Consider the following 48,538-nt stretch of genomic DNA (forward strand, 5'->3'; position numbering starts at 1 on the left):
TCACCTGCCAGTAGCTGGTCTTTCGCATTCAGGGCTGTTCTGGCCACCCCGGCAGCCTGGCTGATGCGTTTACCGGCAACGCCACCCACCGCCCCACCCACACTGCCCGCGACTTCTGCAGCCAGGTCACCACTCAACGATGGCGCCGCGTCGGGGGCGATAATATTCTCCGGCTGCACTCCACCCCTGGCGTTAGCCTTTTTATCATCTGCAAACATAGCTTCTCCTTCCTGAATGTTAATGTGCAGCGTCCGCCTGCAGCATTACCTGGTGATAACGGCTGAGTAACGCATTCCAGCGTTCGTCTGTCTGCTTCAACAACACCGGTGAAACGGGCTGATGGTTATCCACTGCCACAGACAGTTGGCGCAGTAACTCTTCCAGCGGCACTTCTCGATTTAGTTCGGCCTGCATTTGATAAACCGCTGTTTTCAAATAAGAAATTGTCAGACTTCCGCGAGTCTGCTCCTGCTCAATAAGCTTCGTTGACAGGGCCTGTAGCCGCTGCTGCAACTGGAAGTAACTGCTGTCGGCCACACTACTGCCGACGCGAGCCTGCAAAAGTCGCTCCCAACGCTGGCTTTCTGCCACCTGATGCGGATCGGCCGGCCACAGCTGGCGAGCCATTGCCACCGAGAGATCGGCGGTGCGCAGCCCGGCTAAAGGTGAAAGGTTTTCCAGGTTGCTCAGTTGCTGGCTGTAGGTCGCCACACTGGGCTGAGCCAGCCATAACTGCACTGAGCCTTCCGGTTTCGCGGCCAGTGCCGTCAGTTGCTGTTGCATGGGTTTGATTTGCACAAAGTAAACCGCAGCAGCTGTCAACAGGCTGAACAAGACACCCGCGCCAAAACCCCAAATCACTGAGTAATGTTTTATTGGCGGTGGAGCCACAAACCGTACCTCGACATTGGGGTGAGGCTGCGACTCCTCTTCCTGCAGGGTCTCAGGGGACGGTAAGGTGGTACGGACCGGTTCAGTTTCCGGCACAGAGAGATACACCATCGACGGCATTTTCAGCGGCACGGAAGGAGCTTGCTTCGCGGCCTCATTGGCAACCTCAAGCCTTTTCGCCGTGTTCTGCATGAAATACAGCAGGTTTTCAATACGCGGGACGCGTTTTAACTCAACCTGCTGCAGCTTGTCACAAAGCAACTGTAATGCGCGTTCGGCACGATACACCAGCCGCAAGTCGTCAGTATCAAACTCCTGTTGCCGCAACAGGTTACCCACTCGTGCATTGAACCATTCCAGTATCTCTGAGCGAGCCTGCGTTTGCTCTGGCCACAACTGCCCCCACTGGCTGACCACCATGCCGGAAATCAGTTCGCAGCCTTCGGTAAAACCCGCCAACCCATGTTTGTGGGTGCGTGCCAGGGTGTAATACACCGCCGTTTGCAGGTCCACACCATTAGTGCGAAACAGTGTCAATGCCAGCGATTCAATTAATCGCCAGTTCACCTCTGGCCGTGCCGGGTGATTAATTTTGTTAATTTCTTCACGCAGGGCACTGAATTCCGGCCAACGCCGGGGATCGCTACCCGTTTGAATGACGATATCTTCTGAGGTTTCGCTCATGCGTACTTATCCTTAGCACGCCTCTCTCACAGCCATATAAGAGAGGTGGTATGACAAAAATTAATACAGCGTGTCAGGCAACGTGAACTTACTGAACAGACCACCCGCGAACGGGTTATCAGACTCATCCACATAAATACGATAAGTCATCTCTCCGCCATCCACTTTGAAACGAACATCGAACGAATTGGTACCCACGTTAGTCAGTTCACCAGCATTGATCAGTCGCAGCTGTGCCCACGGACCGCTGAAACCGATGGAGCGCGGTGATTTATCGTTATCATCCGGGACTAACGTCACCTTGCTTTCTACCCCAGCACGCATAGAGTTTGGCCAGACCAGATGCACGGTATTGTTGTTACCATGCGAGTAATCCAGTAATTGCCCATCAAGGTTCAGTACGCTACGGCGTTTGTTGCCACTCAACATGACCGGTTCAATCGCAAATTGCGTCCCCAGGCCATTTTGTGCCGAGAAGAAGGTGTCGCGGATCCGTTTGGCTTGCGCCAGCTGCTGAAGAACATCAGCCCGGATCAGCAATTCGCCATCATTACCGCTACTGAGGTTATTCTCGACAAAAGGCTTCAGATTTTGCTGATAGAAGGCATCGAGCGTACCCTGTGGCCTGAAGAAGCGTTCAAACTCGCTCAGCGGAACATCCTGCTTCGCGTCAGGATCAAACGGATAACGGCCTGCCAGGTAGGTTTGGTATTGTTTGACCACCGTTTCATTCCACTCAACCTCCAGCGAGCGCACCGCCTCCATCATCACTACCCGCCAGGCTTGCTCGGCCAGATCGCTTACCCAACGATTCAGCGGTTCTGGCAGCCCCTTGGCCATCTGTTGAACTTCAAAGATCGGGTCGCTGTTATTTTGATCCAGACGGAGCTGAACCGCTTTCATCGCCGCTTTGCCTGCCGTTGGCGAGTTTTGGATCGCCAGCAGATAGCGGTGCAGGTTGGTCAGCTTCTGGTAAACGTTTTGCAGCACACTGCCTTTATCACTGTTCTCCGCCAACGCTCCGGTTTGCGGTGCAAACGCGCGGTTAATACGGGCCAGTAACTTGTAGTCAGACTTTGCCAGCCGCGTATCGCGCTCTTTACCCGCAATTGCATCCGGTAAAAACGGTGGGCGCGTGTTATCACTCAGCGTATGCAGTACACGACGGAATGGTTGATCTCCATTGACTACCAGTTCGATTGCGCTGATAGCCTGTGGCAAATCATTTAACTCATTCACCGAGAGGTTACTGATGGCAGCCCGCCAGGTGGCAATATAGTCACCAATATACTGCTCGGTGACCTGCCGCTGGATCTCCTTACGGTCAGCCTCGCTGTATTCGACATTTTTTGTGAGATTTAATACCCAGCTGTCCATCACCGTCAGATCCACCAATCGGTCGCTCTGTTTGACAAAATAGTTCTGTAAACCATTACGCGTGAGGAACTGCGGGATCACCAACAAGCGATCATCACTGGCGACAAAGATCTCATCAAAACTGGCTCCTACCTGATCGCGCAGATCGAGTGGCGGTGGCAATGCCTCCTGCGCTTTGATACGCAGGTTCTGATAGACCCGTTGGTAAATGGACAGCTTGCTCAGCTCTTGCTGCGCCAAGTGGATGGGTTTGAGATAAGGAACAAAACTCTTGATGGCATATTGGTCGCCACTTGCCCGTGCCGCATGCCAGTTAGTATGTTTCAGCGCATAATCGAGATGGCCCATCAGCTGCTGCTGCAACTCACGTTGGCCATTGAACTGCTCACTCCAGCGGTGACTCATATATTGTTCGACCAGCGGAATATTGCGGCCACTGCCATCTTCCAGCATGCGCATCACCCGCAGGATTTCGAGCTTTTCCTCGCTGCCCTTTGGCGCGGCATTCAACTGCTCTAACAGGCCACTCATCAGCGCAGGCACAAAACGTTGCTGCAGGAGTTGCAGGTAAGTGCTTTCGACATAAGGACCGATGTTACCGCCCTGATATAACCCCATATCAGCCAGCAGCGTATTTCTGTCATGATAATTACCGTAAGCCAGGGTGGCGTCACGGATCGGGTTCAGCAATGGGAGTTGCAGGTTACCGTAACGATCATCCCCTTTTGCCGCCGGGATTGAGAGGAAGGTTTTTGCCTGGGCCAACACTTCTTGCCCGGCACGGTAGTTGGTCTGGTAGTAATAGTGCCAATACCCCCACAGCACCAACGCAACAACTGCACCTACGCTGGAAAAAACTAACAGGCGTTTCCGGGAACTGCGCAGCCAAATGCCGTTTTCACCTGCCAGGTTAGGCTCGGCGAACAGCACCTGATTAAACAGATCCCTGGTGAAATAAGGCGCGGTATCAGCCACCGGCCAGGTTGGAAAAGCCTGCGGTGCCAGATGATATTGCACAGCGGCTGACTGGGTAAATACATCATCCATCTGTCCACGCTGTTGAGCCGAAGTGAGATACACCCCGCGTAACAGGAGCTGAGCATGATCGCCGCTATACAGAACGCCTTCCAGCAGCGGAATGATATAATCCTGCAGGCCCTGCATCTGGCGGATAAAGCTGAACAACTGGCTACGCTGCCCGGCATCGACACTGTTGAGCATCATGTCCGGCATAGCGCCGTTCAATTGCGTGATCCATTGCTGCCAGAACTGTCGTAACTCTTTACGCCACACCTCGGCATCAGCAGTATTCAGGCTGAATGTCACCCCCAGCACAGCCTCTCGCTGTATCTTGTCCAGCGATTGATACATAGCTTCGAAGCCGTATAACAAATCCAGCTTGGTGAAAACCACATACAACGGTATCTGACTGTGTGCGCTTAAGCGCACCTCCTGCAAACGTTGTTGAATATCAGCGATGTAGCGTTCCCGCTGGGTTTTATTCGCTGTTATCAACTGATGGAGATCAACGGTGAGGATAATACCGTTGAGTGGTTGACGCTTGCGGTGCTCCACCAGCCAGGACAATAAGCTCTGCCATAAACGGTTATTGAGTGATGCCTTACCCGCTGTCGGCGTAGTGGGTTGTTCTATCAACTCACCTGCCGGATCAATCAGCACAGCCTGCTCACCCAACCAACAGCGAACACGCAAATCAGCAGTATCAAGCGCTTCGGAACCCGTTATTTCGGTGAGCTTATAACCTTCTTTGATTAACGTGCTTTTGCCACTGTTACGCGCACCAATCACCATGTACCACGGCAAGCGGTAGAGGTAGGATGCTGTATTCAGGTGACGTTGCAACTGGGACTTCCACATGTCCAGATACTGATTCTGTTGTGCAATATCCGCGAGGATCGGATCATCAACCTGCGTTTTAACCTGCAACTGAAGTTTTTCCAGTTGCTGCAAGCGCTTCACCACCTTCAGACTCAGCCAGCAAACTGCCACCAGCACAAAAATGGCAGTCACCAGCCAACGGCTCAGCAAGGTTTCAAACGGATGGTTACTTTTCCACTGCCACTCAGGACCGTATATCCATACCCAGATTAATGCCACACAGGCCAAAAGAGCCAATACCACGGGGACTGACGCTTTCAGGCGCGGAATGGCTGGCTTAGCGATACGAATAAAAGACGGCAATTTCATACGTTAATACTCCTGTTCCATTCCCTGGCTATCATGGTGTGAACTGCCGCTGTTTTTCTGTCAGCAAAGCCATCAACGTGGGTTCCCATTCGCTTAACTGCAATTGCTGCCCCATCTGTAATAAGCTGTGGTATTGCTGCTGCGCCAACGCGGCGAGTCCTGCTTTCTCGAGCAGTTGTGCACTGAGCAATTGGTTGTAGAAGCGATCTCTGGGATCGGATTGCTGCTGTCGCTGATTGAGAGTCTGTAACGCGGCTTCCAGCCCTTGCTGTTGATAGCATTGCCAAATTTCATCCTGTTCAAGAGTGCTACCTCCCCCCGAATGCCCTGCATCCTGCTGTAACCAGCCTGCGGATTCAGAAGAGAGGAACGGCGTCATGTCGGTAAAGAAGAGCGTTCTTAATGCCGGTAATCGCTCTAAAAAAGCGCTGAGCTCATCACGGATGGCTTGTGCAACGGCGTCATAGCCCAACTTGCTGGCGATCTGGGCCGAAAGTGCATGTCCATCCAGCCAATATGGAGCCAGTGTTAAGCTCTGTTCCACCTGCTGCCACAGAGGCAAATCCGCATTGTTCATCCGTGCCAGATAATCTGCGGTTCGATCGGCAGAGACAGCAGCCAGTGGTGTACGGCCATCAGCCTGCGCCATCGGTGGTGCTGTTAAGGCCCCCCAGATTGCGTGACGACGTAAACGGAAACCTATTGCCGCCTCAGGCTGAAGCTCACACAGCATATCGGCCATTTTCAGTAACGTTTGGCGCCAGGCTTTATCATTGGAATTGTCGATCGTCAGCCCAGGGACAATCTTCGGCGCGGAAGGCGCTCCTGTCGTGCTCGACGAAGGAACATCCTCAGTCTGCGCCACCGCCTCAGCAATGCGTTCAGGTTTACGTGCATAGCTGATACGTAGTTCATCCACCTCTTTTGCCAACGCCGGTTCACTGCCATGCCAGACCTGTGCCAGATGTGCCAGTAATCCCAGTGCTTCCTCACGTCCAGCATCACTTGTTTTCTGGCAAAAGCTGTTACTGGCGCTGTCAAAACGCTTCAGAATTTGCTGAGCAAAACGCCGTTTATGCAGCAAATTCTGTGGCCATGCGCTGGCCCAAAAGTGCTGCACATAATCGGTTAATAACGAAATAGCCAGCATCAACTCGTTGGGTTCACCTGCATGCTGCAAGGTGCGCAGCAGGTGCACCATCAGGCGGAAGTCTTTACTTTTCTGCGAAAGCAACGCCATAGCTTGTTGCTGGATATCATCAATATTCAGGGTGGAATGGGCCAATGAGCCAAGCTTGACCATCTGCCCATCAATGAACTCCCATTGAGGATCGTCATCAGCCAGCGGCTGCCCAATCTGCTCTGCAGTCAGCGGAGCCAGCAATAACGTTTGCCAGGGATGTTGTGAGGTCATATCCATAGCTCTCACCAGTGGCACGCGTTGCGCAGTGGATTTAACACCTGCTTCAACTGAGTAATATTAAATGTCATGCGCGGAACGCCACCGGTTGAGCCGCTGATCGTCAACGTTTGTGCTGACATCAATCGTTTAATCTCATCGATACCGGCCAGACCCCGGCTGGATTCCAGCAAATAGCCGTTCTCGCGCAAGAACCAATGCACATCAAAACGATCGTTATCGGCGGCTAACGTCACTGAACCGTCTTTTTGAGGAGCCACCAATGCGACCTGCAGACGGGTAATATTATCGATGCAGCTCAGCATCAGTACGGGCCTGGGCGGCGGTAAGCCAATCGCGGGCGTTGTCAGTACAACCACCGGGTTTTCTCCTTGCCCTTCAGTTACCAGGAAGGTTGTTGAATGGTCAGTGCGCCCCTTTTCCTGATCCATAGCGCGCTGCCATGCAGGGCCTGCGTTAACCAAATTATTCTGCTCTCCGGCAGTTTCAGCTAACGCATTGTCATAACAGTCCAGACGCACCAGTGGCGAGGCTTCATTACGGCAGCTCATCACCAACGCCAATTTATGGGCATCGCCCTCAGCGGGAGAGTCAGGCGTCACTGTCGCCCAAAGGAGCGCAGAGTGACTGCCAGAAAACAGCAACGAACCGATCAATAACCACGTATTCATAGCTGACACCTATATTTCGCTAACTTGTAAGCCAGGGTACGTGGCGCAATACCCAAGCTGGCAGCGATACGGTTTTTATCCTTACCGTACAGGCGTTGGCGCTGCGTCAATACGGCACATTCTAAGGCTTCCACGGCTTCCGTCAGATCGTCTATTTTGCTGTAGTCATGGGATAACCCTGGCAACGTGCGCATATCAGAGGTACTGAGAGAGACCAGCAACTCGTCCAATTGCTTTTCGCGCTGCTGCTGAGCTTTAAACACCGAGCGGATCTGGCTCAATTGCGATCTCAGGTGATCCATCTCTTGCAGCTTGTTGAGACGATGCTGAAAAACCTGACAATAAATACCAAACATGCCGCGAGTATCGGCAAAACGCGCAATGTTTTCGGCAAAAACCGCAATCACTCCGCAAGCACGGCCCTGAAAGTCAAACAGCGGTATGGCGTACAAACCGCAGCCGATCGACAGTTCCTGAACAAACCTGCGAAAGTCATCGTTTTCGATACGCACTCCTTGATACAGAGAGTCCCACACTTCGGGCAGACCATTGCGCAACACCTGTATCAACGGGTGATTGATATCTTCGATGTTGGCATCCAGCCGGGTTGCAAAACGCAGGTTTTCATCAGGCCGGCGGTAACAGTCAAGACGCCCTTCACTGGCATTGAACATCGCTACCACCAGGGCACTAAACCGTTGACGCTGGTGATTAACCGCGAGAAAACAGTGGATCAGTTGTTCAATCGAATCATTCTCCAGCAGTGCAAGGACGCTTTTCAGCCGTTGTCTCATAGAGCCTCCTCAATCTGCGCGGTAAACACATTTCCCTCCGTCGCGATCCGGATATGGCCGATAGCCGAGCCGGCTGCCATTCTTTGCAATAACAATAAGGAGAGTGGCGGCAACAAGGCACCATCAATAATTGACTCAAGCATACGTGCACCGTTTTCAGCACGGGTCGCACGCAGCAGGATCTCCTCAACTACCTCGGGCTCAATCAGCACGTCAGCGTTGAAACGCTGGCGCAGCAAGCTATCCAGGCGCTCCAGCTTGCCGTGGATAATGGTTTTCAGCGTGTCTTTACCCAGCGGTAGATAAGGCACAACTTCCATACGTGCCAGCAACGCGGGCTTGAAGAAGGCTGCCAGCTCCGGGTAAAGCAACTCGTTTATCTGTTCCGGCTGGTCCGTGTTATCGACAATGGTTTGATATCCCAGATTGGAGGTCAGGAAAAACACCACGTTCTTGCAATCGATAATGCGGCCTTCACCGTCAGCCAGTTCGCCTTTATCGAAAGCCTGATAAAACAGATTGAGTACATCGGGATGCGCTTTTTCCACTTCATCCAACAACACCACGGAATAGGGCTTCTGGCGGATAGCCTCCGTCAATACACCGCCTTCACCATAGCCCACGTAGCCCGGTGGTGAACCAATCAGGCGGGAAACGGTGTGTTTTTCCTGGAATTCAGACATATTGATCGTGGTGAGATATTGGCGACCACCGTAGAGCAGTTCGGCGATCTGTAACACCGTCTCGGTTTTACCCACGCCACTGGGCCCCACCAGCAGGAAAGCCCCCATCGGGCGGCCTGGCCGACGCAGATCTGCTCTTGCGGTCAGCAAATGCTGATGCAAGCAGTGGATCGCGGTATCCTGGCCTTTGATCTGTTGACCAAGGTAAGAAGGTAACTCGGTCACCACGGCCAGTTCGCTCTGGGAAAGACGATTTAACGGTACGCCGGTCCATTCCGCGATCACCGCCGCAATCTGGTGTTTATCCACATGCGGAGAAACCAAGGTTTGATGTTGCTGCAACTGTTCCAGTTCGTTGTCCAGTTCCGCCAGGTTGGCCGCTTGTTTACCCGTTGCGGTTTCTTCCTGCGTTAACAGTTCTACCCTCAGCGCGACAATCTGCTGCACTAACTGCCGCTGCTTTTCCCAACTGGCATTCAGTTCTGCCAGTTGCTGTTCGATTTCCGCACGCTGTAATTTCAGTACTGATAAGCGCTCAGCGGGGCGGCCCAGATTGAGGCGCTGTTCTCGCTCCAGCACCTGAATTTCCATCGCCTGCTGGCTCAATTCAGTCTTCAAGGCAGAAACCTGACGCGGGGCCGAACTCAAGTTAATCGCCACTCGGGCAGCGGCAGTATCCAAAACATCAATGGCCTTATCCGGCAGTTGCCGACCGGAAAGGTAACGATCGCTGAGCATCGCCGCAGCCTGTAAGGCCTCGTCATCAATCAGAACGCCATGCGCCTGCTCATAAATAGTGCGCACGCCACGCATGATCATCGTCGCTTCTTCAGCGCTCGGCTCAGAGACTTTGACTAACTGAAAACGGCGCGAAAGCGCAGCGTCTTTCTCGAAATACTTTTTGTACTCACCCCAGGTGGTTGCCGCGATGGTTTTCAGTTCACCCCGGGCCAAAGCGGGCTTGAGCAGGTTGGAAATATCCAATCCTCCCTGCTGATTGCCTGCACCGATCAGGGTATGCGCTTCGTCAATAAACAGAATGATCGGCGTTGCTGACTGGGCGATTTCCGCCATGATGCCTTTGAAACGTTTTTCAAATTCACCTTTTACCGCCGCCCCGGCCTGAAGCGCACCGAGATCCAGCGTCATCAGTTCACTGTTGCGCAGCTTATCCGGCACCTGATTATCGACAATGCGCAGCGCCAAACCTTCGATCAGGGCACTTTTCCCTACCCCCGCTTCGCCCACCACAATCGGGTTGTTTTTACGGCGGCGGCAGAGAATATCGATCATCAGATCGATCTCTTCATCACGACACAAAACAGGATCCAGGGCATTATTACGCGCCTGTTCCGTCATGTTGCTGGCATAGCGGGCCAGCAGACTCTCCCCGTTGGTGACTGTCGCCTTGCCAGCTCCGGTGTTTTTATCCACTTGAGGCGCTTCAGCTGAGTCGGCCGTCCAGCCAGAAAAGTTCTGGCGGAGTAATTCGCGGTTAACGGGCGATAACAGGCGGCCTGCAGCAGGTGTCAGGTAACGCAATGGACTGAACAACAGGGTTAATAACATCACGCCGCTGCGTAACTGATTATGCTCCATCTCAGTCGAGGCCAATAACCAACTGTCCTGTAACCACTCCACCAGCAAAGGCGAAAAGCTCGGGTAAGCCTGAGTCACTGACTGATAGCTCGAAATACGCTGGTCGAGCAATTCGCTCAATTCATCAGTGTCCACACCGGCATGGCCGAGAATTAGTCGGACATCGCTTAACGGTGTGGCGATTATTTGCAGCAACACCTGCGAAACCGTAATTTCGGCCTCCTGCTGGCTGACACAATATGCTGCTGCCGCTTCCAATGCGTGACGGGTGATCGGATTCAGGCATTTTACCAGCGTGGATAAGTCAATCTGGATCATCTGGGCTTCCCTAGCTCAATAAATTGTTTAGCTGCTGCAAAATATCCTGAGTCTGGTTGTGCAGGTGGACGGCATAAAACAGATAAATGACGGCCAACAGGCTTAAGCCGCCCCACAACACATGCTTGATGGTCAAACGTTTACTCAAGTGATAACGGTCACCGAGGCGACTTTGCTTTTGATGCAGAACGGTCGGTGGAGCATCGCCGCGTAACTGATGTAGTTGGTGATGCAAGCGGCGAAATAACCTTTCAAAATCATCGCTGTTCTGCACGGTCACCTTGTAGCGACCGCGATAGCCCAAACAGAAACAGAGATAAATAAACTCCAGCAAGTCCTGGTAACGCTTGGGTTCCCCCATCAAACGTTCCAGCAAGACATACACTTTCTCCCCGCCCCAGGTTTCATTATGGAAATGCACCAGCAGTGACTGCTGTAACCAACCGTTCTGGGTGTTCCAGCCGTTCCCTAATGCGGTTTCATCAATGAAAGTACAGAGCACATAACGAAACGAGACAATCGCACCAGGCTCATAGCCTTTGGTCTGCAGGAATTGCTCAATCGCACGGATATCCGTCACCACTTGCTGATAAAGCTGCTCAGGTAACGGCTGGTTTTCCATGTCTTTCAGACGCAGCACCATGCCAAGTAGCGGCGTCGCAGCATCCACCATGGCATTAAGGCTTTCGCCACGCAGTGGAAGCTGATATTGCCGGTAGGTCGTTACAGGCTCCTGCGTAGAGAGCAGGGTATTGTCAGTGACGGCATCCATTTTCATTAACTACTCCTGATGGCCCAGAACTGCATATCCAACTCCGGGAAATCCCCCGAAACATGGAAGGCAATCGCATTGCTCTGCTGGATTTCTTTCCAGGCCGGGCTTTGCAGATCCAGCATAAAGTAGGTATATCCCGAATGATAAGGCAGTTGACGCGGCGCGGCAGAGAGGGCCACCAATGGCACGCCAGGCAGTTGCACACTGACGAGTTCGCGTATTTTCTCCAGCGTGGTGATTTTTGTTTGCTGGATAAACTGCCTGCGCAGTTGTTCTTGCGGGATTTGTGCACGAACGGCCAGCACGAAGTCAGCGCTGCGCAACAGATCACGATCGTTGATAGTCGCCACGCGAATACCATGAGCCTGTAAATGCAGTTGAATAGAGATCGCTCGCGGTGTTAGTACCGTGCTAAGTACCTGCCGCATCGCCAAAAACAGCGGCTGGAAACTGTCGGTCAGGTTGTCATGGTTATAGACCGGGAAAATCCCAGCCAAACGGGATTCATCGGTAAATGTTCGCAATTCACCGCAGGTTTGTACCAGTTGGCTGTAAAAAGCTTCTGGGTGCATCACCGCCTGATGGGCTAAGTGCGTGAACAGCGGCTGTGCCCGGTTAAAAACCTGCAACATCATAAATTCAGCAACGTCGGCAATCCCTTGCTGACCTGGAGAACCAATACGTTTGGCCAACAGGCGTGCACGTTCAACTAATGAACCTTCCACTTCATCCATAAAGCTTTTCAATTGGCTGGAGACACTGAGAGTAGTACAGGTAGGGATGAACTCTTCATCCAGTATTAACGCACCATCGGGACGTTTCTCTTTGATCCGGCAAAGTGGCAACACAGAATAGGCGCTGAGATCTTCCGACCCTTGCATCAAACGCGGTGCCAACTGGGCTAACATCAATTGGCTGACATCGCCACCGTCAGTATGCAGATCCCGCACATCATCAGTATGTTCACGGTAGCGGCTCGTTCCCGGCAATTGGCTCTGTTGTCCTGCCACTTCATTAATCACATCATTGAGCATCGGCAATGCCAGATAAATATCCCGACTGGCAGCGTCGTTACAGTTCAGCACATCCAGTGGTTTGGGTACGTTATCCTGATGGGGAATATCGAACACGGTGCCATCAGCCATGATGCCGCTCGCCGCACTCAAACCAATACGGCCCAGCTTTAATAACTCCTGATTCAAGATTAATGAGTTAAAACCATAACTATAACCTTGTAGGGCAGTAATCCGACGTTGTAACTGGTAATCGTTATGTCTTTGCTGCTGCTGAAAATGTTGCGGCTTGATGAACAATCCTTCGCGCCAAATCACCCGGTTCTTGGTCGGCATGGTTATTCTTCCTCTTTCCTTAGATCGATCTCGTTCGATTTCAGATGAACCAAAACGTGGTAGTTATGACCCATTCCATTAAGCTTGATTATTTTTTTCCACTCGGTGCGGTTAGCGTCGGCATAGTAGGCAACGACACCGAAATAGCTATTTTTTTCATCTAATTCAATTGGTAAGAGTGGTTTATATTGGTCAGGTAACAGAGTGTATTCCTGATGATCAAGGTAGTTTTTACTTAGCGTTTTCTGCAGTTTCTTACTATCTAGTTGGTCATAATCCGCGGCGAGCAGTTTAGAATCCTCACTGAGATACACCACCGCAATCTCGGTCGGCGTCGGTTCCCCTTTTTTATTGGGGTTGATGTTAGGCTCCGCTAATAATGTCAGCCGGAGCGTAGAGGGTTGGTCAGCGGCACGCTCTGTATTTTTGTTGCCTTTCAGTATCGTGCATCCCGATAACAATAATGCCAGGCACAACACGCTCGTCAGGAGGTAGCCTTTGCTGCTGCTCATTGTTCGCTATCCTTCATCCCTTGACGCAGTGCCTGGTCATAAGCCTGTTCGTAAACTTCACCAAACAATTTTTCAAAACCTTGCTGCCTGCTGGAAGAGAGTTCCTGATAATAGTTTTTATACATCTCCCAGGCCCAGGCCGAATCTCTCTCCTGACGCTCATTGCTACGCAGATAATGCGTAAAGCGTGTCATCAACCGTTCCGGTGAAAAAGCCTCCAGCATGGTATCCAACGCTTGCGCAATAGCCTGCCGATTAGCTTGATGATGCAGGCGCAGGTTATGCAGGCTCTCAGCGACGGCAGCAGGGGCTGAAAGGTGAACCGGGCTTTTTTGATCGGCAAACAACAGGCTGAGCGTGGTGTCGTAATCCATATTCAGGCGCAACGGATTATCTTCAATCGGTCTCAAGTGTTTATCCCGTAAACCGTGTTGGCTCCGTTGCAATGCCAGCAAGCCTTCAATGGTGGCTTTAAGGGTTTTACCCGCTTCTTCCAGAAAGTCATTGGCTTCCTGGCTGTTGCGGATAGGCAGTTGAGCATCAAAACCACGCATCAGTGGCGTAATCGCCACATGCTGTTGTTCCATCTTGCTCTCGGGCTGGTCTTGTTGATTGGAAAGCAAACTACTGATTTGCGGTAGATCGATAAACTCCTGATCCATTGCACTGTCCTTGGCGGTATCCGAAAGTGGGGAAGAAAAAAGCGGATCATGATAACAATCCTGCTGAAGCGTGTGGTCAGCCTCAAGCTTGGCGATGAGCGGCTCCTGGGTCGTCAGACTTTCGGTTTCCAGTACGCGTAAAGGATCGTGGCTGAAGCTATTGGCAACGGTGGTTGCCAAGCGATTGTCTTGCACGGAATGCGCCGAAGAGGTAACTCCCTCCATCATGGCTTCCAGCGGGTTACTGTAGCTGGATACCAGCGATTCCGGCGATACCATTAGCGGATCAAGCGTATCGGTCATCGACCGGCCGATATGGCTTTTGATGGCCAGATTACCCAGCGTAATTTCGTCCCCTTGCTGAATGCGTACAAAACCCGAGTTTGCCGTCAATACAGATTCATTGATATTCACTGAACCGTTCAGCACGCGCAGACAGAAGGAGCCATCACGCCATTCAACGGCAAACTGCGAAGGGCTAATATTGCCGCCCTGATCCTGAATAGACCAATGGTGACTACCGTCACTCCCCACGATCCCACCCTGTACGTGAAACAGGCTGCTGGCCTGTTTACCACTTTCCAATTTGTCGCTGTTAATGACGCGCAATGATAGTGTCGGCTGCTGTTTATCCATGGTCTTTATTCCTGAATCCTGATTGTCATTGCATAACGCTGATGATGACGTGGGGTTTTTGTTCGGGATCGCCGAGGAAACTGGTCCAACCCAGCAGGTTATTCAGTTCTGTGCCCAGAACCATTCCACCAACCTGTTTTTCCGCCAACCCAAGACGTAAATCCCACGCGAACTGATCGCGCATAATGAAGGCAACAAACATCACTAACGGCGCGTAATTGGCACCATTAGGTAAAAATGACAAAAACTGCTCACGTGTCAGTTTGTTAATACACAGCAAAAATTTCCCGCTGCGATCTGCGACCTGTGAACCAATCGAAAAATTGACACCGAGCACTGATTTCTCCTGGTATTTTTTACCGCGCACTTTCACCCGACTTCCCAGACGATTTTGCTGTTCAGGGGCAATAGCGACTTTTCGCAATTGCCAACTGCGCAACGAGACATCAGACAGGTTGAAGCAGTGCGAGACCAGACTACAAATCACTTCCGGCGCTCTGCCAGGGCTGGCCAGCAAACCGGCATAGGCCAACATTTTTCCGTGATTAATCTGCAGTTTTTTACGCACAACCTCACTACCTAGCCCCACCAACGCAAACATACGTTGCGAAAAAACGTCGTTACCTCCGCTTTCAAAACAGATGTAGTAACGGTATTTACGCCAAATCTGATGCAGTAGCGTTAACAACCGGTGGTTGAACACATTCAGAAAATCCGTCAATCGATTTTCATTCTGTGCATCTTCCCAGGCTAGAGAATCGAGGTAGTAACCTGGCAGCGGTGATTGGCTGCCATGCAGACCGAGGAAAGAAACCTCAAGTTCAAACTGACCACGAGCAGACGTCCCCAGCGCAATAACATCCCGGGTAGGAAATGCCAGGCTGGCAGTGGATTTAAAACGGATAGCTTCATTAGCAGGTTCAGCCGTATCGGCAGAATTTCGCCACGCTACCGCCATTTGGTTGAGAAGCTCAACCAATTGGTAAAAGTTATAACGTGAAACATCCAGCACCTGCTTTTCCGGTGCTCCCTCAACCACACTTATATCAATGCATGTTGACCCGTCTGTACCGGCCATTCGTAACATTCCTGATTATCAAGATTGATGACTTTTAGAAGATGGAACGCGTTCACGCTGGCATACAGAGAAAAGAAGCGCGCCAGGACCGTGCTGAAGAGATAGAGCTCCCCTTCAGAAATGAAAGCACTTTGCTCTAACCAAAGCGTGGTTTGCAGCCCCCTAACGGGCAATCCACGGAACAATCTGTCGATCGGCAGGGTTTCAATGCGTTGAATAGCATCGAGTTTTTTTTGTGATGCCCGTGCGGATTGACGGTTGTGCATACTCGGAAAATCATAGGTATGTAAAATTTGCTTCAACGCATCTTTATCCAATAATGACATGTAATTCAATGACATATTGGAAAGCAACGACCAATGCAGACTCCCATCCAACACCGGATATAACGGTACGGAAGGCCGGGTAATATTGCGGAAAGTCGCAAATGATGGGCTTTCTTTCGTTGGTTGATTAATATCACCAACCCGTAATTGCAGAGGCAATTCACGGTTGGTACAGGTCAGTGCAACAGAGATGTTTTCTTCTGCCAGTGCCAGCTTCGATTCATCACTGCGGACAAAGGAAATGTAGTGTTCAAAACCTTTACGGAATAAAGAATTCTTTACGCGTAAACGGTAATACAGGGTGCTGCGATCCTGTACGTTCTCAATCTGATGATGGAAACTTTCAAACGAGGTATACACTCGCGCATACCCACGAGAACGGCCTTTAACCGCCTCCTTTTCGCTCAGCCAACTATCAACACGATCCACCGAGAAAATATCGTAACGCTCGGGATGATGATAACTGGCGCATAGCGGATATTCCGTTTGCGTCCCATCAAGCTCAATCGCTTCACTGTCCTGCTGGAACAAATTCACCGCTGGCGTACAGTTCAGGCGTAATGTGGTTGAACGCACTTTTACCTCAGGAGGCAACGCCTTAGAGAAGTACAGATTCAGGGTGAATTCGCTGGCATTTAAATGTGGTGGGAAGTCAGTAACCCCTGTCACATCAAAGAAGAGAAAACCCTCTGGGAAGCAAAAGTACTCCTGCAGTATGCGATAGCCTATGTAGGCGTTTTTCGGATAGGGTAGCAGTGCATCTTCACGCTCAAAACCCACAGGATTAAAATCAAAATCGGGCATCGGGATGGTAATCCCATTCACAACCAATTCCGCCCTCTCAAAATAGTGATGGAGCCAAAAATAAAGTTGCGTACTGGTGTAATTATCTTCACCCAAATAAAAACGCAGTTTCCCGAGTTGCAGGTCTTGCAGGTTCAATTCAGCTTTTGCACCGAAGTGGATACCCAATATCCCTTGCTCGTTGCTATTGTTTACTGAAATATCCCGAATGGAGATCGGGAACAGCCAGATATCTCGGCATAAGGTAAAGATGCACTGTGGCCCGGCATGAATGTTATTACTGCGAAACGAGCTGTGCTCCTTTCCCTGCGCAATGGGCGCACTCATCACTTGGCTACCGCGTTTGACCAAAGTGGCTTCAGTCACCACGCTCTCATCGGGCGTATATTCAATAATGGTCATGCTAGGCACAGGCCGTAAATAGTTCGGCCACAACATATTCAGCAAACCATGAGTTAACTCTGGGAATTGGTCGTCAATCTTTTCGCGCAGGTTACCCGTCAGAAAAGCAAACCCTTCCAGCAGGCGCTCGACATCCGGATCCGATCCTTGTTCGGATAAGAATGCAGCAAGATGAGGCCGTTCGACTGCGGCATCCCGTCCTAATTGCCGGAGGTAATCCAGCTCATCCCTGAAGTACTTTTCGAACGACATTATGCTTCCTGGTTAAGGCAGTAACGGCGGTTATTGTCCAACTGAATATTGAATTCGACGACATCGCCGATGTTGTCGAAATTAACATGAGCACTGATATGGAAACTTAATAACAAGGGGTCTCCATGATTGACCAAGGATTGAACAGTAACTGCAGTAATCCGCGGCTCATAGCGCTCAATACAGTCCTTGATGGCGAGCTCAATACTCTTCCTGAAATCAGACGTCGTTGCAGTCGCATCATTGAGGTCAATAACCCCCAGGCCTATAGAACTCTGACTGCTACCCGGGCGCGAATTAAGGACTTCATTCAGATGCTGTTTGATTGAATTCAATAGCTCTTGAACACGGTTATATGAGGAAGGGCCTGAGCCCTTCCCCTGAATACGTTCAAACAAGCTGGCAGAACTCCCTCGCTCCCAATTGAGAAGCGCAGCCATAGCCTGTTATTCCTTATCCAAACGACCAACCAACGATAGCTCGAAGCTCGCACCCATATACTTGAAGTGAGGGCGTACCTGCATCGCAACCTGATACCAACCTGGATCGCCTTCAACATCCAGCACCTGAATTCGAGCCGAACGCAGAGGGCGACGGCTGCGGACATCAGTCGGTGGGTTTTCCTGATCGGCAATGTATTGCTTAAGCCAGATGTTCAGTTCACGTTCCAGATCCTGGCGCTCTTTCCACGATCCAATCTGCTCACGCTGCAGCACCTTGATGTAATGCGCCAGGCGGTTGATGATGAACATATAAGGCAGCTGTGTGCCCAACTTGTAGTTAGTTTCTGCCATTTTCCCTTCGCGAGTATTGGGGAATACTTTCGGCTTTTGTACCGAGTTCGCGGAGAAAAATGCAGCGTTATCACTGCCTTTACGCATGGTCAGGGTAATGAAACCTTCTTCCGCGAGTTCAAATTCGCGACGGTCGGTAATCAGAACCTCAGTAGGGATTTTCGCCTGAACCTGTCCCATGGCTTCGTAGAGATGCACCGGCAAATCATAAACTGCACCACCGCTTTGCGGCCCGATAATATTCGGACACCAACGGTACTTGGCAAAACTATCCGTCAGGCAAGCCGCCAGCAGGAATGCGGTATTACCCCACAGGAAATGCTCATGGTTTTTGCTAACATCTTCGTAATAGTTGAAATTCTTGATCGGATTTTCAACGGTAGAGTACGGTAAGCGCAGCAGGAAACGTGGAGTGGTCAAACCCAGATAGCGGGAATCCTCAGACTCTCGCAACGCACGCCATTTGGTGTGTGCTGGCCCTTCAAAAACGGATTTCAGATCTTTGATCGCTGGCAACTCGGTAAAGCTGCTGAGGCCGAAGAAATCTGGTGAAACGCTGGAAAGGAATGGTGCGTGAGCCATAGCACCGACGGCACTCACATACTGCAACAGCTTCATATCCGGTGAACTGTTGTTGAATGCGTAGTTACCGATAATCGCAGCCGTGGGTTCACCACCGAATTGGCCATAGCCAGATGAGTAAACGTGCTTGTAAAAACCTGACTGGATGATTTCCGGCGAGAACTCAAAATCTTCCAGCAGCTCGGCTTTCGTTGCATGCATGATATTGATTTTGATGTTTTCACGGAAATCGGTACGATCAACCAGCAGTTTCAGCGAACGCCATGATGATTCGATTTCACGAAATTCAGGAGCATGAAGGATCTCGTCCATCTGCGCACTGAGCTTTTTATCCAGCTCAATGATCATTTTGTCGACTAACAGTTTGTTAACTGGCTCTTCATGGGTTCCCGTATCCAGAATGCTGGAAATAAATGCCGCTACGCCCTGCCTGGCAACATCATAGCCGTCATTGCCCGGCACCATACGCGTCTGGGACATGATTTCATCGAGCAGGAAAGTGTTACTCGTCGTACTGGCCGTGGCAGACCTTGCTTCTAAAACCGCATTTTCTTCGTGTAAAGACATACGTTAAATTCCCTCTTGATCGACTCAATTACTTTTGATTAAGGATGTCGAGTTCTTTCAGCAACTGCTCACGCACATCTTCATTGCTAAGCAAGTCCTGCAGACGAGAACGGAAAGCAGGAATATTACCCAATGGCCCTTTCAGAGCCACCAGCGCTTCCCGCAGTTCCAGCAGTTTATTCAGTTCTGGGACTTTTTTCGCCACGTTGTCCGGTGAGAAATCATCCAGAGAATTGATAGGCAAGGTAACAGGCATATCTTCCTGACCGTTACCTTCCAGTCGATTTGGCACACTGAATGTCAGATTGATATTGGCTTCATTCATTACCGCATTGAAGTTGTTCTTGCTGATAGAAACGGCCTGACGTTCTTCAATCGGTGTATCTTCACTGACACCCTTGAGATCACCAACAACCAACAAGTTTAATGGCAACTCAATTTCAGCCGTTTGATCGCCCGTATTCGGAACATACTTGATGTTTATCCTTTCTTTGGGCGCAACACTGCTTTGATTATTCTTACTCATAACTCATCCTTTTAGTCACTATAAGGGATGCCAGCCAATGTATTCATTTTTAGATACAGCGAAAGCTTACCGTAAAATAAAGTGCAGATATCGTTAGACTTAAGGTTCCGAGGATATCCATCACTACTCAGGCCATAACCTCTTTATATTTCTTGCTCTGAGCGCAAGAAACAGCTCAATGATAAGAGCACCTAACCAACACCTCACATTCATGGTGGCTACAGGAATAATCCCATATTAATCTTGCTTCACCTAGCATATCGTCCACTATTTTCAAGGCAAAAGTCCATAACATTTTCTTTATAATTAGATGCAAGTCCTCTTTTGAGTTTATGTAACACCATCTTAAATGATCATAAAAAATAATTTCCTTGAAATTAAATTTCACTTTAAAAACAGAGCATTAAAAAGTTTAAATGTGCTTAAAAAGTATAAAAATTAAAGTTTACATAAAAATAAAAAATCAATTTACTGGAATAAAACACCAATAATGCAAATATTATAATTTTTAATACTATTAGCATTTCAAATAAAACTTCAAAAATCGCCGTTAGCTTGAACTCTTAAAAGGACAGTTTATAGTAGCGCTAGTAAAGTGAAGTAGTGAAGCGAGTTACATTCGGGACTAGTCAGCATAAACAGTGGAAGTGACTAGCATTGACTTAATATGAAGCAAATTATCAAGGATATTTAATATGCCAACTCCAGCTTATATAGCCATTACAGGGAAAACACAGGGGAATATTACCGCAGGGGCATTTACCGCCGAATCAGTCGGTAACATCTTTGTTCAAGGCCACGAAGATCAAATGCTGGTCCAGGAATTTGAACATATCGTTACTGTACCTACAGACCCTCAATCAGGTCAGCCTTCTGGACAACGGGCTCACAAGCCATTCCGTTTCACCGTGGCATATAACAAGGCAGTCCCTTTGATGTATAACGCATTAGCCTCTGGGGAAATGCTGCCAACGGTTGAATTGAAATGGTACCGCACATCAATTGAAGGTAAACAAGAGCACTTCTTCACCACCAAATTGGAAGATGCCACTATTATCGATATCGACTGTAAGATGCCGCATTGCCAGGATCCGACCAAAGCTGAGTTCACTCAGTTGGTGCGTGTTTCACTGGCCTACCGCAAAATTACCTGGGAACATACCACCGCTGGCACTTCAGGTGCTGATGACTGGCGTGCACCGATCGAAGCGTAAGATTGCATTTACTCAGCAGCCAATATCTCAGTTGGCTGCTGTTTACTGTCTCCCGACACATTGAATTTTCCTGTTCTCCTAATCCCGTTTGGCGACACAGCCTTTCCCCATCAGAAACCTCATACCCCGAGCATGCATTGCATTTTATTGTGCAGGTGTGTAAAAAATGGCACTGCCCGCATCCGGTGCTCAGGAAGTCACCCAACCTCTTACTGAACAATCGGCTGTACATCTTGTTTTGACGACTTCGGATTGTGATTTGCGTTCAGATAGCGTTTTCCAAGATATTTTACCCGAACTGGCTCGTTTTTCCTGGTGTGGTCTTGTCGCGCTCCGCCTGGCCCAGCAGCAAGGCCGTGCGTTGTCTGACCTGCAACAGCACCTGTTTCTGATGCAGTGGTTGACCACCGCACTGAATCGCCACGGATAATCCAGACACTTCTGCGCCGTTGATAATATTGCTTTGCATATTCCGCCGGTGACATCTGATCGCCAGAACCATGCCGATGCTTACTGTTATAAAACATTTCGATGTAATCAAAAATATCGCTGCGGGCTTCTTCCCGTGTTCCGTAGATCTTTTTCTTTATCCGTTCATGCTTCAGCAACTGGAAAAAGCTTTCTGCAACCGCCTTGTACAGGTACGGGCTGGAGGAGTCGATTTCCTTGGTGAACAGGAACGGCGTGTGCATACGCGTACCTGTCAGCTTGCCAGTGTTGTTGTTGGTCGGGATGTACAGGTTATGCTCCTGCACCACCACTTCGATGCTGCCTTCGCGGTCCTGCACGTCAACAGACCCTTTGATGTCCGCGCCGCCGTCGTCTTTCAGCCAAAGATAAACAGGAATTGCCATGTGATTTACTCCATTAATGTTGAGAAACGTCATCATCCTGCGATGACGCCGGGTTTTTGCCGGGTATCTGGCAGGCATTGGCCTGCGGTACCAGACTAATTTCGACACGGCGGTTGAGCGCACGGCCCTCCGGGGTGTCGTTGGTTGCGATCGGGCGGCTTTCGCCATAGCCCTGCACCGCAAAACAGCTTTCCGGCACATCGCCGGTGTTACGCATCCAGTTGCGTACCGATTCGGCACGTTTCAATGAAAGCGTTTGATTAAGTTGAGGATTGCCGGTGTTGTCGGTATGCCCAGCGACCACAATCAGCCAGCCCGGCCTCGCCTTAACGCCGACCAGCGAGTTCACGAGCATTTTGGTGGACCCGGCTTTCAGCGCCGATTTGCCCGAATCGAACAGCGACATGCTGTCGAGGCGAATGGTTTTCGGACTCTGAATGATTTTCTTAATAACCGGTGGAGGCGGTGGTGGCGGGGCCCAGTCACTGACGGCAACCTCAACAGACGGCACCAGGCGCAGCCCCTGATACAAACCCAGGCGATAACGCAGTGGCTCCCCGCGACGCGCCCAGTCGTCCAGCAATGCACCATCGGCTCTGAGGCGCTGCTACGCCCGCAGTTTCGGGGCAACAGGCTTCCCCGTCAGTTGGTGATACAATGCAAGGTGATCGCCAACATTACGGATAAGGCGCTGGTTGTTCATCCAGGACGCCAGCATGGCAAGGGCCAGGAAAATCCCGCCCAGTAATCCGGCATGGCGCCAGAACACCATTCTGCGGCTGACACCACGTCGGCGCGGTAACGCCGGCAGCAGCAGTTCAGGCAGCGGCAGTGGCTCTGTCGTCACAACGGTATCCGGTGGCAGCGCCGTCACGGAAGTAATGTGCTGTTGCCAGAGATTCCCCGCGATACCGCTCACTGGCACCATGCATATGCCCTGTACGCAGGGCTTCATCACCGGCAGCTCGCCCTGGCGTACCGACAACAGGTCATTCACCTCGCTGTTCTGCCAGGCAAGCAGGCTGTCCAGCCATAGGCTCTGGCTCAAACGGGAAAGACGTCCGTCTGTTTCGGTCTCGCGGGTCCATTCCGTCAGTGACACATTTCCCTGACCGGGTTGATATACCTGAATACCGCTCCGTTGACTTACGGAGGTAAACCAGACGGACTCTGCATCCGTGCAGGCCGCTGGTGGTGATACCCAGGTCACGGTCCACAGTGGAGGGATCGTGCCGAATGCCGCACGGCACTGGACGACAGCACGCTGCCAGCCCCGCAGCGACTGTGTAAAATCATCACCGGATGTGTGTAGCTCGGGTACCACCGCCAGCATGACGGAGATTTGCGATACCAGGGCCGGGCGAACCAGACTCAGGTGCTGTGCAAAGAGAGGCCACTGTTCCGCATCCTTCACCCACAGATACCAGCCCTGTCGGACTTCCCGGTGACGGTATCCGGACATAAACAGCAGGACGTTATCACCACAGGCGAGGATCACCGCCCCCTGAAAATCTTCCGGCGGCAGGTTTTCATCCACAATCCCCCGGACAGCGGTCGCCCGCGCCTGTGAATCCCGACGCTGACGCCAGAACATTACCCCGGACACCAGAACAGCCAGCAGGCTGAGTGCCACACGGCTGCCCGTGGACAGTGGCCAGAATCCCAGGATGAGCCACAGCGCCAGTACGGCACCCAGGGCAGTTAACAGACTTCGGTACGCATCCCGCATCACTTACCCCGGCCTGACGATCTGGCTTACCAGCCCGGTAAGCGAAGACGAAAGGAAGAACCACAGCGCCACCAGGCCGACAGCGGCCACAACCCAGGTCAGCCAGCACCAGCGACGCGGGCGCTCACTGTCCTGGCCGTTATCAAGGTTGCCACCGCTGGCGCTCAGCAGCGGCAGCGCGACAACCACGTCAACAGCTTCACTGCCGGCGGCAACAGACAAATCACAAACCGGAGGAAGCGTGTCTGCCAGGTCGGTATCCACAAGGGTACCGTCCTGGAAGCGCACCACCAGACGGGTGGCGTTCAGGCGCGAGAGCGCCAGCGCGGCATCATCAAATTCTGCCGCAACCACGCCCCAGGGATGAGAAAACCCCATTCGGGCGACCATGTCGGCAACGTGTTTACTCCAGCGGGCCTGCTGCTGGAATTGTTGCGGGGCCAGAGCGGCCCCATCCTCCCAAAGTGGGCGGTAAATTTTCATCCCTGATTTCCTTTCGCTTTACGATTTCGCCTTCGGCATCTGCGAGACCAGCGACAGGTTGATGTCCATTCCTTCCACCTGGAAGTGCGGAACCGCATACAGGCGAACACGGAAGAAACCCGGATTGTCCTCAATGTCTTCCACCACCACTCTGGCGTCACGCAGCGGGTGTGACGCCTGCAGCTCATCGCCCGGATCGGTCATTTCGGTGACCAGACTTTTCACCCAGGTGTTGAGCTCCAGCTCCAGCAGACGGCGGTCCTTGGTGGTCCCGATGTTTTCACGCTGAATAAGCTTCAGGTAGTGGGCAATACGCGACAGCAGGAAGATGTAAGGCAGACGGGCATTGATGCGGCTGTTTGCCGTGGCATCGGCGGTATCGTAGATAGCTGGCTTCTGGGTGGAGTTTGCACTGAAGAATGCGGCAAAATCGCGGTTCTTGTAGTAGGACAGCGGAATGAAGCCGAGATTCGCAAATTCAAATTCGCAGGTTTCCGGGATCATCACCTCTGACGGGATCTTCACCTGATTGCCGGTGCCCAGATCGTACAGATGGATAGGCAGATCCTGCACGGCACCACCGGCCTGCGGGCCACGGATTTGCACACACCAGCCGTTGTTGATAAAGCTGCGAACCATGTTAGAGGCGAACGCAAACGAGGCGTTGGTCCACAGGTATTTGTCGTGATCCGGGCCTTTCACTTCTTCCACATAGTTGAAGCTGCGCACCGGCACGGTGTCCGGGCCATAAGGCAGGCGACCCGGCACGCTCGGCATCACCAGACCGATATAGCGGGTATCGTCCGTATCGCGGAAGGATTTCCACTTAATGTATTCCGCACGGTCAAAGTAGTTGCCGATATCCTTGATGGCCGCCACCTCCTCCATTGAATCCTTAAGGAAGAATTTCGGACCGGCAGAGCCGATAAACGGCATATGCGCTGCGGCAGACACTTTTGAAATATTGCGCAGCAGGGCAACACCCTGCGCAGAGGCATCAAATTCCCAGGCAGAAATCAGCGCGGCAATCGGCTCTCCACCGCCTGGAATGCTTCGCTGTGCATGACCGCATCCAGCTGACGGCTAATCTGGTAGTCCAGCTCTGCGATATGGTGGTCAATCAGGTTTTTATCGAGTTTCTCAACTTTTGAGCCTGCTTTCGTCAGGCATTCCAGGAACACCTGCATGCCGGCCGTTAAACGTTCATCCGCAGTCGCATCCGACATCGCCTGCGCGTCCTGCCAGATATCCAGCGCACTCAGCTCGGACACCGGACTCAGGTTGATTTTTTCAAACAGGGACGCATAAACCCCACCCGCAGCAGGACGCTCCAGCACCACACTCTCGCCACCAGCCGCATTCTCATTTTTTACAGACATCAGCATCTTCCTTTTTAATCCGTTAAATCATCGTGACCGTTATGGCTGTTTTGGGGCCAGGGCTGAAAGTTCGGCTCTGAGTTCTGCGCTTAACGCGGGGGCGAGCAGCAGGAAAAGAATTACCGCTGCCTTCGCAGCCACTATTATCAACCACCGTCGCCCCATTGACACCATATGACCCGGCTGCTAAATTTTAAAAAAAATTGATTTAAATCAATATATTCACTTTACTTCAAGGCCACCAAAACGTCTGCCCGATGTCATTCATGTCGTTATCCGTGCATTTCATTCCCTGAATGCGGCACTTCATGCCCTTTTACGCCGCGGATAACGCCGACTGGCTTAAAATTTTCCCAATTTAAAGATTCTTAGCCTTCCCATTGGGAGAAATATATGAGTACACCAACCCTAAGCAGCAGCGTTAACCGCACCCGCTGGCTAACCCTGATTGGTACCATCATTACTCAGTTTGCCCTCGGTTCGGTTTATACCTGGAGCCTGTTCAACGGACAACTGTCCAGCAAGCTGGATGCACCGATCAGTAAGGTCGCATTCTCCTTTGGTCTGCTGAGTCTTGGCCTGGCCCTGGCTTCTTCCGTTGCCGGGAAACTGCAGGAGCGTTTTGGCGTACGTAAAGTCACGCTGTCCGCCGGTTTGCTGATGGCCACTGGCCTGATGCTGACCTCGCAGGCGGATAACCTGTTTATGCTGTACCTGACCGCAGGCGTGCTGGTCGGCCTGGCGGATGGCGCGGGCTATCTGATTACCCTGTCTAACTGCGTGAAGTGGTTCCCGGAGCGTAAGGGTCTGATTTCTGCCTGCTCGATCGGTGCTTACGGATTGGGTAGCCTGGGTTTTAAATTTATCTGTAGCTATCTGCTCAGCGTGAACAGCCTGGAAACCACCTTTATGATCTGGGGAGGACTGGCGATGAGCATGATCGTGCTGGGCTCACTGATGATGAAGGATGCGCCGCTGCAGAAAGCTTCAGCCAGCAGCAGCGTTCAGCCGGCTCGTGATTTCACCCTGGCAGAATCCATGCGTATGCCGCAGTACTGGATGCTGGCGCTGATGTTCCTGACGGCCTGCATGAGCGGTTTGTATGTGATTGGTGTGGCGAAGGATATCGGTGAGAGCCTGGTTCATCTCAGCGCGCAAACCGCCGCCAGCGCGGTAACCATTATCGCTATCGCTAACCTGAGCGGTCGCCTGGTTCTGGGCATCATGTCTGATAAAGTGGCACGTATCCGGGTAATCAGCCTCGCACAGGTCGTTTCTCTGTGCGGCATGGGCATCCTGTTGTTCAGCAGCATGAATGAAACCACCTTCTTTATTGCCGTAGCCTGCGTGGCTTTCAGCTTCGGTGGCACTATTACCGTTTATCCATCGCTGGTCAGTGATTTCTTCGGTCTCAACAACCTGACCAAAAACTATGGCGTGATTTACCTCGGCTTCGGTATCGGTAGTGTGCTTGGCTCGCTGATTGCATCCCTGTTCGGCGGCTTTATGGTGACTTTCAGCCTGATTATGGCGCTGCTGGTGGTGTCACTGCTAATGTCGGCGGTGATCCGTATGCCAAACGCCACTGCGCAGCAGAAAAAAGAACTGCAGCACGCCTGATAGCGAATTGATAAGCAGAACCGCCGTCCTGACCGATGGCGGTTTTTTTTATTGATGGATAAAGCGCGGTTCGGGCAATCCGGCCACATTGACCCGCACGGCAAACAGATCGCCGGACTGCGGATACTGCGCCAGTTCCTCTGCGGTTCGGTTTTCCCGCGAGCTGGTGATATACAGCGTTTTCAAATCGCTGCCGCCAAACGCCACCATGGTGGGCCAGCGCACCGGCAGTGGGATCTCATCAACAATGTCACCGCTGGTTGGGTCAAGGCGAATCACCCGCTGGCCGAAGAACATTGCCGACCAGTAGAAGCCTTCGCTGTCTACGGCGGCACCATCCGGCAAACCGCCCTGCTGCTGTATAAAGTGCCTGACCACTTCGCGCTTGCCCGGCTCACCTGCGGCATCAAGCGGATAACGGTACATCACGCCGTTCGGCGTATCAGTGTGGTACATCCAGCAACGATCGGGTGAAAATGCCAGCCCGTTGGAAATTTTGACATCTTCCGCCTGTACCATCAGCCGCAGATGCTCATCTACGCGGCACAGTTTGCCGCCGTTACGATCCTGAGGTTCCCACAGGCTGCCGCACCAGAAGCGGCCAAACGGATCGACGCGGCCATCGTTAAAACGGCTCCGCGCCGCCTCACCGGGGTTAGCGGCGATGCGCCGGACAATTTTCCCCTGTTCATCAAGAAAACACACCCCGCTGCGCAGTGCGGCAATCAACCCACCTTCTTCGCGCAGGCCGATGCAGCCAATATCTTCCGCCACCGGCCAGACCTGATGTTCACCGCTGGACGGATCGAAGCGATGCAGCGCGGGGGCCAGAATATCGACAAACCACAATACCTGCTGCCGCGTGTCCCAGAGCGGGCATTCACCCAGTTCGGCCTGCGTGCGCAGTACGTTTTCTACCTGATAGCTCATTACCACTCCTTGATGAGAATGTACGGTTAGAATTTACGTTATTTTTCCCACAGAAGCACAAAAATAAACGTCATCGCTTAACGCGCGCAAATCAGGATATATATTAGTTTAAGATAATTCTTATAAAATAGAGATGTATTTAATACTATTCTTATTTAATAATTCGACTGACAGATTGTAATTTTCACAATTGAAATTATTTGAAATATTTAATTAAATAACTCTACACTGCCAGCATCATTCCTCCATTTTGCCTTGTTAAATTTGTACGTATCGAAATGGCAGGAGTGAAATGATGAAAAATATAATGAAAGCGACCTCTGTAATGGCACTGATTATCATGCTGAGCGGCTGTATCGTTGCCCCCCGTCATCATGGCGGCGGGGGATATCACGGAGGCGGTGGCTATCATGGCGGCTACCATCGCGGCGGCCCACATCGGGGCTGGTAAACTTATCCGGTGAGATATCTCACCGACGGCGGGCAAAGCCTGCACACGGCAAGATAACAATAAAGAAGAGTAGTTATTGTTGATAAAGATTAGGCGGATAATTATCCGCCCATTTTTTTAGCTTTTAATACTGTAATTACACTGATACCAGGCTTTCATTAATCCCGGCACGTGACTCTCCTGCGGAGACAACGCCTCAACTTTATCAAATCCCCTTTCGGTGCAGTAACGCTCAATATCTTCAGCCAGCGCCACCTTATCCACTTTAGTCGGGTTAAAGCGATACTGTACGGTATTCACTGCCGGGTCTTCGTCTACTTTTTCAAATGCGCCTGGCTTGCTGGACGTACATCCCGCCAGCAGCAGCAGTGCCAATAAGGCGGTTATTTTTGTTTTCATCATTGCTTTTTTCCTCCGGGCAGCATGATAACAACCTCGCCTCCGGGAACTATCAGCCTACGGCGCATTTGCATTTTTTTACTCAGCGGAGCACCTGTATACCTCACAGAGTGCAGAGCAGAAAAATGCAATGTTTTACCGATTGAATCAATTCGGGGAGACGCCTGGCGTTTTCAGCCGTTCAGTGCGACTATGCATCCAGACAACGCAAATATCTGAACCACACCAGGCTTTTTATTGTTATATCATTGCTTTACTTAATGACTTATGCCCGCGGCGAGCGGGCTTTTTTTCAGGATTAATTACCTGTTCCACTAATAATTATACGCAAAATATTGGCTGAATCTTTATCCGCAAGTGCCAGCACAGACTGATAAAGATCGATGGTCATATCGCAGAGTTTGCTCTCATCCACGCCTGGTTCGGCAGGGGTATTCAGGGTTTGTAAGTCACTGCCCCACTTACCGTACAGCGTTCTGACTACCGACTGAAGCTGCTGACGTCCGCGCGGCAAATCCACCATGCGATCGCTACCGCTGCTGTTAACTAACAGCTTGTCCATCGTCTGCATTTCACTCTCAACCAGCGACTGCGGCAGCAGTTCGGCAATATCCACGCCTCCCCTGACCTGCGGGAACAGGAAGCGGAAGCAGCGATCGGCGCTCTGCTGACGAAGCTGTTTCATCTCCTCCAGCGACACTTTCATATAACCAATAAGATCCTCGTCCGCGGCGGATTTAATTCGCTGATTAAGTAAATCAGCCGCCAGCGGGCGCAGCCGGTCAAAGGCCTGCTGCTCGGTCAGACCGCTATGCAGACCGTTCAGCAGCTCATCGCTGGCCTGCCGGTACAGCGCTGGCTGCTGCACTTTAATGGTACGCCAAACCGGCAGCGTCGCCAGTTTAAGCTGGGCGGCATCCAGCCGGGCCGTCTCCGCTTGCTGTGGTGCCATCCAGCGAAAGTAGTAAAGGTTACCCGCCGCCAATGGCAGGATCAGCAGTAGCAGAGCGGCAATTTTCCCCAGGCTGCCGCGCTTCACCAGTAGCGCAATCACCACCAGCCAGACCAGCGCAATCGCTGAAGAAATTAATACGGGTTGAGAAATCAAAACGGTTTTCCTGATGCAGTCAGGCCGGTTATGCCGGCCTGAGATAAAAGGGCTTAATCCGCCCGAACGTCAACGAGTACCGGACAGCTGGCGCGTTCTATCACCGATGCGCTGCACGAGCCTTTTAGCAGGCGGTTAAATGAAGAAAGGTGCCGCCGTCCCATAATAATCATCGCGGCGTTCAGCGCGTTGGACTGCGCGACGATGGTTTCTGCAGATTCACCGGCAATCACCCGACCGCGCGCCGTCACGCCGGATTTTTGCAGCTCCGACAGCGCGCGGCGCACGACGGCTTCTGCCGTGTTCTGTTCGTCCAGCGCCATGCCAAAATCACTGGGATCTTCCCCGGCTTCGATCTCAAACGGCCCGGATGACGCGTAGCTGACGTCAGCACAGCACAGCACCACCACCTCGGCCCGCAGCGCCAGCGCCTGTTCCGTGGCCAGCGCCACAACCTTACGAGCAATACCAGAGTTATCAACGGCGACCAAAAGCGTTTTCATAGTTTTCTCCTGTTAGTCACGCAATGCCACTTTGCCAATTTCATCCACCATCCCGAGCTTACATTTCAGGATCTCCTGACGGTAATGATCTTCAAATTTTTCAAAACGGGGAGTGGGGACCAGAAGACTAATGGAGAAACGCCCCAAAATGGTATCGATAGCCACCGCCATTGTTGACACCCCTTCCAGCGTTTCACCGCGGTCATAGGCCAGACCGGTGTGGCGAATTTCCGTTAAATGCGCCAGCAGCGCCGGGAAATCACGCACGGTCAGATCGGTGATTGCCTGGTAGGCTTCGCCGAGCAGCTCCCGGGCGGCCTCATCGCTGTCCAGCGCCAGCAGCGCACGGCCGCCGGAAGTGCTGTAGAGCGGCAGGTTCATACCGATGCGCGGCACCACCCGCAGTTCGCGTTCGGCCACCACATAATGCACAATGGCCAGCTGCAGCCCGCTGGCCCTGCCCAGCGACACCGTTTCGCCCGTTGCCTGGCACAGCGCCTGTAGCCAGGGCTGAGCAATCGCCACCACGTCGGTATGCACGTTGGCAATCAGCCGCAGCAGTGCCGGGCCAAGCCGAACCCCACCAGCGTTGCCGTGGCTGCGAACCAGCTGCACGGAATCCAGTGCAGCCACGATGCGTTGCACGGTTGAACGCGGCAGGTCCACCGCCAGCGCAATTTCGCCGAGGCTCATCCCGTTAGGTTTTGCGCCAAGCGCATCCAGAATTTTTGCCGCCCGAGAGATGACCTGAATGCCACCGGTCCGTTCTTCGTCGTGCGGTATTGAGGGTTCAGACATAACGATTCTCTTTCCTTGATGTCGGGCTTACTGTAGCACTTTTTTACCCTGTCCGGCACACTGCATCGCATTGCAATACACTGTATCAATATGTAATATCTTCGCCAATGTATCACGATGCAATACACTGCATTGATAATAATAATCCTCCCGGAGCACCTGCTATGAACAGCCCGCCGGTGGCGATGCCGCCGCCGCATCCTTTTACCCTGCGCCTGGCTCTCGGGCTGATCGGGGTGCTGATCGCCACGCTCAGTTCCGGCCTTAACGATCGCGTAACCGATCTGGCGCTGGCGGATATCCGTGCGGCGATCGGCATCGACTACGATACCGGTAGCTGGATCACCTCGGCCTACCAGGCAGCAGAAGTTGCTGCGATGATGATCGCCCCGTGGCTGGCGGTGACCTTTTCCCTGCGCCGTTTTACCATGGTGGTGGCAACGGGGTTCGCCAGTCTGGCATTGATCCAGCCGTTAGTGACCGATCCCGCGCTGTTTATCACTCTTCGGGTGATTCAGGGCCTGTTCGGCGGTGCGCTGCCACCGATGCTGATGACCGTGGCGCTGCGCTTTCTGCCGCCGAACGTCAAGCTTTATGGCCTGGCGGCCTATGCGATGACCGCGACCTTCGGCCCGAATATGGCCGCCTCCCTCGCGGCCTTCTGGACCGATTCGGTTGGCTGGCAGTTTGCTTTCTGGCAGGTGATCCCACCCTGTCTGATTGCCGCCCTGCTGATCGGTTGGGGGCTGCCGCAGGACCCGCTGCGTCTTGAACGTTTGCGGCAAATCGATGCCTTTGGAATGGTGACCGGCTGTAGCGGTATGGCACTGCTGATCCTCGGCTTAACCCAGGGGGAACGGCTGGAGTGGTTTGAATCGCCGCTTATCGCCGGCCTGCTGCTGGCGTCCGCCGCACTGCTGGTGACCTTCTTTATTAACGAGTGGTATCATCCGCTGCCGCTGTTCAAATTGCAGATGCTACAGCGTAAAAATCTCACCCACGGCCTGCTGGTTCTGGCGGGGGTATTGATGGTGTCGCTCTCCGGATCGGCGCTGCCTTCAGTCTACTTTGCACAGATTGAGGGCTTCCGCACCGCACAGTTTGCCCCGCTGGCGCTAATCATCGGCCTGCCGCAGCTGCTGATCGCTCCGCTTGTCGCCACGCTGCTGAATCTTCGGCAGGTGGACTGCCGCTGGGTGTTAACCGCCGGGGCCGGACTGATGATCGCCTCCTGCCTGCTGGGCACGCAGCTGACCGATGAGTGGGCGCGGCAGAATTTCTGGCTAATCCAGGCACTGCAGGCTTTCGGCCAGCCGATGCTGATCCTGCCGGTACTGATGAGTGCCACCAGCGTGGTGATGCCGCCGGAAGGACCGTTTGCCTCGGCGATGTTTAATACCGTGCGCGGCTTTTCCAGCGTTGCGGCTGGCTGCCTGGTGGAGAACTTTCTCACCCATCGCGAGAAGTTCCACTCACACGTGCTGGTCGATAATCTGGGTAACCGCCCCTGGCTGATAACGGCAACGGGCAGTGAGGCGGCCAGCAGCCTCCAGCCGCTGCTACCAGATGGTTCAGCCAGCTCGACGGAAAATCTCAGCCACTTCAGTACGCTGGTCAAACATCAGGCGACAATCCTCAGTATCAGCGATACCTACCTGTTGATTATCGGCTTTGCTCTGCTGCTGGTCCTGCTGACCGCCTGGCTGCCTAAACGCGTCTGGCCGCCGCAAACCCTCATTAATTCTGCTTCGCGAACAACGAGAACAACATCATGAGTTTCACACCTGCAAAACGTACTTCACTGCTGGCGCTACTGTTGCTGGCCCTGCTGGGGATAGCCTTTTTTATCTGGTCGGCAATCGGCAGCCACGACTATCGCACCAATGACGCGGTGGTGACTGCCGACTACACGCTGGTGGCGCCAAAAATTTCCGGCTATATCAGTCAGGTGAGCGTGGCGGATAACCAGCAGGTGAAGGCTGGTGACCTGCTGGCAACAATTGACGATCGCGACTACCGCGTGGCACTGGAAACCGCCCGGGCGAATTTGCAGATTAGCGAAGCCAAACTGAGTAGCGTTCAAGCGCAGCTCGATCAGCAGCAGGCAACGATTGCGCAAAATGAAGCCGCAGTCACCGCCAGCCAGGCCTCACTGAACTATGCAGGGCAAAACGCAGAACGTTACCGCCAGCTGCTGAAAAGCGGCACGGCCACCGCCGACGAGCAGCAGAAATCGAACTCCACCATGCTGAGCGCTGCCGCCCAGGTGAAGCAGAGCCAGGCCGCCGTGCTTGCCGCCCGTAAGCAGGTCCCGGTACTGCAGGCCAGCGTGCGCCAGGCGGAAGCCGATATTGCCGCGTCGAAAGCCAGCGTCGATCAGGCCGAACTGAACCTTTCCTATACCCGCATCACCGCACCGATTTCCGGTACGGTAGGCCAGCGCTCGCTGCGTGAAGGTGCGTGGGTTTCTGCCGGTACACGCCTGCTGGCGGTCGTTCCGCTACAGCAAAGCTATGTGCTGGCGAATTTCCTGGAAACGCAGCTGGCGCACGTCAGCAGCGGGCAGCCGGTCAGTATTACCGTTGACGCCCTGCCCGGCGTCACCCTGCGCGGCCACGTTGACAGCATTGCTCCGGCAACCGGCTCAACGTTTGCAGCAATCACCGCGGATAATGCCACCGGCAACTACACCAAAGTGGTCCAGCGCCTGCCGGTAAAAATCATTCTGGAGAGGGATCAGCCGGATCTGGCTCGTCTGCGAGTGGGAATGTCAGTGATTCCTGAATTAGAAATTCGCTAAATGTGAGAAAGTTCTCAGCACAATCGCCTTTATTTTGCCAGGCAATGCGGGTAGATTAGCGATCGATCCTGCCGTGGGTTCCCCATGGCTACCCTGCCTTAGCGCGTCCGGCATTAATAAGTCCGCCTGAGGTTGATTCTGTTCGCGTTACGCTGGTCCGGGATCGCCATAGCCGTAACCGCGCAGAGGAGCTGTTCGTGAAATACGCGTTTATGGGGATCTCGTTTATCCTGTTCCTTTGGGTCGGCACCTTTTATCTGATGCTGTAGAGCTTCCCGAAAAGAGGGTCAGGCATGCCTGACCCTTGTTGATTCCGCTCGCTATCAGAGCGTTTCTGCGCTACCTTTCGCGGCAGATGACAATATGCCATCTGCCCGGAACATGGTTTTAATCCCTCTTACCGCCTGACGTATACGATCGCTGTTCTCAATCAGCGCAAATCGTACGTGGGTGTCGCCATAGTCACCAAAACCAATTCCCGGTGAAACGCAGACTTTGGCTTCCTGCAGCAGCAGCCTGGCAAACTCCAGCGATCCCAGATGGGCATACTGCTCGGGAATTTTGGCCCAGACGTACATTGAGGCTTTAGGGTTCTCGACCATCCACCCCGCTTCGTGCAGTCCCTTCACCAGCACATCGCGGCGGCGCTTGTACTGCTCGGCAATATCGCGTACGCATTGCTGATCGCCCTCCAGCGCGGCAATGGCCGCAACCTGCAGTGGGGTAAACGTGCCGTAGTCGTGATAGCTTTTAATGCGCGCCAGCGCGGCAACCAGATCTTTATTTCCCACCATAAAACCAATACGCCAGCCGGCCATATTGTAGCTTTTTGACAGGGTGAAGAACTCAACTGCGACGTCGCGCGCGCCCGGAACTTCCATAATCGACGGCGCTTTCCACCCGTCATAAACGATATCGGCATAGGCCAGATCGTGAACCACCAGCACGTTATACTGCTTCGCCAGAGCGATGACGCGCTCAAAGAAGCCCAGCTCCACACACTGCGCGGTCGGGTTGGAGGGGAAGCCGAGGATCATCATTTTTGGCTTGGGGTAGCTTTCGCGGATGGCGCGTTCGAGTTCGTTAAAGAAGTCAACACCCGCCACCAGCGGCACGGAACGCACCTGCGCGCCGGCGATAACCGCGCCGTAAATATGGATCGGGTAGCTGGGATTCGGCACCAGCACCGTATCGCCATGATCGAGCGTCGCCAGCATCAGGTGCGCCAGACCCTCTTTCGAACCGATGGTGGCAATGGCTTCCGATTCCGGGTCAATCTCCACCTGGTAGCGATCGGCATACCAGCGGGAAATCGCCCGGCGCAGGCGGGGAATACCGCGCGAGGTGGAATAGCCGTGGGTATCTTCGCGCTGGGCAACGGTGCAGAGTTTTTCCACAATGTGCGGTGGCGTTGGGCCATCGGGATTGCCCATGCTGAAATCGATTATATCTTCGCCACGACGACGTGCGGCCATCTTCAGTTCAGCGGTGATGTTGAACACGTAGGGTGGAAGGCGTTCTATACGGGAGAAACGACGGGTTGAACTGATATCAGCCATAGTATTTTTGCTCGCTTACGTTAGCGCCCGGACCGTCCGAGCGACGCCGGCCACTGCGGTGGCCGTGCAACGAACATAGCGTAATATTCCGAGGGATGTCGATAGGCCGGATAAAATTTTTTATCCCAGTGGATTAACGCGTCCAAACAGCCAGTCATTCACCCACTGCCCGCGCAGCAGATAATTATCCCGCAGCGTACCTTCCAGCTCGAAGCCGTTTTTTTCCAGCACCCGGCGTGAAGCCCAGTTGCCCTCCACCACCTGCGCCTTCAGCTTATGGAACTCGCAGTCGCGGAACAAATACGCGCTCAGCGCGGCCAGCGCTTCGCTGCCGTAGCCGCGACCAAAATGGGCGCTGAGCAGCGAATAACCGACTTCCGCCTGCCGGTACGGCGCCCATTCGGCATTGGTGCCGATCAGCCCCACCGCTTCACCATCCTCTTTGCGCCGTACCACCAGGCACAGCATATGGAAACTGGTGATCTGCCAGGGCGCAAGACGGTCCTGAAAGCGCTGACGGATGTCCGCCAGCTGCGGCACGGCGCTGATAAACCGCATGCTGGTTTCATCACTGTGTACCTGTAAAAACAGCTGCCAGTCTTCCGGCTCGAGCCGGGTGAGAATTAATCGCTCTGAGGTCAGTTGCATAGATATCTCAAAATAAGGAAAAATCCAGACGTTAGACGTTTTTTAAGTACCGCTTTTCACCCACTAATGACGTGACGTTAGCAAAAAAGTGCGCGGATAACGACAGGATGCCGTGGCAAAATCCATTTTTGGCTAGACGATCTCAATATCATTGTTATGGTTATTCATGTCGTTGAAAAAAGACTAAGATAAGTTTTACCAGAGGATATGGCAGAGAATGTTTTCCCAGGGCTTTTTCATATCGCAAATCTGAAAATTCACATTCTCTTTTTAGCACTCGGTTTTTCCTCTATTAATCTAAAATTCATCCTTACACCGCGATATCGGAACTAAGTACGGCGGTAACCCCCTTTTAGATTGCAGACTTTCCTCAATTCACGGTGAAAAATCGTCAATCCGGCCCAAAGTCGCCGAAAATATCAACATCCTCTTTTTACTACTCAAGATTTCCCCTATTAACACATCAATATCGCCGAACCCTGCCACAGTCGTAGCGCATCAGCCCGCCTTTTCTTATCATAGTGACATTGCTCCCCGTCAGCCGAGATGCCCGTGCATTCTATGTTTGAAATGTTGCTCGCCGTATTTGACCGCGCAGCGCTGATGCTCATCAGTCTGTTTTTTATCACCCGCACCCGCCATTTTCGCCAGCTGCTGCAAAAGGATGAGCATTCGCGCCAGGAACTGTTCGCCGTCACGGCGATCTTCTCGCTGTTTGCCCTGTTCAGCACCTGGACCGGCATTAACGTTGAAGGCTCGCTGGTTAACGTGCGCACCATTGCCATTATGTCCGGCGGCATCCTGTTTGGCCCCTGGGTAGGGATTGCTACCGGCGTGATTGCCGGAGTCCACCGTTTTCTGATCGATATTCACGGCGTGACCTCGTTCCCCTGCCTGATTACCAGCATCGTGGCCGGTATCGCCTCCGGCTGGATTAACCTGAAAGTGGTGAAAGAGAAACGCTGGAGCGCCGGGATCGTTGGCGGCATGCTCTGTGAATCGCTGACCATGCTACTGATTGTACTGTGGGCTTCCCCGACCTCATTAGGAATTGGTATTGTTGCTGAAATCGCCATCCCGATGATCCTCGGAGCCAGCAGTATCGGCCTGATCGTGCTGCTGGTGCAGAGCGTAGAGGGCGAAAAGGAGGCCAGTGCGGCGCGCCAGGCCAAGCTGGCGCTGGATATTGCCAATAAGACTCTGCCGCTGTTCCGTCAGATCAACAGCCACTCCCTGCGCCAGGTGTGCGAAATCATTCGCAGCGATATCAAAGCGGATGCCGTGGCGATCACCGACAAACATCAGATCATGGCCTACGTCGGTTTTGGCGAAGAGAACTACCGCAACGGCGATGACGGCATCAGCCCGACTACCTCCGCGGCGATTTCCGAGGGTAAAATCATCATTAAGAACAACGATGAAGCCCATCGAACGCCGGAAATCCATTCGATGATTGTTATCCCGCTGTGGGAAAAAGGGGAAGTCACCGGCACGCTGAAAATTTACTACTGCCATGCGCACCGAATTACCTCTTCCCTGAAGGAGATGGCCATCGGCCTGTCGCAGATCATCTCCACCCAGCTGGAAGTGTCGCGCGCCGAACAGCTGCGGGAAATGGCCAATAAAGCCGAGCTGAGGGCGCTGCAAAGCAAGATTAACCCCCACTTCCTGTTTAATGCGCTGAATGCCATCTCTTCCTCTATCCGGCTTAATCCGGACACCGCGCGGCAGCTGATTACCAATCTCTCCCGCTATCTGCGCTACAACCTTGAACTGAACGATGATGAAATCATTGATATCAAGAAAGAGCTGTATCAGGTGAAGGACTACATCGCCATTGAGCAGGCGCGATTCGGCGATAAGCTAACTGTGATCTACGATATACAGGAAGATGTCAGCTGTTCGCTACCCAGCCTGCTGATCCAGCCGCTGATCGAGAATGCGATTGTTCACGGTATTCATCCCTGTCGGGGCAAGGGAGTGGTGACGTTAAGTATCCAGGATCATGGCGATCGCGTACGGATTGCGGTGCGTGATACCGGCAACGGTATTGCCGAAGAGGTTATCGCCCGGGTGGAGAATAATGAGATGCCGGGCAATAAAATCGGCCTGCTGAACGTTCATCATCGGGTCAGGTTATTGTATGGTGAGGGGTTGCATATCCACCGGCTGAATCCGGGCACGGAGATTTCCTTCTATATTAGTAAAAATGGGACTTCCCTGCCGGAAAATGAGCGTATTTCGCTGTCGGTATAATTTTTGTAAACCGGGAAAACGTTGTGAAAGCGATTATTGTTGAAGATGAATTTCTGGCCCAGCAGGAGCTGAGCTGGCTTATCCGTCAGCACAGCCAGATTGTCATTGAAGCGACCTTCGATGACGGGCTGGACGTTCTGAAATATCTGCAAAGCCATCAGGTAGACGTGATATTTCTGGATATCAATATTCCCTCGCTGGACGGTATGCTGCTGGCGCAAAACATCAGTAAGTTCGCCAATAAGCCGCTGATAGTGTTTATTACCGCCTATAAAGAGCACGCGGTGGATGCTTTTGAACTGGAAGCATTCGACTACATTCTTAAGCCGTACCATGAGATGCGCATTATCACCCTGCTGCGCAAACTGGAAAACCACGTCAGTCAGGACCCGGTAAAAAATACCGCCACTCCGCGCCCCGCTTCTCACAGCATCAATCTGGTGAAAGACGAGCGTATTATCGTGACCGATATCAACGATATTTATTATGCCGAAGCGCATGAAAAGCTGACGTTCGTGTATACCCGGCGGGAAGAGTATGTGATGTCGATGAACATGACGGAATTTTGCAGCCGTCTGCCAGAAGAGTACTTCTTCCGCTGTCATCGCTCGTACTGCGTTAATCTCAGCAAAATCCGCGAGATTGAACCCTGGTTCAACAATACCTACATTTTGAAACTGCGCGATCTGGAGTTTCAGGTGCCGGTAAGCCGCAGCAAGGTGAAGGAGTTTCGCCAGCTGATGCGCCTGTAATGATGCATCAGCTGGCGGAAGGGCAGCTTTAGAGCACCTGGCCCAGCGTCTGACGCAGATGCGCACCGGCACCCAGCAGGCCCGGCTGATCGTGAGTGATCAGATACACCGGAATATCACTAACGTAGTCTTTGAAGCGACCTTTATCTTCAAATGCGGCGCGGAAACCGGAAGCCTTAAAGAAATCGAGGAAGCGCGGCACGATACCGCCGGCAATAAATACGCCGCCGAAGGTGCCCAGATTCAGCGCCAGGTTGCCGCCGAAGCGCCCCATAATCACGCAAAACATCGACAGCGCGCGGCGGCAGTCGGTACAGCTGTCGGCCAGCGCCCGCTCGGTGACGTCGCGCGGCTTCAGCGCTTCCGGCACGCGGCCGTCTGACTTCACAATCGCACGATAAAGATTCACCAGACCGCCGCCGGAGAGAATACGCTCGGCGGAAACGTGGCCCAGTTCGGCACGCAGCACTTCGAGGATCTGATCTTCTTCTTCGCTATTGGCCGCGAAATCCACATGACCGCCTTCACCCGGCAGACTGACCCAGCGTTTATCGACATGCACCAGGTGAGAAACTCCAAGCCCGGTTCCTGCGCCGTAAATGGCGATCGGTTTGTCTTTCACAGGCGCTTTGCCGCCGAACTGCATGAGATGCTCTTCCTGCAACATCGGTACTGCCATCGACACAGCGGTAAAATCGTTGATAATTTCCAGATGCTTCAGGCCGAGGCTGGCTTTCATCTCACTGGTGGAAAATGCCCAGTCGTGGTTGGTCATTTCAACCCGGTCACCGGTGATCGGGCAGGCGATAGCAATACAGGCATCGTGAATTTCCTGCTGCTGTTCATCACGCCAGGTACGGATCACCGCTTCCAGACTGTCATAGTCAGAGGTGGAGAACGTTTTGGCCTGCGAGATGGCACCGCTTTCAAGATGACAGAGTGCCAGGCGCGCATTTGTGCCGCCGACATCACCTACCAAAGCATACTGGGTCATTATGGTTTTGCTCCGCTTAATCAAGTAAACACACTATAAATTTCCACTGCGAAAACAACAACGCCCACCGGGAGTAAAGGTGAGCGTTTAGGGCTAAAATTCATCCTTTCGGAAAATTGCAGCCTGTTGACCGGATTGAACGACTGAAATCGCCGCCTTTACCGGCTGTTGCGCTCGTGCAGTGAGCGGGTAACCGCCGCCAGCAGCGGCGGAATATCGGCTCGCGGCAGCACCACTTCCACCAGCGATAAGCGTGAACTGCTGGCCGCCAGCTGCATAACGTCTTCAAGCTGCACGGTTTGCGTCACCCGCCAGCTTTCCGCCGGATTATCCAGACTCAGCGCTTCGGTCAGGTGCGTCCAGTTCCACCGGGCAATATCGTTATAGCGCTGTTCGGCGCCGTGGATTGCCCGTTCGACCGTATAGCCGTCGTTATTCAGCAGGAAGATAATCGGACGCTGACCATCGCGCAGCATGGTGCCCAGTTCCTGCACCGTTAGCTGCGCAGAGCCGTCGCCGATAATCAGGATCACCCGGCGGCCAGGCTCTGCCGTACCGGCACCAAAGGCGGCAGGCAGCGTATAGCCTATCGATCCCCACAGCGTTTGTACCAGCAGGCGAGTATTTTCCGGTAGCCGCAGCGCGGCAATGCCAAACGCGGCGGTCCCCTGATCGGCAAGAACGATATCGCCGGGACGCAAGAACGCCTGCATGGCCTGCCAGAAACTGCCCTGGGTTAGCGATGCAGAACGATCCTCTGCCATCACGGGAGGAGCAACAATATGCTGCCGCCAGCCGCTCCCGTGCCGCCTTGCCAGCCGGTGCAACACCTCCAGCGCTGCTGCCATCGGTATATCGAGGAAACAGCGTTCCCGAACCCGGCATTCGTTCAGGCCGACATCGATGGTTTTACCGCTGTCGATCTGCTGGGTAAACCCGGCGGTGACGGTATCGGTGAACTTAACACCAATGGTGATAATCACTTCGCTCTGCTCAATCACCTCGCGGGTGCTCTCCGCGCTGGACGCGCCGGCATAAGTTCCGGCAAAGCCGTACAGGCTTTCGGGCACCACGCTTTTGCCCATCAACAGAGTGGCAAACGGCATCGGCACCTCCCGCAGCCAGGTAGCCAGCCTTTCCTGCTGTCCCGTACGGTCGGCAAGGAAGTCCGCCAGCATCGCTACGCTGCGGGCGCAGGCCAGCAGCTGTTCTGCCGCGTCGGCAAACGCCGCCAGCTGCCGCTCGTGATTGTTGATGTGCAGATCTAAAGGCGATGACGGCGGTGAAATCGGACTTGCCGCAACGTTGGTGGCCAGCAGCAGATATACCGGTCGATGCTCGGTCAGCGCACTGCGCAGTAGCCGGTCAATTTCAGACGCGGCGTTATCGGCGGTCAGCACGCTGCTGGCCACCGATATTTCCTGATGCATGCGCAGAAAATGCCGAAAATCCCCATCGCCCAGCGTGTGATGCAGCAGTTCAGCGTTATGCTGCGAGCTCTGCGACGGCGCACCGACAATATGCACCACCGGCAGATATTCCGCATAGCTGCCGGCCACACCGTTGATGGCACTGAGCTCACCGACGCCGAAGGTGGTCAGCAACGCGGCGGCCCCCCGGCAGCGGGCATAGCCATCAGCGGCGTAGGCAGCGTTAAGCTCATTGGCACAGCCGACCCACGCCAGTCGTGGATGGGCAATCACGCTGTCGAGAAATTGCAGATTGTAGTCGCCCGGCACGCCAAACAGATGGTCAATGCCCGTCTCATTCAAACGTTCCAGCAGATAATCACCCACGGTATAACTGTTCATTGCTCACACTCCTCTGCGGGGCATAACCTGAGTATTAGCGATAATTTTCACCCCGTTAGCAGAAAGGCTGCTCCGAGAATGGCAACAGAACGTTACGCTAATAATTCTCCGTGAGTTGCGATCCGTGGCGCTATTTTTGTTAGTGTAACCGTATACACTGATCAACTAATTCGCCTTATTTCTTCTTAACTGACGGGATTTTTTTATGTTTTATCAGGCAGATGAACAGCGTTATCAAAACATGACCTACTACCGATGTGGCCGCAGCGGCCTGAAGCTTCCAGCAATTTCTCTGGGGCTGTGGCACAATTTTGGCGACAGTACCCGGGTTGACGTCAGTCGTGACCTGCTGCGTCACGCCTTTGATAACGGTATCACTCATTTCGATCTGGCCAACAACTACGGCCCACCGCCGGGATCTGCCGAAGAGCATTTTGGCCGCATCCTGCGGGAAGATTTTCGCCCGTGGCGCGATGAGCTGATTATTTCCAGTAAAGCCGGCTATACCATGTGGCCAGGCCCCTACGGCGACTGGGGTTCACGTAAATATCTGATTTCCAGCCTTGACCAGAGCCTGAAGCGTATGGGTCTGGAGTACGTGGATATCTTCTATCATCACCGCCCGGACCCGGAAACCCCGCTGGAAGAGACCATGACCGCCCTCGACCATCTGGTACGTCAGGGGAAGGCGCTGTACGTCGGGCTGTCTAACTATCCGGCGGCGCTGGCGGCCGAAGCTATCACCATACTGAAAGATTTGGGTACCCCCTGCCTTATCCACCAACCGAAATATTCCATGTTCGAACGCGCACCGGAAGCGGGCCTGCTGGACGTGCTGTCCGAACAGGGCGTTGGCAGCATAGCCTTCTCGCCGCTGGCCGGAGGCATGCTCACCGATCGCTATCTGAACGGCATTCCTGAGGATTCACGTGCCGCCAGCGGCAGCCGCTTCCTGAGTGAGGATCATCTGACCGCCGAGAAGATGGAGAAGGTTCGCCGCCTCAACACCATTGCGCAGCTGCGCGGGCAGAAGCTGTCACAGATGGCGCTGGCCTGGGTGCTGCGCGGTGACCGCGTGACCTCGGTGCTGATCGGCGCCAGCAAAACCAGCCAGATTGATGATGCACTGGGAATGCTGGATAACCGCAGCTTTAGCGCGGAAGAACTGGCACAGATTGATGCCATTCTTGGCTGATTAGCGTGCTGGCGTGCTGGCGTGCTGGCGTGCTGGCGTGCTGGCGTGCTGGCGTGCTGCGCAGGTTTAGCTTATCCCACTGCGACCGCCAGCAAATTATCGTTTCAGGTTACAGTCAGGAACTGCCGCCAGTTTCCCCGCGCTTCAGGTTAAAACACCGCCTGAAGCGCGGGGTTTGAAACTGTACAGCGTGTCGCCAATTTTACCGTACTGACTCGTTCATCTTTCAACCAGCCATTTTCTCTGTGCCATCCATCCTCCCGGACAGGCCCGTGACCGATCGGTTTTCTCCCCTTGCCCCAGATAATTCCCAAATCCGCATCTTTTGTTGCATTTCAGACTCCGCCAGTCGTCACGCACTGAGCACGCCCCTATTCTGCTGATACAGTGGAGAAGTCGGGCTGCTGATGAGGAGATAATATGAAACGTTTATTGTTGATTGCCGCTTTACTGGCATGTTTATCACCGCTGGCTCTGCACACAGCACAGGCAGACAGCGCAAGAATAACTCTGGCTCCGGGCATTACTTTGCATTTGGGCGACCGTGACGATCGGGGCCGCTATTGGGACGGCGGGCGCTGGCGTGATGACCGCTGGTGGCGCAATAACTATCGCTACGATGAAGGGCGCTGGTGGCGGCACGAGCAGTGGCGACGCCATGAAGAGATGCGCCGCCATCATCAGTGGGAGAAAGAGCGACGCTGGCGGGAACATGAGCGCCGCCGCGAATGGAGACAACACGAGCGCGACCGCCGCCATCACCATTAAAAGCATAAATAGTCTTTAAAAAAACGGGGCAATCCGCTGAAAGATTGCCCCGTTTTATTGCAGAAATGAAATTACAGCCCTGCGGCCATCGACACCAGCAGATAGCCGTTAAGCAGCACCACAATCACCACGATCAGCCGACCAATATTCTGCATCAGCCGCGAATTGACCATATCGCCCATCAGTTCGCGATTGCCGGTAAAAGCCAGCAGCGGCACCAGCGCCAGCGCAATACCAAAGCTCAGCACCACCTGGCTCATCACCAGAATGCGAGTCGGGTCCCAGCCCGCAATGATGACGACAAAAGACGGCACCATAGTAATAACGCGACGCACCAGCAGCGGGATATGGAAGTGGATAAAGCCCTGCATCACCACCTGCCCGGCCATCGTGCCAACGACCGTAGATGACAGACCGGCGGCCAGCAGGCTCAGGCCAAACACCACCGCAGCCGCTTTGCCCAATAGAGGATCAAGGGTGAGGTAGGCCTCATCCAGGTCGGCAATACCGCTGTGCCCGCTGAAATGAAACGCGGCGGCGGCGGTAGCCATCATTGCCAGATTAACGAATCCGGCAATGGTCATGGCAATGGCAACATCCAGCTTTGTGGAGCTGTAGCGCTCGCTGTGCGTGCCGCCATCACTCTTCTGGGTCAGCGAAGAGTGGAGGTAGATCACGTGCGGCATAATGGTCGCACCCAGCACCCCGGCGGCAAGCAACACCGCGTCAGCGGTTGGCAGCGATGGCACCGCCATACCCTGCAGTAAATCCACCACTTTCGGCTGGGAGAAAAACAGTTCGATCACGTAGGCGGCGGCGACAAACAGCAGCAGACCGCCAATCACCAGTTCAAGCGGCTTTTGGCCTCGGCTTTGCAACATCAGAATCAGGAAGGTGGCCACCCCGGTGAGCATGGCGCCCTGCAGCAGGCTGACGCCAAAGACCAGCTTGAAGCCGATCGCCGCACCGATAAACTCAGCAAGATCGGTAGCCATGGCAATAATTTCTGCCTGCACCCAGTAGAACCAGACTGCCGGGCGGGGGAAGCGATCGCGAATATGCTCACACAGGTTTTTACCGGTGGCGATGCCCAGCTTGGCCGACATCAGCTGAATCACCATCGCCATAATGTTGGCCCAGACTACCACCCACAGCAATTTGTAGCCGTAAGAGGCACCGGCCTGAATATTGGTGGCGAAGTTGCCGGGATCGATGTAGCCGATCGCCGCGATGAAGGCAGGCCCCATCAGAGTAAATTTAATTTTCCGGTTACTGCGGACGCTCTGCTGCGCAGTGCGACTTTCCAGCATAGTGGTGACCCCTGATCTGCGGCTGATACGCTCTTTTGCCGTATATGATAATGATGATTAAACGCGTTTGTAATGGTTATAGTTATCGCTGTGATAGCCATCGCTATAAAATATAGCACTGGCTATACTTTAAGGTACAGTACGTCAAAGCTAAAAATTGAGCAACCTCTTTCACTGTAGGGCATTCAGAATTCACTTACCAGGTACAGGGTGTTTTTTTCATCGCCTTTTCAGCGCAATTACGCTAAGTAGTATGAAGTGAACGATCCAGGCAGGGGAAATTTCGGTGAGTGAAGAGAAAAACCTGTGACGGCTCATACTTTTCTGCAAAAACCTGTAATAGCTAATTGTTATATTGTAGATTAAGTCTCGTTTTTCCAAACCTTGTTACATAGAATGTGCAACGAAATATAACTGCCCTCAAATTATTGGAGCAAACATGTCCCGCATTCTGCACTTTGCACTGGCACTGGCGGTGGTTGCGCTGTTGGCCTTACTGGTCAGCCGCGACCGAAAAAATATCCGCGTCCGCTTCGTTATCCAGCTTTTGGTGATCGAAGTTCTGCTGGCCTGGTTCTTCCTGAACTCTGAAGTCGGTCTTGGTTTCGTTAAAGGCTTCTCGGATCTGTTCGAAAAACTGCTGAAGTACGCGGCGGAAGGTACCAACTTTGTCTTCGGTAATATGAGCGACAAAGGCCTGGCCTTCTTCTGGCTTAACGTTCTGTGCCCAATCGTCTTTATCTCTGCGTTGATCGGTATTCTGCAGCATTTCCGCATTCTGCCAATCATCATCCGCGCCATCGGTACGGTGCTGTCGAAGATCAACGGCATGGGTAAACTGGAATCCTTTAACGCGGTAAGTTCGCTGATTTTGGGACAGTCAGAAAACTTTATCGCCTATAAAGATATTCTTGGAAAAATGTCCGAACGCCGCATGTACACCATGTCAGCAACCGCCATGTCAACGGTTTCTATGTCGATTGTGGGTGCCTACATGACCATGCTGCAGCCTAAGTACGTTGTGGCGGCGCTGATCCTGAATATGTTCAGTACCTTTATTGTGCTGTCGCTGATCAACCCTTACCGCGTTGAGAACGAAGATGACCTGAAGCTGAACAATACGCACAAAGGTCAGAGCTTCTTTGAAATGCTGGGTGAATACATTCTTGCCGGTTTCAAAGTTGCAGTGATCGTTGCCGCGATGCTGATTGGTTTCATCGCGCTGATCTCCGGTATTAATGCCCTGTTTGATACCATTTTCGGCATCAGCTTCCAGGGTATTCTTGGCTACGTGTTCTTCCCGTTTGCCTGGGTGATGGGCGTTCCTGCCGGTGAAGCGCTGCAGGTTGGCAGCATCATGGCAACTAAACTGGTGTCTAACGAGTTTGTTGCAATGATGGATCTGCAGAAGATTGCCTCCCAGCTGTCACCGCGTGCGGAAGGTATCCTGTCAGTGTTCCTGGTTTCCTTCGCTAACTTCTCTTCGATCGGTATCGTTGCCGGTGCGATTAAAGGCCTGAATGAAGAACAGGGTAACGTCGTGTCCCGCTTCGGCCTGAAGCTGCTGTACGGCTCAACGCTGGTCAGCGTGTTGTCGGCTTCTATCGCCGGACTGGTGCTGTAACACGAATCGGGGCCTGATGGCCCCGATTTTCATTTGGTCAAACCGCCGTCTGATGCTGTCACCGCTTTACCCACCGTCACATGCTTCTGACACTGTCCGCTTTCCTGAACACATTCGTTTACGGTGTTTACCGCCTGTTATCACATCATCTCAACCGACCGGATGACACTTCACTCCCCGATCGCCACGCGCTGCGCCACAACATTGCTGATTTGCTGGTTAATAACGAACAATTATTGATTTCACTCGCCTTTTAATCCGGCTTAGTGTGGCCCTCTGAATTGCCACCCTTCGACGTTTACTGCGGATTGTTGTTGATGAAGGCCAGTCGTTCAACGACAGAGCGTTCATTTCCGACAGTAGCGATCTCTTTCACTTACTGTCTGGAACTCTCTTATGACCGAAAATACCCTGTTAACCCGCGACTACCCTCAACTGCGCCTGGATCTGCAAAACCATCAGGAAGTTGCGCTGGTTGATGTGCGGGAAGAAGTCCAGTTTGACAGTGGGCTGCCCAACCCGGTTTACGCCCTGCGTGACGGCATCCTCAGCTGGACGCGGGCAGGACTGAAGCTGGAAGCGAATCAGACGCATCGTTAGCGCGAACTACGCCAATGCGCATATTCCAGGGGCAGCGTGGCTCCAGCGCTCGGTACTGACCACAGAAGAAGCCGCCGTGCTGCCGGATTCACCACGCTATGTTGTGACCTGCGGCAGCAGCCTGCTGGCGCGCTATTCCATCCCGAAACAGGAGCAGCTGACCGGCAAGCCGGTGCTGGCGCTGAAGGGAGGTAACACCGCCTGGAAAGCCGCCAGTCTGCCGGTGGAAAACGGAGAAACCCGGCTGCTGCTGCCGCGCGTCGATCGTTACCTGCGACCTTATGAAGGCAAAGATATCTCCCCGGCGACTTTACAGGCCTATCTTGACTGGGAACGCGGCCTGATTGCTCAGCTGGATCGCGATGGTACCCATGGTTTTCAGGTATTGAGATAAGGCTCCCGGGGGGGCGAGCTGACTGAGGCCAGGGATGTGTGCTGTGATTTGCTGAAGGTTATGGCAACGCAGAGTAGTCGAGTGGAAAAGCGATTATTTTCCCTGGCGCGCACTCAAAAGAGCGAACGATTAACCGGGGGCTGAAGCTGGCTTCCCGGTTTTTTATGTACTCAGCTATGTGGTCATAAAAAATGAACGAAAAAATCCGCCTAAGCAGATTTAATTTTAACAACGACCTGTTTGAGAATTTGGTGGAGATAAGCGGGATCGAACCGCTGACCTCTTGCATGCCATGCAAGCGCTCTCCCAGCTGAGCTATACCCCCACTACTAAACTCTGTTTTTCGGTACCACCTGAATCTTCTGGTAAGATTTGGTGGAGATAAGCGGGATCGAACCGCTGACCTCTTGCATGCCATGCAAGCGCTCTCCCAGCTGAGCTATACCCCC

At 53.0% G+C, this 48,538-nt stretch carries 38 protein-coding genes, 2 tRNA genes and 6 pseudogenes; 13 read left to right on the forward strand and 33 right to left on the reverse strand.

Annotated elements, in window-relative coordinates; genetic code table 11:
• From AC07U6_RS20925 to tssB, 16 genes are all read right to left on the reverse strand, one after another.
• On the reverse strand, positions 1 to 218 hold a 218-nt coding region (locus AC07U6_RS20925), incomplete at its 3' end, for a hypothetical protein (protein WP_494764842.1).
• 19 nt (positions 219 to 237) lie between these two features.
• The gene (locus AC07U6_RS20930) at positions 238 to 1,575 is read right to left on the reverse strand and encodes a VasL domain-containing protein (protein WP_494763323.1); all 1,338 of its coding nucleotides are present in this window, start codon (positions 1,573 to 1,575) and stop codon (positions 238 to 240) included.
• A 60-nt stretch (positions 1,576 to 1,635) separates the two neighbouring features.
• Positions 1,636 to 5,160 (reverse strand): type VI secretion system membrane subunit TssM, encoded by a 3,525-nt coding sequence (gene tssM / locus AC07U6_RS20935; RefSeq protein WP_494763324.1) that lies wholly within the window; start codon positions 5,158 to 5,160, stop codon positions 1,636 to 1,638.
• A 31-nt stretch (positions 5,161 to 5,191) separates the two neighbouring features.
• A complete protein-coding gene (gene tssA / locus AC07U6_RS20940; protein WP_494763325.1) occupies positions 5,192 to 6,580 on the reverse strand; it encodes a type VI secretion system protein TssA in 1,389 nt (462 codons plus the stop codon).
• A 5-nt stretch (positions 6,581 to 6,585) separates the two neighbouring features.
• Complete coding sequence (vasI, locus tag AC07U6_RS20945; protein ID WP_494763326.1) at positions 6,586 to 7,251, reverse strand: type VI secretion system-associated protein VasI; 666 nt, start codon at positions 7,249 to 7,251, stop codon at positions 6,586 to 6,588.
• The gene (locus AC07U6_RS20950) at positions 7,248 to 8,045 is read right to left on the reverse strand and encodes a Fis family transcriptional regulator (RefSeq protein WP_494763327.1); all 798 of its coding nucleotides are present in this window, start codon (positions 8,043 to 8,045) and stop codon (positions 7,248 to 7,250) included. Before AC07U6_RS20950 ends, vasI begins: the two co-directional genes overlap by 4 nt.
• Complete coding sequence (tssH, locus tag AC07U6_RS20955) at positions 8,042 to 10,645, reverse strand: type VI secretion system ATPase TssH (protein WP_494763328.1); 2,604 nt, start codon at positions 10,643 to 10,645, stop codon at positions 8,042 to 8,044. The genes AC07U6_RS20950 and tssH overlap by 4 nt, the downstream gene beginning before the upstream one ends.
• 10 nt (positions 10,646 to 10,655) lie before the next feature.
• On the reverse strand, positions 10,656 to 11,423 hold the full coding sequence (icmH, locus tag AC07U6_RS20960; RefSeq protein WP_494763329.1) for a type IVB secretion system protein IcmH/DotU: 768 nt from the start codon (positions 11,421 to 11,423) through the stop codon (positions 10,656 to 10,658).
• Positions 11,423 to 12,769 (reverse strand): type VI secretion system baseplate subunit TssK, encoded by a 1,347-nt coding sequence (gene tssK, locus AC07U6_RS20965; protein WP_494763330.1) that lies wholly within the window; start codon positions 12,767 to 12,769, stop codon positions 11,423 to 11,425. The genes icmH and tssK (AC07U6_RS20965) overlap by 1 nt, the downstream gene beginning before the upstream one ends.
• 2 nt (positions 12,770 to 12,771) lie before the next feature.
• On the reverse strand, positions 12,772 to 13,281 hold the full coding sequence (tssJ, locus tag AC07U6_RS20970; RefSeq protein ID WP_494763331.1) for a type VI secretion system lipoprotein TssJ: 510 nt from the start codon (positions 13,279 to 13,281) through the stop codon (positions 12,772 to 12,774).
• The gene (tagH, locus tag AC07U6_RS20975) at positions 13,278 to 14,579 is read right to left on the reverse strand and encodes a type VI secretion system-associated FHA domain protein TagH (RefSeq protein WP_494763332.1); all 1,302 of its coding nucleotides are present in this window, start codon (positions 14,577 to 14,579) and stop codon (positions 13,278 to 13,280) included. The genes tssJ and tagH overlap by 4 nt, the downstream gene beginning before the upstream one ends.
• Before the next feature lie 25 nt (positions 14,580 to 14,604).
• On the reverse strand, positions 14,605 to 15,657 hold the full coding sequence (gene tssG / locus AC07U6_RS20980) for a type VI secretion system baseplate subunit TssG (protein WP_494763333.1): 1,053 nt from the start codon (positions 15,655 to 15,657) through the stop codon (positions 14,605 to 14,607).
• Complete coding sequence (gene tssF / locus AC07U6_RS20985) at positions 15,621 to 17,441, reverse strand: type VI secretion system baseplate subunit TssF (RefSeq protein ID WP_494763334.1); 1,821 nt, start codon at positions 17,439 to 17,441, stop codon at positions 15,621 to 15,623. The genes tssG and tssF overlap by 37 nt, the downstream gene beginning before the upstream one ends.
• Positions 17,441 to 17,881 (reverse strand): type VI secretion system baseplate subunit TssE, encoded by a 441-nt coding sequence (gene tssE, locus AC07U6_RS20990; protein ID WP_494763335.1) that lies wholly within the window; start codon positions 17,879 to 17,881, stop codon positions 17,441 to 17,443. Before tssE ends, tssF begins: the two co-directional genes overlap by 1 nt.
• Before the next feature lie 6 nt (positions 17,882 to 17,887).
• Positions 17,888 to 19,384: a type VI secretion system contractile sheath large subunit gene (gene tssC, locus AC07U6_RS20995; protein WP_494763336.1), complete on the reverse strand. Its 1,497-nt coding sequence runs from the start codon at positions 19,382 to 19,384 to the stop codon at positions 17,888 to 17,890.
• 28 nt (positions 19,385 to 19,412) lie between these two features.
• Positions 19,413 to 19,910: a type VI secretion system contractile sheath small subunit gene (gene tssB, locus AC07U6_RS21000; protein ID WP_494763337.1), complete on the reverse strand. Its 498-nt coding sequence runs from the start codon at positions 19,908 to 19,910 to the stop codon at positions 19,413 to 19,415.
• Between the two features lie 695 nt (positions 19,911 to 20,605).
• Here tssB and AC07U6_RS21005 point away from each other — a divergent pair.
• A complete protein-coding gene (locus AC07U6_RS21005; protein ID WP_473190006.1) occupies positions 20,606 to 21,124 on the forward strand; it encodes an Hcp family type VI secretion system effector in 519 nt (172 codons plus the stop codon).
• Between the two features lie 434 nt (positions 21,125 to 21,558).
• On the opposite strand, the pseudogene AC07U6_RS21010 reads toward AC07U6_RS21005, so the two are convergent.
• The 5 pseudogenes from AC07U6_RS21010 to tssC (AC07U6_RS21030) form a co-directional block, all read right to left on the reverse strand.
• Positions 21,559 to 21,756 (reverse strand): annotated as a pseudogene (locus AC07U6_RS21010) (IS3 family transposase); the annotation flags it as partial.
• 45 nt (positions 21,757 to 21,801) lie between these two features.
• Positions 21,802 to 22,056 (reverse strand): annotated as a pseudogene (locus AC07U6_RS21015) (type VI secretion system tube protein Hcp); the annotation flags it as partial.
• Positions 21,992 to 23,707 (reverse strand): annotated as a pseudogene (locus tag AC07U6_RS21020) (OmpA family protein). The pseudogenes AC07U6_RS21020 and AC07U6_RS21015, both read right to left, overlap by 65 nt.
• 108 nt (positions 23,708 to 23,815) lie before the next feature.
• Positions 23,816 to 24,190, reverse strand: a pseudogene (tssK, locus tag AC07U6_RS21025) (type VI secretion system baseplate subunit TssK); the annotation flags it as partial.
• Between the two features lie 18 nt (positions 24,191 to 24,208).
• Positions 24,209 to 25,575, reverse strand: a pseudogene (tssC, locus tag AC07U6_RS21030) (type VI secretion system contractile sheath large subunit).
• Positions 25,576 to 25,962: 387 nt separating this feature from the next.
• On the opposite strand from tssC (AC07U6_RS21030), the gene AC07U6_RS21035 reads away from it, so the two are divergent.
• Positions 25,963 to 27,189 (forward strand): L-lactate MFS transporter, encoded by a 1,227-nt coding sequence (locus AC07U6_RS21035; protein WP_494763338.1) that lies wholly within the window; start codon positions 25,963 to 25,965, stop codon positions 27,187 to 27,189.
• Between the two features lie 48 nt (positions 27,190 to 27,237).
• Here the strand turns inward: AC07U6_RS21035 and AC07U6_RS21040 are convergent, their stop codons facing one another.
• Positions 27,238 to 28,119, reverse strand: a complete 882-nt coding sequence (locus AC07U6_RS21040) for an SMP-30/gluconolactonase/LRE family protein (protein WP_494763339.1) — start codon at positions 28,117 to 28,119, stop codon at positions 27,238 to 27,240.
• A 292-nt stretch (positions 28,120 to 28,411) separates the two neighbouring features.
• Between AC07U6_RS21040 and AC07U6_RS21045 the strand changes: the two genes are divergently transcribed.
• Positions 28,412 to 28,570 (forward strand): hypothetical protein, encoded by a 159-nt coding sequence (locus tag AC07U6_RS21045; RefSeq protein WP_494763340.1) that lies wholly within the window; start codon positions 28,412 to 28,414, stop codon positions 28,568 to 28,570.
• 117 nt (positions 28,571 to 28,687) lie between these two features.
• Here the strand turns inward: AC07U6_RS21045 and AC07U6_RS21050 are convergent, their stop codons facing one another.
• The 4 genes from AC07U6_RS21050 to AC07U6_RS21065 all read right to left on the reverse strand — a co-directional run bounded on the left by AC07U6_RS21050 (position 28,688) and on the right by AC07U6_RS21065 (position 31,378).
• Positions 28,688 to 28,969: a hypothetical protein gene (locus tag AC07U6_RS21050; protein ID WP_105593365.1), complete on the reverse strand. Its 282-nt coding sequence runs from the start codon at positions 28,967 to 28,969 to the stop codon at positions 28,688 to 28,690.
• 298 nt (positions 28,970 to 29,267) lie between these two features.
• On the reverse strand, positions 29,268 to 30,077 hold the full coding sequence (locus AC07U6_RS21055; protein ID WP_494763341.1) for a hypothetical protein: 810 nt from the start codon (positions 30,075 to 30,077) through the stop codon (positions 29,268 to 29,270).
• Positions 30,078 to 30,130: 53 nt separating this feature from the next.
• Entirely contained in the window at positions 30,131 to 30,580 is a 450-nt protein-coding gene (locus AC07U6_RS21060) for a universal stress protein (RefSeq protein ID WP_494763342.1), read from the reverse strand.
• A 12-nt stretch (positions 30,581 to 30,592) separates the two neighbouring features.
• A complete protein-coding gene (locus tag AC07U6_RS21065) occupies positions 30,593 to 31,378 on the reverse strand; it encodes an IclR family transcriptional regulator (protein WP_494763343.1) in 786 nt (261 codons plus the stop codon).
• A 164-nt stretch (positions 31,379 to 31,542) separates the two neighbouring features.
• Here AC07U6_RS21065 and AC07U6_RS21070 point away from each other — a divergent pair, with 164 nt between their 5' ends.
• The 3 genes from AC07U6_RS21070 (at position 31,543) to ypdK (ending at position 34,447) form a co-directional block, all read left to right on the forward strand.
• Positions 31,543 to 33,153, forward strand: a complete 1,611-nt coding sequence (locus tag AC07U6_RS21070) for an MFS transporter (RefSeq protein ID WP_494763344.1) — start codon at positions 31,543 to 31,545, stop codon at positions 33,151 to 33,153.
• Positions 33,150 to 34,178 (forward strand): HlyD family secretion protein, encoded by a 1,029-nt coding sequence (locus AC07U6_RS21075; RefSeq protein ID WP_494763345.1) that lies wholly within the window; start codon positions 33,150 to 33,152, stop codon positions 34,176 to 34,178. The genes AC07U6_RS21070 and AC07U6_RS21075 overlap by 4 nt, the downstream gene beginning before the upstream one ends.
• A gap of 197 nt (positions 34,179 to 34,375) precedes the next feature.
• Positions 34,376 to 34,447 (forward strand): membrane protein YpdK, encoded by a 72-nt coding sequence (gene ypdK, locus AC07U6_RS21080; RefSeq protein ID WP_494764524.1) that lies wholly within the window; start codon positions 34,376 to 34,378, stop codon positions 34,445 to 34,447.
• A gap of 54 nt (positions 34,448 to 34,501) precedes the next feature.
• Here the strand turns inward: ypdK and alaC are convergent, their stop codons facing one another.
• Positions 34,502 to 35,737 carry an alanine transaminase gene (gene alaC / locus AC07U6_RS21085; protein WP_494763346.1) on the reverse strand — a complete coding sequence of 412 codons (1,236 nt, stop codon included), beginning with the start codon at positions 35,735 to 35,737 and terminating at the stop codon, positions 34,502 to 34,504.
• 120 nt (positions 35,738 to 35,857) lie between these two features.
• Entirely contained in the window at positions 35,858 to 36,385 is a 528-nt protein-coding gene (locus AC07U6_RS21090; protein ID WP_494763347.1) for a GNAT family N-acetyltransferase, read from the reverse strand.
• A 570-nt stretch (positions 36,386 to 36,955) separates the two neighbouring features.
• On the opposite strand from AC07U6_RS21090, the gene AC07U6_RS21095 reads away from it, so the two are divergent.
• Positions 36,956 to 38,641 carry a LytS/YhcK type 5TM receptor domain-containing protein gene (locus tag AC07U6_RS21095; RefSeq protein ID WP_494764525.1) on the forward strand — a complete coding sequence of 562 codons (1,686 nt, stop codon included), beginning with the start codon at positions 36,956 to 36,958 and terminating at the stop codon, positions 38,639 to 38,641.
• A gap of 23 nt (positions 38,642 to 38,664) precedes the next feature.
• Positions 38,665 to 39,393: a LytR/AlgR family response regulator transcription factor gene (locus AC07U6_RS21100; protein ID WP_494763348.1), complete on the forward strand. Its 729-nt coding sequence runs from the start codon at positions 38,665 to 38,667 to the stop codon at positions 39,391 to 39,393.
• A 28-nt stretch (positions 39,394 to 39,421) separates the two neighbouring features.
• Here the strand turns inward: AC07U6_RS21100 and glk are convergent, their stop codons facing one another.
• On the reverse strand, positions 39,422 to 40,387 hold the full coding sequence (gene glk / locus AC07U6_RS21105; protein WP_494763349.1) for a glucokinase: 966 nt from the start codon (positions 40,385 to 40,387) through the stop codon (positions 39,422 to 39,424).
• A 158-nt stretch (positions 40,388 to 40,545) separates the two neighbouring features.
• Entirely contained in the window at positions 40,546 to 42,198 is a 1,653-nt protein-coding gene (locus tag AC07U6_RS21110; protein WP_494763350.1) for an alpha-keto acid decarboxylase family protein, read from the reverse strand.
• A 205-nt stretch (positions 42,199 to 42,403) separates the two neighbouring features.
• Between AC07U6_RS21110 and mgrA the strand changes: the two genes are divergently transcribed.
• Together mgrA and AC07U6_RS21120 are read left to right on the forward strand one after the other, a co-directional pair.
• Positions 42,404 to 43,393 carry an L-glyceraldehyde 3-phosphate reductase gene (gene mgrA / locus AC07U6_RS21115; protein ID WP_494763351.1) on the forward strand — a complete coding sequence of 330 codons (990 nt, stop codon included), beginning with the start codon at positions 42,404 to 42,406 and terminating at the stop codon, positions 43,391 to 43,393.
• 420 nt (positions 43,394 to 43,813) lie between these two features.
• Positions 43,814 to 44,161 (forward strand): DUF2502 domain-containing protein, encoded by a 348-nt coding sequence (locus AC07U6_RS21120; RefSeq protein WP_494763352.1) that lies wholly within the window; start codon positions 43,814 to 43,816, stop codon positions 44,159 to 44,161.
• 71 nt (positions 44,162 to 44,232) lie between these two features.
• On the opposite strand, the gene AC07U6_RS21125 is transcribed toward AC07U6_RS21120, so the two are convergent.
• Complete coding sequence (locus AC07U6_RS21125; protein WP_494764526.1) at positions 44,233 to 45,498, reverse strand: Nramp family divalent metal transporter; 1,266 nt, start codon at positions 45,496 to 45,498, stop codon at positions 44,233 to 44,235.
• Between the two features lie 412 nt (positions 45,499 to 45,910).
• Between AC07U6_RS21125 and AC07U6_RS21130 the strand changes: the two genes are divergently transcribed.
• From AC07U6_RS21130 to AC07U6_RS21140, 3 genes and pseudogenes are all read left to right on the forward strand, one after another.
• On the forward strand, positions 45,911 to 47,095 hold the full coding sequence (locus AC07U6_RS21130; RefSeq protein WP_494763353.1) for a NupC/NupG family nucleoside CNT transporter: 1,185 nt from the start codon (positions 45,911 to 45,913) through the stop codon (positions 47,093 to 47,095).
• Between the two features lie 396 nt (positions 47,096 to 47,491).
• Positions 47,492 to 47,695 (forward strand): hypothetical protein, encoded by a 204-nt coding sequence (locus AC07U6_RS21135; RefSeq protein ID WP_494763354.1) that lies wholly within the window; start codon positions 47,492 to 47,494, stop codon positions 47,693 to 47,695.
• Positions 47,694 to 48,089 (forward strand): annotated as a pseudogene (locus AC07U6_RS21140) (rhodanese-like domain-containing protein); the annotation flags it as partial. The gene AC07U6_RS21135 and the pseudogene AC07U6_RS21140, both read left to right, overlap by 2 nt.
• A gap of 249 nt (positions 48,090 to 48,338) precedes the next feature.
• Here the strand turns inward: AC07U6_RS21140 and AC07U6_RS21145 are convergent.
• Positions 48,339 to 48,414, reverse strand: a tRNA-Ala gene (locus AC07U6_RS21145).
• A gap of 48 nt (positions 48,415 to 48,462) precedes the next feature.
• Positions 48,463 to 48,538, reverse strand: a tRNA-Ala gene (locus AC07U6_RS21150).

The organism is Erwinia sp. GW821-FHT03D09, assembly GCF_059420805.1.

What these genes read in the sequence shown, in the direction of transcription:
- AC07U6_RS21130 (WP_494763353.1), top strand. Translation starts at nt 45,911, where the DNA reads ATGTCCCGCATTCTGCACTTTGCACTGGCACTGGCGGTGGTTGCGCTG.
- tssK (WP_494763330.1), bottom strand. Translation starts at nt 12,769, where the DNA reads ATGCCGACCAAGAACCGGGTGATTTGGCGCGAAGGATTGTTCATCAAG.
- mgrA (WP_494763351.1), top strand. Translation starts at nt 42,404, where the DNA reads ATGTTTTATCAGGCAGATGAACAGCGTTATCAAAACATGACCTACTAC.
- AC07U6_RS20930 (WP_494763323.1), bottom strand. Translation starts at nt 1,575, where the DNA reads ATGAGCGAAACCTCAGAAGATATCGTCATTCAAACGGGTAGCGATCCC.
- AC07U6_RS21135 (WP_494763354.1), top strand. Translation starts at nt 47,492, where the DNA reads ATGACCGAAAATACCCTGTTAACCCGCGACTACCCTCAACTGCGCCTG.
- AC07U6_RS21095 (WP_494764525.1), top strand. Translation starts at nt 36,956, where the DNA reads ATGTTGCTCGCCGTATTTGACCGCGCAGCGCTGATGCTCATCAGTCTG.
- AC07U6_RS21065 (WP_494763343.1), bottom strand. Translation starts at nt 31,378, where the DNA reads ATGTCTGAACCCTCAATACCGCACGACGAAGAACGGACCGGTGGCATT.
- icmH (WP_494763329.1), bottom strand. Translation starts at nt 11,423, where the DNA reads ATGAAAATGGATGCCGTCACTGACAATACCCTGCTCTCTACGCAGGAG.
- AC07U6_RS21070 (WP_494763344.1), top strand. Translation starts at nt 31,543, where the DNA reads ATGAACAGCCCGCCGGTGGCGATGCCGCCGCCGCATCCTTTTACCCTG.
- AC07U6_RS21060 (WP_494763342.1), bottom strand. Translation starts at nt 30,580, where the DNA reads ATGAAAACGCTTTTGGTCGCCGTTGATAACTCTGGTATTGCTCGTAAG.
- AC07U6_RS21075 (WP_494763345.1), top strand. Translation starts at nt 33,150, where the DNA reads ATGAGTTTCACACCTGCAAAACGTACTTCACTGCTGGCGCTACTGTTG.
- AC07U6_RS21090 (WP_494763347.1), bottom strand. Translation starts at nt 36,385, where the DNA reads ATGCAACTGACCTCAGAGCGATTAATTCTCACCCGGCTCGAGCCGGAA.
- tssG (WP_494763333.1), bottom strand. Translation starts at nt 15,657, where the DNA reads ATGGCCGGTACAGACGGGTCAACATGCATTGATATAAGTGTGGTTGAG.
- AC07U6_RS21040 (WP_494763339.1), bottom strand. Translation starts at nt 28,119, where the DNA reads ATGAGCTATCAGGTAGAAAACGTACTGCGCACGCAGGCCGAACTGGGT.
- tssB (WP_494763337.1), bottom strand. Translation starts at nt 19,910, where the DNA reads ATGAGTAAGAATAATCAAAGCAGTGTTGCGCCCAAAGAAAGGATAAAC.
- tssJ (WP_494763331.1), bottom strand. Translation starts at nt 13,281, where the DNA reads ATGAGCAGCAGCAAAGGCTACCTCCTGACGAGCGTGTTGTGCCTGGCA.
- AC07U6_RS21045 (WP_494763340.1), top strand. Translation starts at nt 28,412, where the DNA reads ATGATGAAAAATATAATGAAAGCGACCTCTGTAATGGCACTGATTATC.
- AC07U6_RS21120 (WP_494763352.1), top strand. Translation starts at nt 43,814, where the DNA reads ATGAAACGTTTATTGTTGATTGCCGCTTTACTGGCATGTTTATCACCG.
- tagH (WP_494763332.1), bottom strand. Translation starts at nt 14,579, where the DNA reads ATGGATAAACAGCAGCCGACACTATCATTGCGCGTCATTAACAGCGAC.
- tssC (WP_494763336.1), bottom strand. Translation starts at nt 19,384, where the DNA reads ATGTCTTTACACGAAGAAAATGCGGTTTTAGAAGCAAGGTCTGCCACG.
- alaC (WP_494763346.1), bottom strand. Translation starts at nt 35,737, where the DNA reads ATGGCTGATATCAGTTCAACCCGTCGTTTCTCCCGTATAGAACGCCTT.
- glk (WP_494763349.1), bottom strand. Translation starts at nt 40,387, where the DNA reads ATGACCCAGTATGCTTTGGTAGGTGATGTCGGCGGCACAAATGCGCGC.
- AC07U6_RS21050 (WP_105593365.1), bottom strand. Translation starts at nt 28,969, where the DNA reads ATGAAAACAAAAATAACCGCCTTATTGGCACTGCTGCTGCTGGCGGGA.
- AC07U6_RS21035 (WP_494763338.1), top strand. Translation starts at nt 25,963, where the DNA reads ATGAGTACACCAACCCTAAGCAGCAGCGTTAACCGCACCCGCTGGCTA.
- tssE (WP_494763335.1), bottom strand. Translation starts at nt 17,881, where the DNA reads ATGGCTGCGCTTCTCAATTGGGAGCGAGGGAGTTCTGCCAGCTTGTTT.
- tssF (WP_494763334.1), bottom strand. Translation starts at nt 17,441, where the DNA reads ATGTCGTTCGAAAAGTACTTCAGGGATGAGCTGGATTACCTCCGGCAA.
- AC07U6_RS21005 (WP_473190006.1), top strand. Translation starts at nt 20,606, where the DNA reads ATGCCAACTCCAGCTTATATAGCCATTACAGGGAAAACACAGGGGAAT.
- AC07U6_RS21110 (WP_494763350.1), bottom strand. Translation starts at nt 42,198, where the DNA reads ATGAACAGTTATACCGTGGGTGATTATCTGCTGGAACGTTTGAATGAG.
- vasI (WP_494763326.1), bottom strand. Translation starts at nt 7,251, where the DNA reads ATGAATACGTGGTTATTGATCGGTTCGTTGCTGTTTTCTGGCAGTCAC.
- AC07U6_RS20950 (WP_494763327.1), bottom strand. Translation starts at nt 8,045, where the DNA reads ATGAGACAACGGCTGAAAAGCGTCCTTGCACTGCTGGAGAATGATTCG.
- tssH (WP_494763328.1), bottom strand. Translation starts at nt 10,645, where the DNA reads ATGATCCAGATTGACTTATCCACGCTGGTAAAATGCCTGAATCCGATC.
- tssM (WP_494763324.1), bottom strand. Translation starts at nt 5,160, where the DNA reads ATGAAATTGCCGTCTTTTATTCGTATCGCTAAGCCAGCCATTCCGCGC.
- tssA (WP_494763325.1), bottom strand. Translation starts at nt 6,580, where the DNA reads ATGGATATGACCTCACAACATCCCTGGCAAACGTTATTGCTGGCTCCG.